Annotated in this window: 53 protein-coding genes and 1 pseudogene (1 of these 54 running past the window's edge); 14 read left to right on the top strand and 40 right to left on the bottom strand. The window is 73.0% G+C overall.

Features of this window, described 5'->3' with window-relative positions:
- The 8 genes from ACGFJ7_RS18125 to ACGFJ7_RS18090 form a co-directional block, all read right to left on the bottom strand.
- A protein-coding gene (locus ACGFJ7_RS18125) for an alpha/beta fold hydrolase (RefSeq protein WP_392642770.1) crosses the window boundary here: on the bottom strand, positions 1 to 694 show its 5' portion. Its footprint begins 188 nt before the window's first position; 694 of the gene's 882 nt are visible here — the first part of the coding sequence; its start codon is at positions 692 to 694; its stop codon lies beyond the left edge, outside the window.
- 61 nt (positions 695 to 755) lie between these two features.
- Positions 756 to 1,466, bottom strand: a complete 711-nt coding sequence (locus ACGFJ7_RS18120) for an alpha/beta hydrolase (RefSeq protein ID WP_360250186.1) — start codon at positions 1,464 to 1,466, stop codon at positions 756 to 758.
- An 11-nt stretch (positions 1,467 to 1,477) separates the two neighbouring features.
- On the bottom strand, positions 1,478 to 2,422 hold the full coding sequence (locus ACGFJ7_RS18115) for an alpha/beta hydrolase (RefSeq protein ID WP_360250183.1): 945 nt from the start codon (positions 2,420 to 2,422) through the stop codon (positions 1,478 to 1,480).
- Between the two features lie 33 nt (positions 2,423 to 2,455).
- Positions 2,456 to 3,064 (bottom strand): sigma factor-like helix-turn-helix DNA-binding protein, encoded by a 609-nt coding sequence (locus ACGFJ7_RS18110; RefSeq protein WP_360250181.1) that lies wholly within the window; start codon positions 3,062 to 3,064, stop codon positions 2,456 to 2,458.
- A gap of 20 nt (positions 3,065 to 3,084) precedes the next feature.
- Entirely contained in the window at positions 3,085 to 4,119 is a 1,035-nt protein-coding gene (locus ACGFJ7_RS18105; RefSeq protein WP_360250179.1) for a DUF4331 family protein, read from the bottom strand.
- Positions 4,094 to 5,107: an NAD(P)-binding domain-containing protein gene (locus ACGFJ7_RS18100; protein WP_360250176.1), complete on the bottom strand. Its 1,014-nt coding sequence runs from the start codon at positions 5,105 to 5,107 to the stop codon at positions 4,094 to 4,096. The genes ACGFJ7_RS18105 and ACGFJ7_RS18100 overlap by 26 nt, the downstream gene beginning before the upstream one ends.
- A gap of 44 nt (positions 5,108 to 5,151) precedes the next feature.
- Complete coding sequence (locus ACGFJ7_RS18095; RefSeq protein WP_392642769.1) at positions 5,152 to 7,911, bottom strand: BTAD domain-containing putative transcriptional regulator; 2,760 nt, start codon at positions 7,909 to 7,911, stop codon at positions 5,152 to 5,154.
- Positions 7,912 to 7,957: 46 nt separating this feature from the next.
- A complete protein-coding gene (locus ACGFJ7_RS18090) occupies positions 7,958 to 8,782 on the bottom strand; it encodes an SDR family oxidoreductase (RefSeq protein WP_392642768.1) in 825 nt (274 codons plus the stop codon).
- 88 nt (positions 8,783 to 8,870) lie between these two features.
- Between ACGFJ7_RS18090 and ACGFJ7_RS18085 the strand changes: the two genes are divergently transcribed.
- A complete protein-coding gene (locus ACGFJ7_RS18085) occupies positions 8,871 to 9,338 on the top strand; it encodes an alpha/beta hydrolase (RefSeq protein WP_360250167.1) in 468 nt (155 codons plus the stop codon).
- Positions 9,339 to 9,381: 43 nt separating this feature from the next.
- The gene (locus ACGFJ7_RS18080) at positions 9,382 to 10,275 is read left to right on the top strand and encodes an NAD-dependent epimerase/dehydratase family protein (protein WP_392642767.1); all 894 of its coding nucleotides are present in this window, start codon (positions 9,382 to 9,384) and stop codon (positions 10,273 to 10,275) included.
- Here the strand turns inward: ACGFJ7_RS18080 and ACGFJ7_RS18075 are convergent.
- The 4 genes from ACGFJ7_RS18075 to ACGFJ7_RS18060 form a co-directional block, all read right to left on the bottom strand.
- On the bottom strand, positions 10,252 to 10,848 hold the full coding sequence (locus ACGFJ7_RS18075) for a TetR/AcrR family transcriptional regulator (RefSeq protein ID WP_392642766.1): 597 nt from the start codon (positions 10,846 to 10,848) through the stop codon (positions 10,252 to 10,254). The two genes, ACGFJ7_RS18080 and ACGFJ7_RS18075, sit on opposite strands and share 24 nt — an antisense overlap.
- An 84-nt stretch (positions 10,849 to 10,932) precedes the next feature.
- A complete protein-coding gene (locus tag ACGFJ7_RS18070; RefSeq protein WP_360250158.1) occupies positions 10,933 to 12,330 on the bottom strand; it encodes a BTAD domain-containing putative transcriptional regulator in 1,398 nt (465 codons plus the stop codon).
- A 34-nt stretch (positions 12,331 to 12,364) separates the two neighbouring features.
- Positions 12,365 to 15,076, bottom strand: coding sequence for an AAA family ATPase (locus ACGFJ7_RS18065; protein ID WP_392643161.1), 2,712 nt, complete (start codon positions 15,074 to 15,076; stop codon positions 12,365 to 12,367).
- Positions 15,077 to 15,094: 18 nt separating this feature from the next.
- Entirely contained in the window at positions 15,095 to 15,703 is a 609-nt protein-coding gene (locus ACGFJ7_RS18060; RefSeq protein ID WP_360250155.1) for a helix-turn-helix domain-containing protein, read from the bottom strand.
- A 76-nt stretch (positions 15,704 to 15,779) separates the two neighbouring features.
- On the opposite strand from ACGFJ7_RS18060, the gene ACGFJ7_RS18055 reads away from it, so the two are divergent.
- Entirely contained in the window at positions 15,780 to 17,243 is a 1,464-nt protein-coding gene (locus tag ACGFJ7_RS18055) for an MFS transporter (protein WP_392642765.1), read from the top strand.
- Positions 17,244 to 17,245: 2 nt separating this feature from the next.
- Here ACGFJ7_RS18055 and ACGFJ7_RS18050 read toward each other — a convergent pair whose 3' ends face one another.
- Positions 17,246 to 17,707: a hypothetical protein gene (locus tag ACGFJ7_RS18050; RefSeq protein WP_392642764.1), complete on the bottom strand. Its 462-nt coding sequence runs from the start codon at positions 17,705 to 17,707 to the stop codon at positions 17,246 to 17,248.
- 110 nt (positions 17,708 to 17,817) lie between these two features.
- Between ACGFJ7_RS18050 and ACGFJ7_RS18045 the strand changes: the two genes are divergently transcribed.
- A complete protein-coding gene (locus ACGFJ7_RS18045; RefSeq protein ID WP_392642763.1) occupies positions 17,818 to 18,141 on the top strand; it encodes a hypothetical protein in 324 nt (107 codons plus the stop codon).
- Here the strand turns inward: ACGFJ7_RS18045 and ACGFJ7_RS18040 are convergent.
- Genes ACGFJ7_RS18040 through ACGFJ7_RS18025 form a run of 4 tightly spaced genes read right to left on the bottom strand, consistent with a single transcriptional unit; the run spans position 18,138 to position 21,578 of the window.
- Positions 18,138 to 19,073, bottom strand: coding sequence for a patatin-like phospholipase family protein (locus ACGFJ7_RS18040; protein WP_392642762.1), 936 nt, complete (start codon positions 19,071 to 19,073; stop codon positions 18,138 to 18,140). The two genes, ACGFJ7_RS18045 and ACGFJ7_RS18040, sit on opposite strands and share 4 nt — an antisense overlap.
- A gap of 27 nt (positions 19,074 to 19,100) precedes the next feature.
- Positions 19,101 to 19,607 carry a DUF302 domain-containing protein gene (locus ACGFJ7_RS18035; protein ID WP_392642761.1) on the bottom strand — a complete coding sequence of 169 codons (507 nt, stop codon included), beginning with the start codon at positions 19,605 to 19,607 and terminating at the stop codon, positions 19,101 to 19,103.
- A gap of 35 nt (positions 19,608 to 19,642) precedes the next feature.
- Positions 19,643 to 20,140 carry an LURP-one-related/scramblase family protein gene (locus tag ACGFJ7_RS18030; RefSeq protein ID WP_392642760.1) on the bottom strand — a complete coding sequence of 166 codons (498 nt, stop codon included), beginning with the start codon at positions 20,138 to 20,140 and terminating at the stop codon, positions 19,643 to 19,645.
- 58 nt (positions 20,141 to 20,198) lie between these two features.
- Positions 20,199 to 21,578, bottom strand: coding sequence for a glycosyl hydrolase family 18 protein (locus tag ACGFJ7_RS18025; RefSeq protein ID WP_392642759.1), 1,380 nt, complete (start codon positions 21,576 to 21,578; stop codon positions 20,199 to 20,201).
- A 136-nt stretch (positions 21,579 to 21,714) separates the two neighbouring features.
- Between ACGFJ7_RS18025 and ACGFJ7_RS18020 the strand changes: the two genes are divergently transcribed.
- Positions 21,715 to 22,368 (top strand): GNAT family N-acetyltransferase, encoded by a 654-nt coding sequence (locus ACGFJ7_RS18020; protein WP_360250131.1) that lies wholly within the window; start codon positions 21,715 to 21,717, stop codon positions 22,366 to 22,368.
- Position 22,369: 1 nt separating this feature from the next.
- Here ACGFJ7_RS18020 and ACGFJ7_RS18015 read toward each other — a convergent pair whose 3' ends face one another.
- Together ACGFJ7_RS18015 and ACGFJ7_RS18010 are read right to left on the bottom strand one after the other, a co-directional pair.
- The gene (locus tag ACGFJ7_RS18015) at positions 22,370 to 23,083 is read right to left on the bottom strand and encodes an alpha/beta hydrolase (protein WP_360250128.1); all 714 of its coding nucleotides are present in this window, start codon (positions 23,081 to 23,083) and stop codon (positions 22,370 to 22,372) included.
- Positions 23,080 to 23,769, bottom strand: coding sequence for an alpha/beta hydrolase (locus ACGFJ7_RS18010; protein ID WP_360250125.1), 690 nt, complete (start codon positions 23,767 to 23,769; stop codon positions 23,080 to 23,082). The genes ACGFJ7_RS18015 and ACGFJ7_RS18010 overlap by 4 nt, the downstream gene beginning before the upstream one ends.
- Positions 23,770 to 23,848: 79 nt before the next feature.
- Between ACGFJ7_RS18010 and ACGFJ7_RS18005 the strand changes: the two genes are divergently transcribed.
- The 5 genes from ACGFJ7_RS18005 to ACGFJ7_RS17985 are packed head-to-tail and all read left to right on the top strand — an operon-like array spanning position 23,849 to position 28,259.
- Positions 23,849 to 24,730 carry a sigma-70 family RNA polymerase sigma factor gene (locus ACGFJ7_RS18005; RefSeq protein WP_392642758.1) on the top strand — a complete coding sequence of 294 codons (882 nt, stop codon included), beginning with the start codon at positions 23,849 to 23,851 and terminating at the stop codon, positions 24,728 to 24,730.
- 23 nt (positions 24,731 to 24,753) lie between these two features.
- Complete coding sequence (locus ACGFJ7_RS18000) at positions 24,754 to 26,109, top strand: FAD-dependent oxidoreductase (protein WP_360250119.1); 1,356 nt, start codon at positions 24,754 to 24,756, stop codon at positions 26,107 to 26,109.
- Positions 26,093 to 26,446 carry a siderophore-interacting protein gene (locus tag ACGFJ7_RS17995; protein ID WP_392642757.1) on the top strand — a complete coding sequence of 118 codons (354 nt, stop codon included), beginning with the start codon at positions 26,093 to 26,095 and terminating at the stop codon, positions 26,444 to 26,446. Before ACGFJ7_RS18000 ends, ACGFJ7_RS17995 begins: the two co-directional genes overlap by 17 nt.
- A 29-nt stretch (positions 26,447 to 26,475) precedes the next feature.
- Positions 26,476 to 27,396 carry an SDR family oxidoreductase gene (locus tag ACGFJ7_RS17990; RefSeq protein WP_360250113.1) on the top strand — a complete coding sequence of 307 codons (921 nt, stop codon included), beginning with the start codon at positions 26,476 to 26,478 and terminating at the stop codon, positions 27,394 to 27,396.
- A gap of 11 nt (positions 27,397 to 27,407) precedes the next feature.
- Positions 27,408 to 28,259 carry a helix-turn-helix transcriptional regulator gene (locus tag ACGFJ7_RS17985; RefSeq protein ID WP_392642756.1) on the top strand — a complete coding sequence of 284 codons (852 nt, stop codon included), beginning with the start codon at positions 27,408 to 27,410 and terminating at the stop codon, positions 28,257 to 28,259.
- Here ACGFJ7_RS17985 and ACGFJ7_RS17980 read toward each other — a convergent pair.
- The 7 genes from ACGFJ7_RS17980 to ACGFJ7_RS17950 form a co-directional block, all read right to left on the bottom strand.
- On the bottom strand, positions 28,219 to 28,959 hold the full coding sequence (locus ACGFJ7_RS17980; RefSeq protein WP_392642755.1) for an SDR family oxidoreductase: 741 nt from the start codon (positions 28,957 to 28,959) through the stop codon (positions 28,219 to 28,221). The two genes, ACGFJ7_RS17985 and ACGFJ7_RS17980, sit on opposite strands and share 41 nt — an antisense overlap.
- Positions 28,960 to 29,045: 86 nt before the next feature.
- On the bottom strand, positions 29,046 to 29,750 hold the full coding sequence (locus ACGFJ7_RS17975) for a hypothetical protein (protein WP_392642754.1): 705 nt from the start codon (positions 29,748 to 29,750) through the stop codon (positions 29,046 to 29,048).
- On the bottom strand, positions 29,716 to 30,681 hold the full coding sequence (locus ACGFJ7_RS17970; protein WP_392642753.1) for a pentapeptide repeat-containing protein: 966 nt from the start codon (positions 30,679 to 30,681) through the stop codon (positions 29,716 to 29,718). The genes ACGFJ7_RS17975 and ACGFJ7_RS17970 overlap by 35 nt, the downstream gene beginning before the upstream one ends.
- Positions 30,678 to 31,994 (bottom strand): AAA family ATPase, encoded by a 1,317-nt coding sequence (locus ACGFJ7_RS17965; RefSeq protein ID WP_392642752.1) that lies wholly within the window; start codon positions 31,992 to 31,994, stop codon positions 30,678 to 30,680. Before ACGFJ7_RS17965 ends, ACGFJ7_RS17970 begins: the two co-directional genes overlap by 4 nt.
- On the bottom strand, positions 31,991 to 36,088 hold the full coding sequence (locus ACGFJ7_RS17960; protein ID WP_392642751.1) for an NB-ARC domain-containing protein: 4,098 nt from the start codon (positions 36,086 to 36,088) through the stop codon (positions 31,991 to 31,993). The genes ACGFJ7_RS17965 and ACGFJ7_RS17960 overlap by 4 nt, the downstream gene beginning before the upstream one ends.
- Positions 36,085 to 38,445, bottom strand: a complete 2,361-nt coding sequence (locus ACGFJ7_RS17955) for a hypothetical protein (protein ID WP_392642750.1) — start codon at positions 38,443 to 38,445, stop codon at positions 36,085 to 36,087. The genes ACGFJ7_RS17960 and ACGFJ7_RS17955 overlap by 4 nt, the downstream gene beginning before the upstream one ends.
- Before the next feature lie 81 nt (positions 38,446 to 38,526).
- Positions 38,527 to 40,095: an MFS transporter gene (locus ACGFJ7_RS17950; RefSeq protein WP_392642749.1), complete on the bottom strand. Its 1,569-nt coding sequence runs from the start codon at positions 40,093 to 40,095 to the stop codon at positions 38,527 to 38,529.
- Between the two features lie 67 nt (positions 40,096 to 40,162).
- Here ACGFJ7_RS17950 and ACGFJ7_RS17945 point away from each other — a divergent pair, with 67 nt between their 5' ends.
- Positions 40,163 to 40,732, top strand: a complete 570-nt coding sequence (locus ACGFJ7_RS17945; RefSeq protein ID WP_360250085.1) for a TetR/AcrR family transcriptional regulator — start codon at positions 40,163 to 40,165, stop codon at positions 40,730 to 40,732.
- On the opposite strand, the gene ACGFJ7_RS17940 is transcribed toward ACGFJ7_RS17945, so the two are convergent.
- Positions 40,722 to 42,041, bottom strand: a complete 1,320-nt coding sequence (locus ACGFJ7_RS17940; protein WP_392642748.1) for a peroxidase family protein — start codon at positions 42,039 to 42,041, stop codon at positions 40,722 to 40,724. The two genes, ACGFJ7_RS17945 and ACGFJ7_RS17940, sit on opposite strands and share 11 nt — an antisense overlap.
- A gap of 63 nt (positions 42,042 to 42,104) precedes the next feature.
- Here ACGFJ7_RS17940 and ACGFJ7_RS17935 point away from each other — a divergent pair, with 63 nt between their 5' ends.
- Entirely contained in the window at positions 42,105 to 42,872 is a 768-nt protein-coding gene (locus ACGFJ7_RS17935; RefSeq protein WP_360250079.1) for a dienelactone hydrolase family protein, read from the top strand.
- On the opposite strand, the gene mnhG is transcribed toward ACGFJ7_RS17935, so the two are convergent.
- The 10 genes from mnhG to ACGFJ7_RS17885 form a co-directional block, all read right to left on the bottom strand.
- Complete coding sequence (mnhG, locus tag ACGFJ7_RS17930; protein ID WP_360250076.1) at positions 42,862 to 43,209, bottom strand: monovalent cation/H(+) antiporter subunit G; 348 nt, start codon at positions 43,207 to 43,209, stop codon at positions 42,862 to 42,864. The genes ACGFJ7_RS17935 and mnhG overlap by 11 nt on opposite strands.
- Positions 43,206 to 43,505: a monovalent cation/H+ antiporter complex subunit F gene (locus ACGFJ7_RS17925; protein WP_360250073.1), complete on the bottom strand. Its 300-nt coding sequence runs from the start codon at positions 43,503 to 43,505 to the stop codon at positions 43,206 to 43,208. The genes mnhG and ACGFJ7_RS17925 overlap by 4 nt, the downstream gene beginning before the upstream one ends.
- The gene (locus ACGFJ7_RS17920) at positions 43,502 to 44,044 is read right to left on the bottom strand and encodes a Na+/H+ antiporter subunit E (RefSeq protein ID WP_392642747.1); all 543 of its coding nucleotides are present in this window, start codon (positions 44,042 to 44,044) and stop codon (positions 43,502 to 43,504) included. Before ACGFJ7_RS17920 ends, ACGFJ7_RS17925 begins: the two co-directional genes overlap by 4 nt.
- A complete protein-coding gene (locus ACGFJ7_RS17915; protein ID WP_392642746.1) occupies positions 44,041 to 45,540 on the bottom strand; it encodes a Na+/H+ antiporter subunit D in 1,500 nt (499 codons plus the stop codon). The genes ACGFJ7_RS17920 and ACGFJ7_RS17915 overlap by 4 nt, the downstream gene beginning before the upstream one ends.
- Entirely contained in the window at positions 45,537 to 45,926 is a 390-nt protein-coding gene (locus tag ACGFJ7_RS17910; RefSeq protein ID WP_360250064.1) for a Na(+)/H(+) antiporter subunit C, read from the bottom strand. The genes ACGFJ7_RS17915 and ACGFJ7_RS17910 overlap by 4 nt, the downstream gene beginning before the upstream one ends.
- On the bottom strand, positions 45,923 to 48,718 hold the full coding sequence (locus tag ACGFJ7_RS17905; protein WP_360250061.1) for a Na+/H+ antiporter subunit A: 2,796 nt from the start codon (positions 48,716 to 48,718) through the stop codon (positions 45,923 to 45,925). The genes ACGFJ7_RS17910 and ACGFJ7_RS17905 overlap by 4 nt, the downstream gene beginning before the upstream one ends.
- A gap of 1 nt (position 48,719) precedes the next feature.
- Complete coding sequence (locus ACGFJ7_RS17900; RefSeq protein ID WP_360250058.1) at positions 48,720 to 49,370, bottom strand: response regulator transcription factor; 651 nt, start codon at positions 49,368 to 49,370, stop codon at positions 48,720 to 48,722.
- The gene (locus ACGFJ7_RS17895; RefSeq protein ID WP_360250055.1) at positions 49,367 to 50,332 is read right to left on the bottom strand and encodes a sensor histidine kinase; all 966 of its coding nucleotides are present in this window, start codon (positions 50,330 to 50,332) and stop codon (positions 49,367 to 49,369) included. Before ACGFJ7_RS17895 ends, ACGFJ7_RS17900 begins: the two co-directional genes overlap by 4 nt.
- A 160-nt stretch (positions 50,333 to 50,492) precedes the next feature.
- Positions 50,493 to 51,227, bottom strand: a complete 735-nt coding sequence (locus ACGFJ7_RS17890; protein ID WP_392642745.1) for a hypothetical protein — start codon at positions 51,225 to 51,227, stop codon at positions 50,493 to 50,495.
- A complete protein-coding gene (locus tag ACGFJ7_RS17885) occupies positions 51,224 to 51,847 on the bottom strand; it encodes an FMN-dependent NADH-azoreductase (protein WP_392642744.1) in 624 nt (207 codons plus the stop codon). The genes ACGFJ7_RS17890 and ACGFJ7_RS17885 overlap by 4 nt, the downstream gene beginning before the upstream one ends.
- An 86-nt stretch (positions 51,848 to 51,933) precedes the next feature.
- Between ACGFJ7_RS17885 and ACGFJ7_RS17880 the strand changes: the two genes are divergently transcribed.
- Both ACGFJ7_RS17880 and ACGFJ7_RS17875 read left to right on the top strand, forming a co-directional pair.
- Complete coding sequence (locus ACGFJ7_RS17880) at positions 51,934 to 52,371, top strand: MarR family winged helix-turn-helix transcriptional regulator (protein ID WP_392642743.1); 438 nt, start codon at positions 51,934 to 51,936, stop codon at positions 52,369 to 52,371.
- Positions 52,372 to 52,416: 45 nt separating this feature from the next.
- On the top strand, positions 52,417 to 52,983 hold the full coding sequence (locus ACGFJ7_RS17875) for an HD domain-containing protein (RefSeq protein WP_360250043.1): 567 nt from the start codon (positions 52,417 to 52,419) through the stop codon (positions 52,981 to 52,983).
- Between the two features lie 5 nt (positions 52,984 to 52,988).
- Here the strand turns inward: ACGFJ7_RS17875 and ACGFJ7_RS17870 are convergent, their stop codons facing one another.
- The 3 genes and pseudogenes from ACGFJ7_RS17870 to ACGFJ7_RS17860 form a co-directional block, all read right to left on the bottom strand.
- The gene (locus tag ACGFJ7_RS17870; RefSeq protein ID WP_360250040.1) at positions 52,989 to 53,711 is read right to left on the bottom strand and encodes a hypothetical protein; all 723 of its coding nucleotides are present in this window, start codon (positions 53,709 to 53,711) and stop codon (positions 52,989 to 52,991) included.
- Positions 53,712 to 53,768: 57 nt separating this feature from the next.
- Positions 53,769 to 54,656: a LysR family transcriptional regulator gene (locus ACGFJ7_RS17865; protein ID WP_392642742.1), complete on the bottom strand. Its 888-nt coding sequence runs from the start codon at positions 54,654 to 54,656 to the stop codon at positions 53,769 to 53,771.
- A pseudogene (locus tag ACGFJ7_RS17860) lies at positions 54,656 to 54,758 on the bottom strand (TetR/AcrR family transcriptional regulator); the annotation flags it as partial. The gene ACGFJ7_RS17865 and the pseudogene ACGFJ7_RS17860, both read right to left, overlap by 1 nt.

The following is a 54,758-nucleotide window of genomic DNA, read 5'->3' as shown; positions in this document are numbered from 1 at the left end:
TCCGGCGCCCGTTCGCCCGGTCCTCGTCGTCGGCGGCGCGGTCGGTGGTGGCGCCGGCCCGGTAGTCCTCGCAGATCGCCCGGACGACGCCGGGGTCGTGCACGAAGTTCGAGTACTCGGCCAAGGTGTACTCGTCGCGCTCGCGCAGCGCGCCGCCGAACTGGATGTCGAAGAAGAACCAGTCCGGGTCGTGGACGATCAGGATCTCCGGTACCGGGTACGGCTGCGCCAGCATCGCCCAGTGCCAGTAGGCCAGGGCGAAGCGGTCGTCCGCGCGCGCCCACACCTCGCCGGTCGGCACGACGTCGAGGACGGTGAGCCGCCGTACGGCCGGGGGACGGTCCAGGGCGAGCCGGTAACCGACCCGGCCGCCGCGGTCGTGCCCGGCCACGTCGAACCGGTCGTACCCGAGCTCGGCCATGAGCCCGAGCACGTCCGAGGCCATCGCCCGCTTGCTGTAGGCGTGATGTTCCGCGTCGGGCACCGGCTTGGAGCTTCCGCCATAGCCGCGCAGATCCGGCGCCACGACGGTGAAATCGCGGGCCAGTTCCCCGGCCACGGCCGACCAGCACAGGTGGGTCTCCGGGTAGCCGTGCAGCAACAGCAGCGGCGGCCCGGAACCACCCCTGCGAACCCGGAGCGTCTGGTCGCCGACCGTGATCTGCTCCAGCTCGTACCCGTCGAACCCAGGCATCGAAGTCTCCTCGCGGAATGAGCGGTGCCCGCCGGCGCCGTTGCCGGCGGGCAGCCGCGGCTCAGCTGATGAAGGCGACCGCTTCGAGGATCGCCGCCGTGACCTCGTCGGGCCGGGAGGTGGCGATGGCGTGCGACGCCCCGGGCACCTCGCGGACGCCCTGCGGCGACGACCGCTGGACCTGCCAGCGGAACAGCTCGGCCGGGATGTTGCGGTCGGCGTCGCCGTAGACCTCCCACGTGGGCAGGGTCTTCCAGGCCGGTTTGTCGGTGACCAGCTCGTCGGTGAGGGCCTTCTGGGTCACCGAGCGCTGGGTGCGGCCGAGCAGGATCGCGTCCTCCAGTTCGAGATCCGCCCCGAACTGCGACGGGAACTTGGCCGGGTCGATCTTCAACTCGGTGCCGCCGCCGGACAGGGGGAAGGTCACCAGCGCCTCGCCGAGGGTGCTGCCGGGCAGGCGGCCGGCCAGCGAGAACGCGGACTCGCCACGGTCGGGCACGAACGCGGCCACGTAGACCAGCGCCCGCACCGGGTCGAGACCGGTCGCGGCCTCGGTGATGACCAGGCCGCCGTACGAGTGGCCGACGAGCACGACCGGGCCGCCGACGCCGTTGACGACGTCGCGGACGTACTGGGCGTCACCGGCGAGGCTGCGCAGCGGGTTGGCCACGGCGATGGCGTCGATGCCCTGCTTGGCCAGCTCGGAGATGACCGGGTTCCACGCGGTCGAGTCGGCGAAGGCGCCGTGGACGAGAACGACTGTGGGCTTCATCTTCTTCTCCTTCAGGCCAGGCCGACTGTGATGGCCGCGATGGCCTGGGCGGTGGCGGCTCGCGAGGCGCGGGTGTCCTTGAGCGGGTTGAGCATCATGAAGTCGTGGATGGTGCCGTCGTAGCGGACGGTCGTGATCGGCACGCCGGCCGCCCGCAGCTTGGCCGCGTACGCCTCGCCCTCGTCGCGCAGCACGTCGGCCTCGTCGACGAGCAGGAACGTCGGCGGCAGGCCCTTGAGGTCCTCCAGCGACGCCTGATTGGGCGACGCGGTGATCTCGGAGCGGACCGACTCGTCGGGGGCGTACTGGTCCCAGAACCACGCCATGGCGGCCGCGGTCAGGTGCGGGCCGTGGGCGAACTGCTTGTAGCTCCCGGTGTTCATCCGGGCGTCGGTGACCGGGTAGTACATCGAGACGTGCCGGAAGGAGACGTCGCCGCGCTGCTTGGCCAGGATGCTGACGGCGGCGGTCATGTTCCCGCCGACCGAGTCGCCGGCCACGGCCAGGCGTGACGCGTCCAGGCCCTCGGCGGCGCCCTCTTTGACGATCCACCGCGCGGTGGCGTACGCCTGCTCGATCGCGACCGGGTAGTGCGCGTCCGGGGACGGCGTGTACTCGACGAAGACGAACGCGAAGCCGGTGCCGATGGTGAGCTGGCGGACCAGGCGGTCGTGGGTGCCGTTGTTGCCGAGAACCCAGCCGCCGCCGTGGATGTAGAGCACGGCCGGCAGGGGGCCGGTGGCGCCGACCGGCTTGACGATGCGGACCCGGACGTCGCCGGCCTCGGCCGGCACGGTGATCCACTTGTCGTCGACCGGGGGCAGGTCGGTCAGCCCGGCCTGCACGTTGTCGAGACCCTTGCGGGCTTCGACCGGGGTGAGCTGGTAGACGAACGGCGGCTGGGCGGCCGCCTCGCCGAACGCCTGGGCGGCCGGCTCCAGAACGATGTCGGACACTTCTGTTCTCCGTTCCTCGGATGTGAACTCAAGCTAGGAAGGCGCAGTGCGCATCGAGTGACTGACCAGTGGTGCCGGATCGCCGGTACGGGCGACCTCGCGGAACGCGGCCAGCAGGTCGTGGTGGTCCACCGGCGACACCCGGCTGTCACCGGAGGTCTCGAGCCGGGTGCGGGCCCGGCGGATGAGCTGGCGGGCGTGCGCCTCGGTGACGCCCAGCAGGCCGGCGATCTGGCGGTAGGGGAGGGCGAACGCCTCGCGCAGCAGGTAGGCGACACGTTCGCGGGGGCCGAGGCGCGACAGCAGCAGCGCCAGGGCGCCGCGCAGCTGGTCGGCCTCCACCACCAGCGCGGCCGGGTCGTCGCCGGTGTGCGCCCGCTCGGCCGGCCACAGGCCCACCGGGCTCTGGTGCCGGGCGTACGCGGTGGTGGTCCGGGTCAGGGACAGGCGGGTCGTGGTGCGGCTCAGGAACGCCGGGGCGTCCCGGACCACCGTGCGGTCGGTGCCGTTCCAGCGCAGCCACGCGTCCTGCACGACGTCCTCGGCGTCCGGGCCGGCGATGCCCCGGGCGATGCGGAGCAGTCGATCGCGTACGCCGAGGAACTCGTGCAGGCCGTCGTCGATCGTCATGGTTCCTCGCATGGGAGGAACGCTAGGAAGGGTCAGTGTTCGTCGAGTGCCGATGGAGTGACGTACGGGAACTCGTCGCTCACTCGAGCCGGGGCCAGCCCGGTGCTCACCGCCGAGTTGGTGGCCAGCGAGAACATCACCTCGGGGGCGTTGTCACTCAGATGCCGCCCGTTGAAGTCGGTGAAGCCGAACACCGCGGCCGTGCCGACCTGGTACGGCAGGGTGTCGGGCAGGATCCGCTGGGCCACGGCCAGCGCGTACGCCTCGGGCCGGGCCGAGGTGCCCAGGCGCCGCACCGCCGCCGCGACCAGGCCGCGCACCTGCCCGCCGTACCGGGCCCAGTCCTCGCCCGGGTGGGTGCCGTTGGCCGCGCTCGCCTCGTCGCCGCCGGCGTCCCGGAAGATCGGCCAGATCATCGGCAGCCCGGCCCGCCCGGTCTGGTGCCAGCCGCCGGCGTCCGTGGCCAGTAGAGAGGCACTCCAGACCCGGATCATGCGGTCGGGGAACAGCTGTCCGTCGCGGTGCGGCACGCGCACCACGATGCTCCAGACCGTGGAGCCCTCGAACGAGTTGGCGGCCTGGCCCGGCAGGTAGCCGGTGATCTCGGCCTCCTGGCCGTGGATGACCAGGGAGTCGACGGCGGCCAGCTGCGACAGGTCCAGGTAGAACGGATCGAGCGCGTGGCCCGCCCAGACCCGCAGGCCGTCCGGGCCGTCGACCGGCACGCCGACCCGGCCCGCCGCGATCTCGGCGCCGTCGCGGGTGACCCGCAGGGCGCCGCCGGTGAAGGTGAAGCCGAAGACCAGGTTCTCGGCCGGCGAGTCGTCCAGGTGGATCCGGAACTCGTAGCGGGCCTCGGGGTGGAAGCCGTCGGCGACGAGGTCACCGGCGAGCGAGGTCCGCACGTTCATCACGAAGACGGTCGCGTCGCGGTCGTCGAAGACGTACTGGTCGGTGATGTTCAGGCGCGGATCCTGGCGGGCCTGCGGCGAATCCAGGTGGTGTGACATGGGGTTTTCCTCCGGTTGCTCGGTGTCGCGGTCACCGTAGGAGCCGGGAGTGGACATCGACTGAAGATGCAGTGACAGGCGGCTCGGCCGCCGTGGCCAGGGCCGGGACCGGAACGCCGGCGCGGGTCGCCGCGCACACGACCCGCCGCCATGGCGGGCGCCAGTCGCGCAGCGCGAGCGCGAAGTGCTGATCGTCGAGCAGCCCGTCGCCCGGTACCGCGGTCAGCGCTTCGCGCGCGTACGTCAGAAGGCGCCCGGCCAGCGCGGTGCCGCCCCGCCAGGCGCCGGCGACCGCGGCCAGGTCCATGCCCCAGCCGTACGCCGCGCCGGCCACCCGCAGACGTTCGAAGGCCCGCGCGTAGGCGACCGCCCGGGCCGCGTTCCAGGCCGCGCGGATCTCGGGAAGGGTCACCGTCAGCGTTCCGATCGGCGCCGGCTGGTCCCTGGGCACGGCCGCCTCGGTGATCATCTCGTCGTCCTGCCAGGCCCGCAGGATCTTCCGGTCGCCGATCAGGGCGTACGCCTCGGCGGCCAGCTCCGCCTCGGCCGCGGCCAGTTCCTCGTACACCTGGCCCGCGAAGTGCCCGGCGCTGCCCGCGCCGGCGTAGGCCACGCAGGGAACGTTCTGGAAGCGGGCCGCGGTGGCGGCCAGAAGCGGGCGAAGCCGTTCGTACGCGCGCCGATCACCACCGACCACATAGGACGGCCCGTGCTCGATGGTGCGCGGCCGGCCGGTGATCCCGCAGCCCGCGAAGAGCACGCCGGAACCGCGCATCCAGGCCGTACGCCGTCCCGTCTCGGAGAACCGCGTCGCGCCGCCGTCGGCCACCACGTCCCCGGGCTCGAGCCGGGGCAGCAGCTCGGCCAGGACGCCGTCCAGGTCCGAGCCGTCCAGCCGGATCAGCAGGCGCGGGGCGCTGAGCGACTTCGCCATCTCGGCCGCGCCGTGCCGGTCGGCCACCGCGACGTGATAGCCGTGCCCGGTCAGGTTGCGGACGAAGGCCGCGCCCCGCTCGCCGTGGGTCACCACACCGATCGTCGTCATGCCCGCCCGCAACGATCGGAAGGGACCGTCGTTCGAGCCGTGTGTCAGCTGTCACCCAGGCGGTCACGCAGCTGGGCCGCGAGCGGGCCGGCCGGCTCGGCCAGCGCGCCCAGGGCCTCCCGCCAGTGCTGCCGGGCCGCCTCCGCGTCGCCGGCGTCCCGGCAGGCGTCGCCCATGGCCAGTTGAACCTCGGCCAGTGCGGCCGGGCTGCCCGCCCGCCGGTACGCGCCGGCCGCCTCCGCCCAGCGGGCCATCGCCTCCTCGGGGCGGCCCATCTCGCGGTAGAGGTTGGCCAGCAGGTCCCAGCTGTGCCCGGCGCCCAGCTCGTCGCCGATCTCCCAGGACAGCGACAGCGTCTCGCGCAACAGGTCCTGCGCCTGCCGGATGTGGCCGAGCCGGGCCCGGCTGCCGGCCAGCGTGCGCAGCGCCCGGGCCTCGTTCACCCGGTTCCCGGCCGAGCGGAAGATCTCCAGCGCGCGCTCGCTGTGCCGGACGGCCTCCTGGTGTTCGTCGTGCTCGGCCCGGACGTACGCCCAGTTGAGTTCGACCATGGCCAGGCCCGCCCGGTCACCGAGCCGCTCGAAGAGCGCGCCCGCGCGGCTCAGGTGCTCGGGCGCCTCCAGGCCGGAGTACGAGTTGAACAGCGCGCCGGCCAGGCTGCGGTGCAGGTGCGCCTGCCCGGCGAGGTCGCCGTCGGCCACCGCGGCGGCCAGGCCGCGGCGCATGGTCGCCTCCCAGGCCGGCAGTCGGCCGGTGAAGTGCAGGTGGGTCTGCAGAGTCAGGGCCACGTGCCAGGCCACGGCGGGCGGTCCGTGCTCGACCAGCGCGTCGAGCACCCGTCGCTCGGCGTCGAACCACGCCATCGCGTCCTCGGGCCCGGCGAAGGCCGGGACGGTGACGCCCGGCCGGGACTCGGGCGGCCGGGGTGGTGCGAGCGCGCGGGCGAGGAGCTCCTGCGCCTCGTAGGCGGTGCGGCGATAGTGGTCGTGGATCCGGCCCAGCGCCTCCCGGCGGTCTTCGGCGCCGTCCTGGCGGACGCTCAGGTCCGCCGCGTACTGGCGCAGCAGATCGTGCATGTGATGGCGGCCGGCGCGGGACTGGGTGAGCAGGTGGGTGGCGAGCTCGCCCAGCAGCATCCGGGCCGCGCGCGGTTCGACCGCGGCCAGCGACGCCGCCGCCGGGATCGTCACGTCGGGCCCGGGGTGCAGCGACAGCAGGCGGAACATCCGGGCCGCGCCGGGGCTGAGCGCCCGGTACGACCACGAGAAGACGGCGCTCAGGTCGGTGTCCTCGTCCGCGCCGAACGCGTCGAGGCCGGCGCCGGCCTCGGCCAGCTCCGCGGCGATGTCGGCCAGGGACGTGTCCGGCAGCGCCGCCGCCCGGGCCACGACCACCGACGCCGCCAGCGGCAGCCGGCCGGTGCGCGCGATGATCTCGTCGACCGCCGCCGGTTCGGCCTCGACCCGCCGGGCGCCGAGCCGGTTGACCAGGCCCTCGCGCACCTCGTGGGGCGACGGCAGGTCTAGCGGGACCGGATGGGCGCCGCCGGTGGTGACCAGGCCGGTGATCCGTACCCGGCTGGTGACCACGGCCAGGCTGCCCGGCGCCGAGGGCAGCAGGTGGCGTACCTGCTCGAAGTCGCGGGCGTTGTCGAGCACCACCAGCATCCGGCGCCCGGCCAGCAGGCTGCGGTAGAGCCCGGCCAGCGCGTGCAGCTCGGCCGGCAGCGTCTCCTGCGGCACCCCGAGCGAGCCCAGGAAACCGCGCAGCGCCTCGTCCGCCGTCATGGCGGTGCCCTGGGCGGTGAAGCCGCGCAGGTCGGCGAAGAGCTGACCGTCCGGGTAGGACCCGGCGAGCCGGTGCCCGAGGTGCACCGCGAACGTGGTCTTGCCGATGCCGGGCATCCCGTCCACGGCCAGGGTGACCGCGCCCCGGCCCCGCCGGTGACCCGCACCGATCAGGGCCGTGGCCCGGGCCAGCACCGACTCGCGCCCGGTGAAGAACGGCTGATCGGGCGGAAGCTGGGCCGGGACGAGCGCTTTCGGGGCCGGTCCGGGCGCGCTCTTCTGGTGCAGCAACCGGTCGTACGCCTCGGCCAGCTCCGGGCCCGGATCGATGCCGAGCTCGTCGGCCAGCCGATGGCGTACCTCCTGATAGGCCTCGACCGCCTCGGCCTGCCGCCCGTCCGCGGTGAGCGCGGCGATCAGCCGGGCCTGCAACGGCTCGTCCAGCGGCGACCAGCCGACGGCCTGCCGCAGCGCCGGGATGACGGCGCGCGCCTGCCCGAGGGCCAGCGCGGTGTCGGCCGCGTCGCGCAGCGCCTGCGACCGCTCGCCGTCGATCGCCACGAAGGTGGGATGGGCGCGCTCCAGGCCGGCCGCGCACGGCCCGTGCCACAGCCCGAGGGCCTCGGTCCACAGCGGCACGGCCCGGGCCGGATCGCGTTCCTGGCGGGCCCGGCCGGTCAGCCGCCGGAACCGCGGCAGGTCGAGCATGTCCTCGCCCACCTTGAGCTGGTAGCCGGCGGCGTGCCGGACGAGGTGGTCGCCGACCGCGCGGACCGGCAGGTCGGGCTCGATGAGCCGGCGCAGCGTGCCGATGTAGCGGTGTACGACGTTCACCGCGCTGGCCGGCGGGTCCTGCTCCCAGACGGCGTCGACCAGCTCGCCGAGGCCCACGACCGTGCCGGCCCGGGCCAGCAGCAGGGCCAGGACGAGCCGCTGCTGCCGGCCACCCAGGTCGAGGTCGGTGTCGCCCCGCCACGCCCGGACCGGGCCCAGAATGGTGAATCGCACCGGCGTCATGGCCCCACTCTGATCCGCCGGCCGAGCGAAAACATCAGTCGGATGACTATCCCGCGGCGCGGGCGGCCAGCCAGTCGGCGAACCGCGTCGGCGCGGTGCGGAACCCGGCGTCCGGGGTGAGCGAGCCGTCGTCGAGCACGGCGCCGAAGTAGGCGGTGTCCGGGTCGGCCACGACCGTACGGGGATCGCCGTCGACCTTCAGGATCCGCCGGGCCAGCTCGTCCAGCGGGATCGCCTCGGGTCCGGCCACCTCGACCACCCCGTTCGCCGGCTCGGCCAGCGCCACCTCGGCCACCAGGGCGGCCACGTCGTCGGCGGCCATCGGCCGCAGCTTGGCCGGGGTGAGCCGGACCGTGTCGCCGTCGGCGCCGGTCTCGGCGATCGCCTTGACGAACTCGTAGAACTGGGTCGCCTTGACGATGGTGTACGGCGTGTGGCCGTCCCGGATCAGCTCCTCCTGCGCCACCTTGGCCCGCATGTAGCCGCTGTCGCGCAGCCGCTCGGCGCCGACGATGGAGAGCGCGACGTGGTGGCGTACGCCCGCGGCGGCCTCGGCGTCGAGCACGTTGCCGGTCGAGGTGCGGAAGAAGCTCATCACCGCGTCGTCGGAGAAGTTCGGCGAGTTGGCGACGTCGACGACCACCTGCGCGCCGTCCAGCGCGGCGGCCAGACCTTCGCCGGTGAGGGTGTTGACGCCCGTGTTGGGCGCGGCCGGCACGGCCTCGTGCCCCTGGTTCGCCAGGCGCTTGACCACGTTCGAGCCGATCAGCCCGGTGCCGCCGATGACCACGATCTTCATGTCCTGCTCCTTGTCGGTTCCGTTGTCGTCGGGACCGAAGGTAGGCAGCGCGGGTGCGGGATCGGTGACCAACGAGTGACGGTGAACCGGCGCCCCCGTTCGTCGTTGTGCGCGGTTGGCCGCTCCCCCCGGCGGCCGGCCGATCGAAGGGCAGCCGGACATGAGAATCCACGAACCCGTGTGCGTCGTGCACCCCGGTCATGAGCAGTTGAGCCTCGCGGGCGTCGAGCAGCACGTACGGGTCGTCTACGTCGAGCCCGCCCGCCGGCTGCCGGCGGTGGTGTCGGGCCTCGGGTGCCATCCGGTGATCCTGCTCGGCCACGCGTCGGCCGGCCCGATCGTGCTGCGCTTCGCGCTCGAGCACCCGGCCGCGGTCTCGGGGCTCGTGCTCTACTCGCCGGCCGCCGACGACGAGGATCTGAGCGCGCTGACCCTGCCCACGCTGATCGTCACCGGCGCCCACGACGCCGTCTGCAGCCCGTCGCGGGCCGCGCTGCTGCACGGCCGGATCGGCGGATCGGCCCTGCTCGTGCTGCCCGGCAGCGGCAGCCAGGCGCACCTGTCCCAGCCGGTGGCCTTCACCGGCGCGGTCGCCGAGTTCATCCACCTGGTAATCGACGTCACATAGCGACAACTGGTTATCGGTAACGCGTTTTCGTTAACGTCGGGATATGACAAGCGAACTGGTTCTGGTCACCGGCGGCTCCGGCTTCGTCGGCTCGTACGTCGTACGGCGCGCGCTCGCGGCTGGTCTCCGCGTCCGCACCACCGTCCGCTCGCATCCGGTGGAGGGCGTCGAGTCGGTCCGCGCCGACCTGCTCTCCGACGACGGGTGGGACGAGGCGGTCGCCGGCGCCTCGTACGTCCTGCACGTCGCCTCGCCCTTCCCCGCCGTCCAGCCGACGGACGAGAACGACCTGATCGTCCCGGCCCGGGAGGGCACGCTGCGGGTTCTGCGGGCGGCAAGCGCTTCGGGGGTACGCCGGGTGGTGCTCACCTCCTCGTTCGGCGCCGTCGGCTACGGGCACGGCGACACCAGCCGCGTCTTCACCGAGGACGACTGGACCGACGTCGAATGGCCGGGCGTGCAGCCGTACGTCAAATCGAAGACTCTCGCCGAACGCGCGGCCTGGGATTTCGCGGCCCGGGGCGGCCCGGAACTCACAGTGCTCAACCCGACCGGCATCTTCGGCCCGGTCCTCGGCCGGTCCTGGTCCAGCTCGATCGACCTGATCGCCGGCATCCTGGACGGCACGATGACACGGGTCCCGGACGTGACCATCACCCCGGTCGACGTCCGCGACCTGGCCGAGCTGCACCTGCTGGCCCTGACCGACCCGGCGGCGGCGGGGGAGCGCTACATCGCCTGCGGCCCCGACGAGGTGACCCTGCCCCAGGTGGCCGCCCTGCTGGGCCGGGCCGGCCTGCCGACCGGCCCCGGCGACCGCCCCCGCCACACGACGAACGCCAAGGCCGTGGCCACCTTCGGATGGAAGCCCCGCCCGGCCACGGAGATGTTCCTCGACACCGCCCGCAGCCTGTCAGCCCTTCGCCAGCAGGGGTAGCAGGACATCGTCGACGAGGTGTTCGGGCAGGCCGGGGTCGTGGCCGGCGAACAGCTGCTCGAACAGCAGGGGGCCGAAGATGAGGCGGTCCACAATGTCCAGGATCGTGGCGTCGGTGGCGATCCGGCCGGCCCGGGCGTGCCGGTCGAGCACCCGGCGCAGCACCTCGACCTCGGGCTCGACCAGGATGTCGCGCATCGCCCGCATCAGTTCGGGGTCGAGCAGCGCGTCGCGGGCCAGCCCGGTCATCGTCGCGGTGGCCGGCTCCCGCAACCGGATCGGTCCCGCGGCCCGCTGGGTCACGGCCAGCAGGTCACCGCGCAGGCTGCCGGTGTCGATGTCGGCGGCCGACTCCGGCTTGGTGACCTGAATGGCGGTGATGACCAGCTTCGCCTTGGAGTCCCACCGCCGGTAGAGAGTGGCGACGCTGGCCTTGGCCGCCTCGGCGATGTCGTCCATGGTCACCCGGTCGTAGCCGCGTTCCCGGACCAGCCGCAGCGCCGTGTCGAGCAGCTCCCGCTCCCGTTCCGGCGACAGCCGGCTGCGTCGCGATCTCGGCTGCTCGGAAGGCACCCGGCCAGCATACGGCTCAGCCCAGCGCGAGACCGGCGGGCGTCTCGGCCCGGAGCTCGGCGGCGATGAAGGCCAGCTTGTGGTTCAGCCCACCGTGAGACCGGCGGGCGTCTCGGCCCGAAGCTCGGCGGCGATGAAGGCCAGCGGCAGGTCCGGCTCCACGACGGCCTGGGCCGCGGCGCGGGCCAGGGCCGACGGCAGCCGGCCGCAGCGTTCCACGATCTCGGCCGTGGCGGCCGGCTCGGCGGCGACCCGGTCGGCGCCGATCCGCCGCCGCAGCATGGCGGTCGCCTCGGCCGGGCCGGGCAGCGGCACCGGGAACGTGCCGCCCGCGCGACTGGTCGTGATCACCACGCTGCCGGGGGTGCCGGGCAGCAGGCGCGGGTCGACAGTGCCGCAGTTGTCCAGCACGAGCAGGATCCGGCGGCCGGTGAGCAGCGACCGCCAGCGTTCGGTCAGCGCCGCCACATCGTCCGGCAGCTCGCGCGCGGGCTCGCCCAGCGAGGTCAGGAAGCCGCGCAGGATCGACGGCGTGTCGAGGCCGCGCACGTCGGCGTAGAGCTGGCCGTCCGGGCAGGACGGGGCCAGCCGGTGGGCGAGGTGGATGGCGAGGGCCGATTTGCCGGCACCCGCGACGCCGTCGATGGCGAGCACCGCCGGCCCGGTCGCGCGCTGGCGTTCGATGTCGGCCAGGGCCGGGCCGGCCTGGCGGGGCACCAGGAACGGGTGGTCGGACGGGAGCTGGGCCGGCGTGGCGGCCGGGCGGCGGCGCAGGGTGTCGCGGGCCGCCCGCAGTTCGGCGCCCGGGTCGATGCCCAGCTCGTCGCCGAGCCGCTCGCTGACCGCGTGGAAGACGCCCAGCGCGCGGTCGCGCTGCCCGCCGGCGGCCAGCGCCAGCATGAGGCGGCTCTGCAGAGGCTCGTCCAGAGGCTGGTCGCCGGCCACCTCGCGCAGCGCGGGCAGCACCCGGACCGCCTGGCCGGTGCGCAGCGCCGCGTCGGCGGCGTCCCGGGCCGCCTGCGAGCGTTCGCCGTCGACGCTGTCGAACACCGGGCTCGGGCCGAGGCCCTCGGCGCAGGGGCCGCGCCACAGGGCCAGCGCCCGCAGATAGCGCCCGACCGGATCCTCGGCGGACGCGGCCGAGGTCACCAGGCCGCGGAACTCCAGGAGGTCGAGTGTGGACTCGCCGGCCCGGAGCAGATAGCCGTCGCCGACCCGGGACAGCAGCGAGCCGGCCGACCGGATCGGCAGGTGCGGCTCCATCAGGCGGCGGAGCCGGCCGATCGAGCGGTGCAGCACGTTGGCCGCGCTGGCCGGCGGGTCGTCGCCCCAGACCAGGTCGACCAGGTCCGTCTGGCCGACCACCGAGCCGGCCCGGGCCAGCAGCAGGGCCAGGACCGTGCGCTGCCGGCCGGCGCCGGCGTGCAGTTCCCGGTCGCCCTCGCGCAGGCTGACCGGGCCGAGAATGGCGAACCGAATCATGCCCTCAGCCTGTCGGCCGGGGGTGGCGAAAACATCAGTACGATGACTGCGCGCCACCCAAGGCCGCCGCGAGCTGCCGCCGGCCGCTGACCCCCAGCCGCGGGTAGATGCGGTAAAGGTGGGCGCCGACCGTGCGGTGCGAGATGAACAGCCGCTGTCCGATCTCGCGGTTGGTCAGGCCCTCGGCGGCCAGCGTGGCGATCTGCATCTCCTGCGCCGACAGCTGGTCGCTCAGGTTCTCGTGGCGCCGGCCGCTGGACTCGCCGGTGGCGCGAAGCTGGTCGCGGGCCAGCTCGGCCCACGGGCGGGCGCCGAGGCGGTCGAACTCGTCGCGGGCCGTGCGCAGCGGCGCGCGGGCGTCGAGCTGGCGGCGCCGGCGGCGCAGCCAGCGGCCGTGGTTGAGGTGCAGCCGGGCCCGGACGAGCTGCACCGAGGACGGCAGCATGGCCAGCGCCGAGGCGTAGCGTTCCTCCCCCTCGTCGTCCGGGGCCAGCACGGCGCTCGTGTACGCGTACGCCGTCGTCATCATCTCGGTCGGCAGGCTGCGGGCCAGCGCCGGCAGCTCGGCCAGCAGTTCCCGGGCCGGTTCCACCGTGCCCGCCGCCAGCGCCGCGTCGGCCAGATCGGGCGCGACCAGCCAGCGGCTCACCGAGTGATAGTGCGGATCGGCCGGATCGAAGAGCCGGGCCAGGAGGTCGTACGCCTCCTCGACGCGCCCGCCGAGCAGAGCCAGCAGCCCCTCGGCCTGAAGCGTGATCGACGACGCGAACGGCATCCCCGTCAGCAGCGGATCGGCTCGCAGCTTGCGTACCATCTCCTCGGCCGTCGGGACGTCGCCACGGGTCACGGCGACCAGAGCCGACACCGACCGCACACCGAGCAGGACGATCGCCTCGCCGGTCTCCTCGGCCAGCGCCACGCCCTCGGCCGCGTCCGACCGGGCCTGGTCGAGCTGGCCGAGGTAGTAGCGGGGCCAGGCGCCGGCCAGCGAGCGCGCGAGCAGACCGAGGCGGCCCTGGGCCCGCCAGTTCGTGGCCGCCCGGGCCAGCAGGCGGCTGCTGTGCGTGAAGTCGCCGAAGCCCATCGTGCCGCTGCCGAGGTAGTGCACGGCCCGGCCGTCGAGCCGATCGAGGTCGAGCCGGTCCAACTGGCCGAGCACCGGCACGCCGTACCGGTAGGGCTCCGCGTAGGCGCGGACGGCCAGCAGCAGGGGATCGTCCGGTCCGGCGGCCCAGCGGTCGGCCACCGCGGCCAGCTCGGCCCGGGTCGCGGCGTCGCCGTCCTGGAAGAAGCAGCGCGAGGCGGCCCGCCACAGCAGGTTGTCGGCGACGTCACGAGCCCCGGCCGCGGCCGCGCCGGACGCCGCGGTCAGCATGTCGTGGATCCGCCGCTGCGGCTCGTCCGGCTCGAAGGCGGCGTTGTCGGAGACCAGAAGCAGGCGGGCCCGCTCGACCGGGCCCATCACGGCCGGATCGGCCCCGGCCAGCAGCGCGCGGGTCCGGCCCCGGTGGCTGAGCTGCCCGGACAGTTCGGCCGCGCGGACCAGGACGCTGGTGCGGCGGCGCTGATCCCGTACGAGCGAAGCCGCCTGTTGCAGTGCCGGGACCGCCGCGGCGACCTTGCCCCGCGCCAGCGACGCGTCGGCGAACTGCTCGAGGCGGTCGGCCAGCTCCTCGTCCGGCCCGATCGTGGCCGCGGCCTGGTGGAAGAGCCGGCGGTCGGGCTGATCGGCCAGGATGGCGGCCAGCGCGCGGTGGACGGCGAGCCGGTGGGTGACCCGGGCCCGGTTGTAGATGGCCGAGCGCATCAGCGGGTGCCGGAACTCGGGCCGGCCGTCGGTGATCGTGATCAGGCCCGCGTCGGCCGCCTCCTGCAGCGCGTCGACGGTGACGATCGAGCCGGTGACCTGACCGGCCGCCTCGAGCAGCCGGTGCAGGGCGGCGTTCGGCTCGGCCGCCAGCGCGAGCAGCAGCGCGCGGCTGGACGGGCTCGTCGAGTCGGTGCGCGCGGCGAACGCGGTCTCCAGCCGTTGCGTCAGCGGCAGGTCGTCGGTGCTGGCCGGGGCATCCTGCACGGCTTTGGGCAGTTCGATCAGGGCGAGTGGGTTCCCGGCCGCCCGGTCGAGGATCAGCGCCCGCAGCTGCGGTTGCAGGGCCGGCGCCTGGGCGTCGAGCAGCTCGGCCGCCGCCGTGCGGTCGAGCGGGGCCAGGCTGAGCTCGGGGGTGTAGCCCGAGCCGATCCGCCCGCTGCCGTCCGGCCGGCTCGCGCCGAGGACGAGCAGGGCGTGCCCGTGGGCCCGGCGCGCGACGAAGAGCATGGCGTCCCGGGTCGACGGGTCGATCCACTGGATGTCGTCGGCGACCACCAGCACCGGCCGGCGAGTGGCGGCGTCGGCCAGCAGCTCCAGGACGGCCAGGCCGACCCGGTACACGTCGGGCTCGGTGTCGTCGGCGCCGAAGGCGGCCCGCAGCACCGTGCGGTGCGCGGCGGGCAGCCGGTCGATCTCGCGGATCATCGGCTGGAGGAGCAGGTTGAGCGCGGCGAACGGGAACCAGCGCTCGGTCTCGACGCCGGCCATGTGCAGGACGGTGAAGCCCCGCTCGGCCGCCTCGGCGGTCGCGGCCCGCAGCAGGGCCGTCTTGCCGACACCGGCCGGGCCGTGGATCAACAGGGCGGTGCCGTTCCCGGCGGCCGCGCCGGCGAGCAGGTCCCGGGCGAGGCGCAGCTCGGCGTCTCTCCCGATCATGCTCGTCACCCCGGTATTTTATGCCCGGCCGTAGACCAGCCGGTGAATCGCCTCGGTGAGGTCGTCGACGGCCTCGCGCAGCTCGGCGTCGGTGGCCCCGGCCAGTTGCTCATATCGGGCGTCGCGGATCGCCGAGATCATCTCGGCCAGCCGGTGGGCCGGGATGGTCGTGGTGGCGCTGCCGCCGGCCTGGTCCCGGCGGATCTTCTCGGCCGCGCGTTCGTCGTACCGCTGCCGGATCCGGCCGACGAAGTCGCGCAGCTGTTCGGAGGTGGCCATCGCGGTCGCGGCGCACGAGAGGATGCCGGCGTTGGCCCGCCACAGGGTGGCCGACGTCTCGAGCTGGGTGCGCAGCAGGTCGCGGGCGGGGCCGTCGGCGTCGAACCAGACGTGGCCGGCCGCCAGGTCGTGCCCCACGTTCGTCATCAGCGCGGTCAGCACGGCGGTCTTGGTCGGGAAGTAGAAGTAGAAGCTCGTCCGGGAGATGCCGGCTCCGCTCGCGAGATCGTCGATGGTCACCGCCTCGTACGGCCGCTCGGAGAACAGGGCCCGGGCCGCCTCGAGGATCGCGGCCTCGCGGAGATCGCCCTTGGACGGGCCGGTCCGGCGGCGCGTTACCTGACTCATATTTCCGATCATTCCTTATGTGATCATCAACGCGGTGCCGACAAAAATCGACACTGTGTCGATAGCGTAGTCGGACGTGACCACCCCCGAACCCGTTGCCCGCCCGCGGCTGCTCCTGCTCGCCGCCGCGGCCGCCAGCTTCCTGCTGGCGCTGATCCAGTCCATCCCGGTGCCGGTGCTGCCGCAGATCGCGGCGCAGCTCGGCGCGGACGCCACCACCGTCGGGTGGGTGTCCACGGCGACGCTGCTCGCCGCCTCCGCCTTCACGCCGCTGCTGGGCCGGCTCGGCCACGTCCTCGGCGTCAAGCCGGTTTTCGTGGCCACGCTCGTCGTCACCCTGGCCGGCAGCGTGCTCGCCGCCACCGCCCACGACATCGGCTGGCTGATCGCGGCCCGCGTCCTGCAGGGCACCAGCTTCGCCCTGTTCCCACTGGGCATCAGCCTGCTGCGCCACGAGCTGCCGCCGGCCAAGCTGACCCACAGCATGGCCGTCGTCGCCTCCACGCTCGGCGTCGGCGGCGGTGTCGCGCTGGTCGCGGCCGGCCTGCTCACCCAGGGCGACGCCGACTACCGCCGGATCTTCTGGCTCACCGTCGTGATGAGCGCCATCACCCTGGCCCTCGCGCTGACCCTGCCCAAGCGGGCCGGCGCCGGCGGCCGCGTCGACTACGTGGGCGCCGCCGTCCTCTCGGCCGGACTGGTCAGCCTGCTGCTGCCGATCTCGCAGGGGCACACCTGGGGCTGGGGCTCGGCCCGGGTCATCGTCCTGTTCGCGGCCGCTGTGATCATCCTGCTCGGCTTCTACTTCCTGGAACGGCGTACGGCCGCCCCGCTCGTCTCGGTCGAGATGCTGCGCCACCGCCCGATCCTGGTCACCAACCTGGCCGCCATGGCGGTCGGCTTCGCGATGTTCGCGCTCCAGCTCGCGACGAGCTACTTCGTGCAGAGCCCCAGCGCGTACACCGGCTTCGGATTCAGCGCGACCGTCCTCGAGACCAGCGTCATCTACCTGCTGCCGGGCGCGGCGGCCAGCGTCGTGATCGGCCCGCTGGCCGGCATGCTGGTCGGCAAGGTCGGCCCGCGCGTCGTGCTGGCCCTGGCCTGCGGCGTCGGCGCCGTCGGCCTGGCCTCGCTGACCTTCCTGCACGACAACAAGGTCGAGACGATCGCCGCCTTCGTGGTCGCCAGCTGCGCCATCGCCATGGCCTACGCCTCGATGCCGGCCCTGCTGGTCAGCCACGTGCAGCCGGCCGAGACGGGCATCGCCAACTCGGTCAACAGCATCATGCGTACGGTCGGTGGCACCATCGGCAGCGCTCTGGTGATCACCATCCTGGCCGGGCAGACCAAGACGGTGGGCGCGGTCGCCCTGCCGACCGAGAACGCGTTCCGGATCAGCTACGCGCTGGGCGCGATCGTGTTCGCCATCGGCGGCGCCCTGGTCCTGCTGTTCATCAACCGCGACCGTCCGGCGGCCAAGCACCGCGCCGAGGTGTCGGACATCCGCTCGACGGCCGACCTCGAGGGCGCGCGCGCCTAGCCTCACGGAAGGGAACGTCCCGACTGGAACGGGCCGCCGGGTGTGGCCTTCGACCACGCGACGGCGTACCTGGGCGGCCTGCCCGACCGCCCGGTACGCCCGTCGGCGTCGCTGGAACAGATGCGCGCGGCGCTCGGCGGGCCACTGCGGCCGGGCTCGCTGCCACCGGAGAAGGTGGTGGCCGACCTGGTCGCGGCGGCCGAGCCGGGCGTGATGGCATCGTCCAGCGGGCGCTTCTTCGGCTTCGTCGTCGGCGGGGCCACCCCGGCCGCGCTGGCGGCCGACTGGCTCACCTCGGCCTGGGACCAGAACGCCGGGCTGTACGTGCTGGGGCCGGCGGCGAGCGTGGCCGAGGAGACGGCGGCCGGCTGGCTGGTCGACGCGGACGGGCTGTGGGGAGCGCCACGGGTCCGGGTGGTCGTGGGCGAGGGCGCCACGGCACGATCGACCGGGCCCTGCGACACCTCGGCGTGGGTACGAACTCGCTGGTCACCGCGGCGATGGACGAGCAGGGGCGGCTCGTGCCGTCCGCGCTGGCGGCGGCGCTCGCGTCCGGTCCGGGGCCGGCGATCGTGTGCGCGCAGGCCAGCTCGGCCGCGACGGCATCGCCGAACTGGTGGACCGGTCGTGCGCACTGGCCCGGCGCTTCGCCGAGCGCCTGACGGCCGGTGGCGCCCAGGTCCTGAACGAGGTCGTGCTCAACCAGGTTCTCGTACGCCCCGGCGACGACGACACGACGCGGCGGGCGCTGCACCGCCTCCAGGAGGAGGGCACGGCCTGGATGAGCGGCACCACCTGGAACGGCGCCGCGGCCATCCGGCTCTCGGTCTCGAACTGGTCGGCCGACGAGAACGACGTCGACCGCACGGCCGAGGCCATCCTGGCCGCGGCCGCTTAGCGCCCGGCGTCGTCCAGGGCCTTGGTGGCCAGTTGGCGTCCGAGGGCGACCATGTCACCGGCCCGGTGGAAGTCCATGACGCGGCAGGCGTTGACCGGGACGGCGATCCGGACGTCCGGGGGCAGACCGGCCATGCGGTAGCGGGCGATCATGTCCTGCATGGCGTCGAGCGAGGAGGCCAGCACGTCGGCGATGCGCAGGTTGCCCGGTAGCGGGACCGGGTCGATCGCGGCCGGGGTGTCGGTCAGCTCGGGGGTGTCCAGGGGCGCCGCCTGGCCGTTACGGGTGTGGAAGACCTGCTTGAGGCGGTCGCGCCAATCCTCGTACCAATGAGGTGCCGCGGCCGCCCGCACCGGTGACCCCGGCTCGCACTGGGGGCGTGGGGCCTGGAGGGAGACGGCCACGGTCAGGTCGGCGCCGGAGGCGGCGGTCGGCTCGATGGGCACCGGGTTGAGCAGGCCGCCGTCGGCCAGCAGGCGGCCGTTGATGACCACCGGGGTGATCAGGCCCGGGATGGCGATGGAGGCCCGGATCGCCGAGCGCAGCAGGCCGCGCTGGAACCACACCTCGCGCCGCGCGTTGATGTCGGTCGCCACCGCCGTGTACGGGATCGGCAGGTGTTCGATCTCCGCGTCGCCGAGGAAGTCGTTCAGGTGGTTGATCAGCCGGTCGGCCGCCATCGCGCCGGGCAGCGCCCACTTGGGGTCGATCAGCCGCAGGATGTCCCGCTGTTTGAGCGCCACCGCCCAGTCGGTGAACTCCTTGAGCCGCCCCGCGGCCATCACCCCGCCGACCAGCGCGCCCATCGACGATCCGGCCACCGAGCACACCTCGAAGCCGCGTTCCTCGAGCACCTGCACGACCCCGATGTGCGCGAACCCGCGGGCCCCGCCGGAGCCCAGCGCCAGCGCGACCCGCCGTTCGGAGGACATGCTGCGATGCTATCGAAGCGGCCCGGGCTATCCGGCCGCTCTCCGCAGCAGGGTCAGCACCTCTTCGTCCAGCTCACGGGCCACTTCCAGGGCAGGTTCGCTGCCGTACGGGGTGAGCAGGCTCTCCATGGTGTCGTAGGCGAGCCGCACCACGTCGCCGTCCTGGAAGATCAGGATCGACACCGGCGCGTACGAACCGGCCTCGGGCACGTGCCGCGTCATCCGGGCCATGGTGTGCGGGTTGCCGGCGATGAGGCGTACCAGGCGCCTCGGGGTCACGTCCGGCAGCTTGGCCAGCGCGGCCCCCTGGTCCAGGTCCATGAACCGCATCAGCCCGGACGGTCCGGCGGCGTCGGCCACCACCTTCTGGAATTCCTCGTACGAGGAGGCGCCCAGCCACGCCCGTGCCGCCGAGGCGAGGTCGGGCCGGGAGATCCCGGCGTAGAGGCCGGCGAGAACGTCGTCGAACTTCTTGGCGGAGGTCAGGGTGACCCGCTCGACGGTCACCCTGCTCCGCGTCTCGGTCTGCGTCATACCCCGAAAGTTAGGCGGGGTTCGCGGTACCGCTATCAGTCATCCGACTCGCCGGCTTTGGAGCGCTCCAGCGCCAGGTCGAGCGCGAGCACGCTGCCGATGATGAGCAGCGGGTCGACACCGTCGGACACCTGCACCGCGTAGGTGTCGCGGATGGTCAGCCAGCGTTTGGAGACGGCGGCCACCTCGCGGCCGTCCTGCTCGATGACGTACTCGTGGTCGAGCAGGTCGCCCTTCAACTCCAGGTCGTCCGGGCCGGGCACGTCGATGGTGAACTTCTCACGGAACGGCGTGAACAGCTTCTTGCGGACCTCGGCGGCCTTCTCGCCGCCGATCCGGATCTCGTAGGTGGGGCGCAGCGCGACGAGGTGGCGGTGGACCGACGCCACCTCGTCGCCGTTCGCGTCCTCGATGACGACCCGGTTGCGAACGCTGAACACCTTGCCGTCGACGTGGTAGACCCGGTTGCCGTTCTCGTCCTCCACGTCGAAGTCGTCGCCGATGGAGAAGAAACGTTCCTTGATCACATACATGCCTCAAGTGTGCGGCGCGGCCCGCCACGGCGAAAGCGGGCCGCGCCGCGTCTTCGGGTTACGGCAGGACCCAGCGCTGGTTGGCGCCGGCGAAACAGTCCCAGATCTGCAGGCGGGTGCCGTTGGCCGAGCTGTTGTTCGACGCGTCCAGGCACTTGTTGCTGCCCGCGTTGACCAGCGTGCCGTTCGACTGGGCGGTCCAGCGCTGGGCGCCGGAGCCGTTGCAGTCGTAGATCTGCACGAGCGAGCCGTTCGCCGTGCCGGCGGCGCTGACGTCCAGGCACTTGCCCAGGCCGCGGAGGGTGCCGTCGGTGCCCACGGTCCAGTTCTGCGCGGTGGTGCCGTTGCAGTCGTACAGCTGAACCGCCGTGCCGTTGGCGCTGCTGGCCGAGGCGATGTCGACGCACTTGCCGGCGATCCCGGTGATGCGCCCGGTGCGGCCCGACGGCGGCGGGGTGGTCGGCCCGCCGCCGCCACCCATGACGGTCTCGTAGATGGCGCTGACCAGCGAGTTCGCGCCGGTGGCGTCCTGTGACAGCTCCCAGTTCATGATGCCGCCGGCGTTGGCCAGGGCCCACTGGGTCTTGCGGCGGATCGTCGGCAGGCCGTTGTAGCACTCGCCGGACGGCGTGCAGTCACGGTTGGCGTTGGCCGGGTCCTGCGCGACCAGCTGGGCGTACGTCAGATAACCGGGCCGGCTGTAGAACGGCACACCGAGCACCGTCTTGGCCTTCGGCAGGCCGCGGTTCTTCCAGAAGTTGGCCGAGGCGATGGACCAGTCGTAGTTGGCGTGCGGGCTGCCACCGTCGTACGCCATGATGTTGAGCCAGTCGACGTAGCCGAAGACGGCCGGCTGGACGCCGTTGGCGGTGTTGCCCTCGCTGACGACAGCGGCTGTGAGCAGCTTGCCCTCGTTGTGCAGGGCGGTGCTCAGCTGCTGCATCAGCGCGGTGTAGTTGTTGCCGGAGGTGCCCGGGTCCGGGTACTCCCAGTCGATGTCGACACCGTCCAGGTTGTACTGGCGGACGGTGTTCATGACGTTGGTGACGAACGCCGTGCGGGTGCCGGAGTTGGCCGCCAGCGACTCGAAGGCCGAGTCGTTGCCGTCGTTCCAGCCGCCGATGGCCAGCGAGACCTTCGTGTTGTTCTGGTGCCCGAGGGTGACCAGCTGCTGCAGCTTCGAGGTGTTCTCGATCGGCTGGAGGGTGCCGTTCGCGTTGGGCAGCGCGAACGAGTAGTTGATGTGGGTGAGTTTCGAGTACTGGATGCTGGTGACGCTGCCGGCCCACGACGGCATGTAGCCGACGCTCTTGAACCCGTTCGGCAGGACGGCGGCTTCCGAGGTGCCCTGTACGGCGAGCGCGGTGATCGTGCCGACCGCGGCGACGGTGAGTGCGGCGGCCGAGGCCGCCCACCTGCTTCTTTTCCTGATGGCCATGGGGATGGCGACCCTTCGTGTCCGGCGCGGGGGATGCGCCGTGGGGATGACTGCGGGCGGCCAAATCTTAGGAAGGTTAACTAATGATAGTCAATATAGGACTTCATAAAAGTCTTGGTGATGATTCACTTAGCGGGTGACACAGCTTCAGGAACTCGTGGCGCGGTGGCAGCGGGGCTGGGGTGTCTCGCGTGGGCTGCCGGAGGCGACGGAAGTCGGCTCGGGGCTGCGGGTGCGATGTCTTCAGGCGGGACGGAACGTCGAGTACTTCGCTCTCGACGGTGCCGCCTCCGTGGCCGGGCTGGCCGACCTGGTCAAGGGCGAGAACGAGGTCACCTGGCTGACCGTGCCGACCACGGAGCCGGACCGGGCCGCGGCGGCGCTGGAGGCGGCCGGGCTGGTGGTGCTCAAACGCTCCGAGAAGCTGATGGTCACCGGCCTCCGCGAGCACCCCCGGCGCCCCGCGCCGCCGGGCTATCGAGTCGAGACGGGCGTCCAGGACGCCGTCGTACGGGTCGTCGTGCGGGACGAGAACGGTGACGTGGGCGCGCGGGGGACGATGGGCGTCGCCGGCCCGGACGGGATCGCCGACCGGATCGAGACGCTGCCCGCGCACCGGCGCCGGGGGCTGGCCAGCACGGTGATGGGCGCGCTGGCGGAGGCCTCGGCCGCCGAGCACGGGATCCTGATCGCCAGCGAGGAGGGGCAGCCGCTGTACGCCGAACTGGGCTGGACCGCGGTCGCCGACGTTCTCATCGCGTCGACGCCCGGAGTCGGCTACCCGAGCTGACTCAAGGCCGGACCTGCGACACCGCGTCGAGGATCGTGCCGGTCACCTCGTCCGGGCGGGAGACCGCGATGAAGTGCGAGGCGTCCTCCACCTCGCGCATGCCCTTGGCGCCGGCGCGTTCGGCCATGAAGCGGTGCACGGCCGGCGGCACCGCGCGGTCGGCGTCGCCGAAGACGAACCAGGACGGGGTGGACCGCCAGGCCGCGGTGGCCGCCGTCAGGCCGGTGGTCAGGGCGGCGTGGGTGACCGGGCGCTGGGTGGCCGCCATGAGGCCGGCCCGTGCGGCCGCGACGTCGTGGGCGAAGCCCGAACGGAAGGCGTCCGGGCGGATGACGTGCTCGGCGCCGCCCGCGCTGAGGGGGTACGAGGTGAGCGCCGCGCCGAGGGCGCTGCCCGGGAACTTCGCGGTCAGCTCCAGTGCGGACTCGCCGTTCTCGGGGGCGAAGGCGCTCACGTAGACCAGGGCCGCCACCGTGGAGAGCCGGCCGGCCGCCTCGGTGACGACCATGCCGCCGTACGCGTGGCCGGCCAGCACCACCGGGGTGCCGAGGCCGGCCACCACGTCCCGCAGGTAGGCGGCGTCGCCGGGCAGGCCGCGCAGGGGATTGGCCACGGTCGCCACCGGCAGGCCGTGTCCGGTCAGGCGTTCGGCGACGCCGTTCCAGCTCGCCGATTCGGCGAAGGCGCCGTGCACGAGGACGACGGTGGGTGTCATGGTGCGGTCCTTTCCGAACGCAGGAAGTCGACTGCCGTCCGCACGGCGGCCTCGGCCGCGCCGGTGTGGCGCAGCGCGTTGAGCATCATGAAGTGGGGCGGGGCGCCGTCGAAGGTGGCGGTTGCCGTTTGCACCCCGGCGGCGGTCAGGTCCCGGGCGTAGGCCAGGCCCTCGTCGCCGGTTCCGCGCGCGATGACGAGAGTGCTCGGGGCGCAGGGGGCGGCCGTGATGCCGCGCGGGTAGTAGAGCGACTGGTGCGCGAAGCGGACCCGGCCGGCGGACAGCGACGCGGCCAGGGCGGCCCCGGTGTCGTCCCCGGCGACGCCGAGCCGCTGTCCGTCCAGCCCTGAGGTGCGGCCGCGCCGGAGGATCCACTGGGCCACCGTGTACGCCTGCTCCAGCGCCACCGGGAAACCGCCCTCGAACTCGACGAACGCCACGGCCATCGCGGCGCCGACCGCGAGCTCGCGGACGAGCCGGTCATGGGTGTTCGCGTTGCCCATGACGAAGCCGCCGCCGTGCAGGTACAGCAGCGCCGGCAGCACCCGGGTGGCCCCGGGCGGCCGCACGACGCGCACGGCGACGCCGTCCACCGTGACCCACGTCTCGTCGACGTCGGGCCGGGGCGCGGGCGTGGCCTGCGTCCGCTCCAGCTCTTCGCGGGACAGGACTTCGTGGTCAAGCATCATGCCAGCCCAGACAGGGCAGCCGTGGCACTTGTGACAGAAGCTTGGTGATTGCCCGCGCACCGATCACCATGAGCAGGTGGATCTCGACGATGGCACGGCGGACTTCCTCGGCGTGCGCCCGCGCCTGTTCGGCATCGCGTACCGGATGCTCGGCAGCGCGAGCGAGGCCGAGGATCTGGTGCAGGAGGTGTGGCTGCGCTGGCAGGCGTACGACCGGAGCCGGGTGACGAATCCGGCCGCGTTCCTGGCCACCACCACGACGCGGCTGGCCATCAACGAGCTCCAGTCGGCGCGGGCGCGCCGTGAGACGTACGTGGGCCCGTGGCTGCCCGAGCCGGTCGACACGAGCGCCGACCCCTATCTGGGCGCCGAGCGGGGCGAGGCGCTGGAGTACGCGACCATGCTCCTGATGGAGAAGCTGAAGCCGGCCGAGCGGGCCGCCTACGTGCTCCGGGAGGCGTTCGACTATCCGTACGCCCAGATCGCCGACATCCTCGGCGCCACCGAGCCCGCCGTCCGCCAGCTCGTGAGCCGCGCCCGCACGCACCTGGCCGGCGAGCGCCGCACGCCGGTGGCCGCGGCCGAGCAGAAAAAGCTGCTCGCCACCTTCCTCGAGGCCTCGCGCACCGGCGACATGGCCGCGCTGGAAAGGCTTTTCGCGCCGGGCGTGCTCAGCGTCTCCGACGGCAACGGCGCGCTCGGCGTCGCCCGCCGCGTGGTCGAGGGCCCGCTGCCGGTGGCGAAGTTCCTCGCGGCGATGTCGACCTGGATGTGGGAGGGCGCCACCGTCCGCTGGATCGAGGCCAACGGCCAGGCGGCCACCCTCGTCACCCTGGCCAACGGTCTGGAGGGCTACCTCACGGTCGGCGCGACCGCCGAGGGCATCGACCGGGTGCTGTGGCAGATGGTTCCGGAGAAGTTGTCACAAGTGCGAGGGCTGTCCGGTCATAGGGGGTGACTGCGAGAGAAACAGAGGATTCCATGCGGACGATCCTGGTGGTGGGCGGCGGTTACGCCGGCTTCTACACGGCCTGGAAGCTCGAGAAGAAGCTCCGCCGCGGCGAGGCCCGGGTCGTCGTGGTCGACCCGCGTCCCTACATGACGTACCAGCCCTTCCTGCCCGAGGTGGTGGCCGGTTCGGTCGAGGCGCGCCACGCGGCGGTCTCCCTGCGGCGGCACCTGAAAACCACCAGGATCATCTCCGGTACGGTCGTGCGGGTCGACCACGCGCACAAGACGGCCACCATCCGCCCGTCCGAAGGACCGGAATACCCGTTGCCGTACGACATCATCGCCGTCACCGCCGGCGCGGTGACCCGCAAGCTCGACATCGCGGGCGTGGCCGACCAGGCCATCGGCATGAAGCACGTCGAGGAAGCGGTAGCGATCCGGGACCGGATGCTCGTCAACTTCGACCGGGCGTCGACGCTTCCGCCCGGCCCGCAGCGCCGCCGGCTGCTGACCGTCACCTTCGTCGGCGGCGGCTTCTCCGGCGTCGAGGGCTTCGGCGAACTACTGTCGCTGGCCACCGCGCTCGCCCGCAGATATCCCGAACTCGACCCGGCCGAGCTCTCCTTCCACCTCGTCGAGGCCCGCGACCGGATCCTGCCCGAGGTCACCGACAAGCCCGGCGAATGGGTGGTGCGCTCACTGCGGAAGCGGGGCGCCCACATCCACCTGAACTCGGTGCTCCAGTCGGCCCGGAACGGTCACGTGGTGTTGTCGACGGGCGAGGAGTTCGACTCCGACCTGATCGTGTGGACGGTCGGCAACGCGGCCGGGCCGCTCGTGCGCAAGCACACGGACCTGCCGGTCGACGGCCGCGGCATGCTGACGGTCCGGCCCGATCTGCGGGTGGGAACCGACGAGGCGTACGTGCCGGACGCGTGGGGCGCCGGCGACGACGCGGCGATCCCCGACCTGGCCATGCCCGGCTCGGCGACGGTCCCGAACGCGCAGCACGCCGTCCGCCAGGGCAAGCTGCTCGCGAACAACCTGGTGGCCACCCTGCGCGGCCGCGAGCCCAGGCAGTACCTGCACCACAGCCTCGGCGTGGTGGCGACGCTGGGCCTGGGCCGCGGCATCTTCCAGTACCGGGGCATCGTCATCAAGGGCTTCCCGGCCTGGCTGATGCACCGCGGCTACCACGTGCTGGCCGTGCCGAGCTGGGAGCGCAAGGTCCGGGTCCTGTTCGTCTGGCTGACCGCCGCCCTGTTCGGCCGCGACATCGTCTCGCTGGCCTCGGTCCAGCATCCGCGCCGCGCCTTCGTCACCGGCGGCGAGGCCCCGGCGGCGGCGCCCTCCGAGGCGCCGCTCGAGCATGCGCCCTCCGCATGAGGACGCCGTACGCGGGCTTCTAGCCGCCTGCCGGACTTCGGAGATCACCGCGCTGCGCGCCGCCCTGCACGAGGACGCCGTCGCCGTGTGCGACGGCGGCGGGACCGTGCGGGGCGGGGAGGACGTCGCCGGGCTCGTCCTGGTGCTGCTGTGCCGCCCCGGCACCGTCCTCAGCCTGGAATCCGTCAACGGCCGGGCCGGCCTGGCCTCGCGCCGGGCCGGCCACGCCGAGGCGGTGGTCGCGGCCGAGTCCATCGGGGCCTTCGTGTCGGCGCTGTGGATCGTCGTCGATCCCGCGAAGCTGACCCGTTGGCATGTACCGGCAGAACATGGTTGACGATTCACCACCGCGGGAGCCTTGGCGTCATGAGGAAAGTAAGCCTGCACCCCCAGGATCTCACCGGCCGGCTGGCCCTGGTCACCGGCGCGAACAGCGGCGTCGGCCGCGAACTGGCCGCGCGCCTGGCGTCCGGCGGCGCCGAGGTGCTGCTGGCCGTCCGCGACACCGCCAAGGGCGCCGCCGCCCTCGCCGCCATCCGCGACGAGGTCCCCGGAGCTGACGTCTCGCTCCGCACCCTCGACCTGGCCTCGCTGACATCGGTCGGCGCCCTCGCCGGCGACCTGCTCGCCGAGGGACGGCCCCTCGACATCCTGGTCAACAACGCCGGCGTGATGGCGCCCGCGACCCGGCACACCACCGCCGACGGCTTCGAGCTCCAGTTCGGCACCAACTTCATCGGCCACGCCGTGCTCACCCATCGGCTGCTGCCCCTGCTGCGCGCCGCCCGGGCGCGTGTCACCACCGTCACCAGCAGCGCCGCCCGCCAGGGCCGGCTCGACTTCGGCGACCTGCAGGCCGAGCGCTCGTACTCGCCGGTCAGGGCCTACAACAACTCGAAGCTGGCCGACCTGATGTTCGCGCTCGAACTCGACCGCCGCAGCCGGGCCGGGGGCTGGGGCCTGGTGAGCAACGCGGCCCACCCCGGCACGACCCTGACCGGGCTCTACGCGGCCGGCCCCAACCTGGGGCGGGGCAAGCCGGCGCCGCACGAGGCCGTCATGGCCCGCCTGGCTCGCTGGGGAATTCTGGTCCAGGACGTCGCGCACGGCGTCCTGCCGATCCAGTACGCGGCCACGAGCCCCGAGGCGGGCGGCGGCCGGCTTTACGGACCGGACGGATTCGGGCAGTTCAAGGGCGGCCCGGCCGAGCTCGCCATCTACAAGTCCGCGCGTGACGAGGGTGTGGCGGCCCGGCTGTGGGACTACGCCCTCGGCGTGAGTGTCTGAGAGGTACGGATATGGATCGCGCCCGGCTCGCCGAATATCTGCGCACGCGACGGGAGGCCCTTCAGCCCGAGGACGTGGGCCTGCCCCGCGGCCGGCGGCGGCGCACCAGCGGCCTGCGCCGGGAAGAGGTCGCGGTGCTCAGCGACATGTCGATCGACTACTACAGCCGGCTCGAACAGCCGCGGGGGCCGCACCCGTCCGAGCAGATGCTGGGCGCGATCGCCCGCGGCCTGCGCCTCTCGCTGGAGGAGCGCGACCACCTCTTCCAGCTGGCCGGCTACGCGACACCGCGCCGCGCGGCCGACAGCGACCACGTCAACCCGGGCATGACACGCGTCTTCGACGGGCTTCACGACTCGGCCGCGATGGTCGTCTCCCATCTGGGCGAGACCCTGGTGCAGACGCGGCTGGCGGTGGCCCTGGTCGGCGACGAGAGCATCTACACGGGACTGGACCGCAGCAAGCACTACCGCTGGTTCACCGATCCGGCCGCCCGTTCGCTGTACCCGCGCGAGGAGTGGGACGAGCAGAGCCGTCTCATCGTCGCCGACCTGCACGCGTCGTACACCCGCGACGGCCGGGACTCGCGGGCCGGCGTGATCGTCGACGCCCTGCTGACCGCCAGCCCGTCGTTCGCCGAGCTGTGGCGCGGACATCCGGTCGCCGGCCCGTACTGCGGGCCGGTGCGGCTGCTGCACCCGGAGGTCGGCCCGCTGGAGCTGTACTGCCAGCGGCTGGTCGACCCGGACCGGTCGCAGCAGCTCGTCGTCTACACCGCCGACCCCGGTTCGCCCTCGCAGGACAGGCTGCGGCTGCTGTCGGTCATCGGGACAGCAGCCAGTCCTGGTACCGCGTCGTGGTGATGACGGCGCCGTCTCGCGCGATGATGGCGTCGCCGGTCACCGCGGCGAACAGGCCGGCGCTCTCGTCCACCACGACGGGGCGCCGGTCGCCTTGAACGGCCAGCGTCACGCGGCCCAACTCGTCGAGGGAGAAGACCTCGGGGCCGGCGTAATCACGGACCCCCATCAGCGGCTCGCCCACCGCGACGCCGGCCACCGCCCGGGCCACCTCGGCCGAGGCCATCGGCTGCACGAGCGTCGACGGCAGGCGCACCGCGGTCTCGTCGGAGGTCCAGGCCATGGCCGCGCTCACGAATTCGAAGAACTGCGTGGCCCGGACGATCGAGAACGGGATCTTCTCCTGCTGCATGAGCAGGTTCTCCTGCAACAGCTTCGCCCGGTAGTAGGCGAGATCCGGCACCCGGTCGACGCCGACGATCGAGAGGATGACGATGTGCTGGGTGCCGGCGTCCTCGGCCTCGTCCAGCAGGTTCTCCATGGTCTCGCGGAAGAAGACCGCGGCGGCCTCGTCGAAGGTCGGCGAGTTCGTCAGGTCGACGACGACCTCGGCGCCCTTGACGGCCTCGGCGACGCCCGTGCCGGCCCGCAGATCGACCCCGGTGGACAGCGAGTACGGCGTGGCGTCGTGGCCCTGGGCGCTGAGGAGCTTGACGACCTGCGAGCCGATGAGCCCGGTGCCGCCGATGACAGCGATCTTCATGGTGGGGTCCTTCGTGGTCGTGGTGACTTCGTACCCACTAGGACCACGGCGGGCCGGTCCGCCGTGACAGGTGCCGGCGAGCGAGCTCAGGGACGCCTCGCCCGGCGGGCCCGGGGCGGCAGCGTCACGCCGCCGAGGGTGTGCAGGGCGGCCCGGGTGCGCGGGCGCCGGCGGGCCGTCCCGGGGCGCCGGCCGTCGACGCGCAGGTCGATGGTCGGCCTGGTGTTGTCGGCGACCGGTGGCTCCGGGCGCCGGTACATCTCGTCGGCCTCGACCGGCGCGGCCACGGTCTCGACGACCGCGGGAAGGTTGGGAAAAGGCGGCGGCTCGTGCGGCGGGAAGGCGGGCTGCGAGCGTACGAGGGACGGCTCTTTGGTGGTGAACAGCGTGAGAGCGGCGACCAGGTTCAGGACGACCAGCACGGCGCCGGCCGGGCCGACGGTCGCGGTCGGCCACATCAGCAGGGAGACCAGCACGGCCACCACCGCCGCGCCCAGGGCGGCCACGGCGCCGGCCTGGCGGGCCGGCGGGGCGGCGTTACGGGTCAGCCCGAAGGCGGCGGCCGCGCAGGCCGCGCCGCCCACGCAGAGCAGGACCCAGCTTCCGACGTAGGGCCAGAGCCGTTGCCACGTACCGGTCTCGTCGGCGAAGACGAACATGAGGAACGGCACGCCCACGATGGCGATCACCAGATAGAGCACGGCGTCGACCGCGACCATGACGGCGGCGGCCGTGAGCCGGTCGAACCGGCGTCGCTCACCGGTCAACTCCATCGCTTCGACGTCGACCATCGTCCATGCCCCCCGTTCCGGTTGATCTGGAACCGTAACGCATCGCCTGGTCGCCGGGCTGCCGGGGCTGCGGTGGCCGTTGCCCGCCCGGCCATCGCGTCCCGTCGTCGTCGCGGGCCGCGGTGAGGTCGGCGTGGGTGAGGACGGCGCCGCTCAGGTCGGCGTCCCGCAGGTCGGCCTGGCGCAGGTCGGCGCCGCGCAGGTCGGTGTCGCGCAGATCCGCCTCGCGCAGGTCGGCCTCGCGCAGCCCGGCCGCCGTCAGCTGCGCCCCGCGCAGCCGCCAGCCCCGCATGCCGGCGCCCTCGAGGTCGGCGCCGCGCAGATCGGTGTCCCGCAGGTCGGCTCCGTGTCCGGCCCGCTCCAGGCCGGCGATCGCGGCCAGGGCGACGTGCGCGGTCGGCAGGCGTTCCCGGTACGGCGGAATCTGGTTCACCGCGGCCGTCGCGGGCAGGCCGCCCGGCGGCGGGGGATAGGGGGCCAGCCGTCTGACGTGCGCCGCCAGCACGTCCCGGATGGCTTGCCGGTCGGCCCGCGAGTCGCGCGCGATCCGGGACAGGGAGTAGATCCCGCCCAGCACGACGTCGGGCTTCTCGTGCTGGCCGATCTGGTCGATGGCCTTGGTGAACCGCTCCGTCACCTGACCCTCGCGGTTCATCCGGAAGGTCCGGTAGGTGAAGATCAGCCCGCCCGCGACGGCCAGGGCCGTGACCCCCTGAAGCATCGAGACCCGCATGTCGTTGCGCAGCTTCGCGCGGTTGTCAGCCACCGTCAGGCGGCCCGCCGGGTCCTTGACGGCCTCGATCTCGGTGGCCGACAGGGGCGGGATCGACCGGGCCGGCACGGTGACGATCAGCCAGCCGACGGCGGCGGCCGCGGCCAGGATCGCGGCGATCAGGAGCCAGCCCAGGGCACGGCCGCGCACCAGTCTCATCGCTGCTTGCCCACGATGTCGTCGATCGCCCCGCGCAGGCCGCTCAGACCACCGTCGTCGTCGCGGTACACCGGCTGGAGACCGTCACCGAGGTCGCCGTGCGGCCCGAAGCAGACCAGGCCGGGGCGGCGTTTCCAGCGTGGCTGCCAATAGCGTTGCCGGTAGCTCGGCGTCCACAGGATCAGCTCGCACCGGGTCCGGCTCTGGTAGAGCCCGGGCGGGTTGTCCATCGGGTCGGACTGCACGAGCTGGACCTCCTCGTTCGGCGCGAAGAACACCTCGTACCGGTGGTGTTCCAGCTCCTGCACCAGTTTCCGGGCCTCGGCCTCGTCGTCCGGGGCGAAGGAGACCGCCACGTCCCAGACCCGGTTCTCCGGGTCGCGGCCGGCGAACCACTCCCGGAACAGTTGCGGCACGCGGGCCCGGCCGGTGTCGTCGATCCAGAGCACGCCCACGGTGAGCGCCTTCATCTCCAGCCGGTGCTTCTCGCGGGCGCGGCGGTCGGCCGGGGCGGCCGCGTGCGGGCGGCCGGCCCGCGGCACCTGGAGCAGCTCCCGGCGTACCTCAGCGGGCAGTTGCTTCTCCCAGAAGGTGAAACGGCGCACCAGGGTCTGCTGCAGCTCCTCGATCGCCACCGCCACCGGCAGTCCACGGTCGAGCTCGCGCAGCAGCTTGGTCGTGAGCCAGGCGTTGCCACCGGTCAGGTCCATCACCTCGGACAGTGACGGCCGGCGCGTGCCGGGCAGGATGTCGATCAGCTCCTGGACGGCGTCCGCCGGCAACGGCGTCATCGGCACGGTGGACGCGGTGCCCAGCGGCGGCGAGTTGTCGTTCTCCCGGTCGTGGTACTCGGCCAGCACCGGGCCGCCGATCAGCAGGAAGGAGACTTGCGACCGGAGCATCGACTCGTCGAGGAAGCGCAACTCGCTGAAGAAGTCGCCGCACCAGCCGGTGTGCTGCAGCAGCCGGTCGGCGCTGTCGATGACCAGGGTGAACGGCGCGACCAGCTCGGCCGCCCGATGGACCTCCTGCCGGCTGGCCTCGGCGTAGGCGCCGGCGTCCCGCCCCTCGAGAACGCTGCGCAGGGCGCCGAACGCGGTCCGCACCGATTCCAGGTCCCATCCGTGGGTGTCGGCCCGGAACAGCTGCCGGTCGCCGGGGAGTTCGAGCCGGCGGGCCAGCGTCGTCTTGCCGCTGCCGGCCCCACCGACCAGCAGGACCGAGTTCGCCGTGCCCAGCAGCTCGGCCAGCCGGTCCAGAAGCGCGGACCGGCCGACGAATCGCCCGTCCGGGCCGAACGGGTCCACGGTCACGATCGGTCCCCGAACTCGGTGACCCGGTCGGCCAGCAGCCCGATGGCGATGCCCCGGTCGTCGAGGATGCCGTGGGCCCGCAGGGAGGCGTAGGCCGCCCGTGTCGCCGGGGATCGGGGCGCGGCGCCGCGCAGCACCGACCGTTCCGCGTCGGTCAGCATGCGCCACAGGCTGGTGAGGAAGTCGTCGACGTTTATCGTCACGTCGTGCTCGACCAGGCCCCGCTCGAGGCTCGCCCGGTCCATCACGCCGGTGGTCATCGCCCGGTAGGCCCCGCCCGCGACCATCCGGGCCAGGGTGGGATGCCCGCCGGTGAGGCGGAACATCTCGTCGTGGAAGCCGGCGGTCACCTCGCCGGCTCCGGCGGCCTGGCCCAGGGCCGTGGTCATGCCGGCCACGGCGTCCTTTCCCAGCAACGGCAAGGGGATCTCCCGGAAGAATTGAAAGAACGGATTGGTGCGGTCGGCGCCCAGGTCGTTGCGCCGATTCGCGTTCGGCCGCAGGTCGGCCGCGATCAGCGCCACCAGGCGGGTGGTGCCCTGGGCCATGGCGCGCAGCGCGCCGGTGCCGTAGACCCAGCGCTCGACGGCGTCGTCCTCGTCGGCCCGCGGGTAGATCCGCTCCAGCTCGTCGAGGATGACGATCAGCTTGCGCCCGGTCACCTCCGTCCGCCGGCCGATCTCGCCGGCCAGCTCGGTGGCGGTGCGCGGCGTCGTGGGCTGGAAGGACCAGTCGGCCCAGGCGTCGGCCGCCCAGTTGTCGTACGCGGTGACCATCTGCCGGAACAGCTCCAGCGGCCACTCCTCGCGGCGCCGGTCGAACATCTGCAGGTCCACCTTGCACACCGGCCGGTCGGCCAGCCGCTGGCGCAGAATGTTGAGCAGGCTGGTCTTGCCGACCTTGCGCAGCCCGGTCAGCAGGATCTGCTCGTCCTGGCGCAGGGCGCTGCCGATGGTGTTGAGCATCGCGTCCCGGCCGAAGAGCCAGCGCTCGTCCTCGATCGCGTTGCGGCTCTCGAACAGGGTGTTCTGCGGGCCCCGCGTGCGGTTCAGTTCCTTCAGGAAGTCCTTGGCCCGCTTGTCGGTGTACGCCGCCCGGAGCGCGTCCACCCGTACCGTGATGACCGGCTGGGTCCTCAGCCGCAGCGCGTCCAGGGCCGCCTCGCCGTCGGGGTCGATCGGCTCGACGTGGACGAGGTGGGCCACCCCGTCGACGCCCAGGTGCCGCTCGAAACGATGGACCTCGGCCGCCGAGGGCGCGGTCTCCGCGGCCACCCAGACCGGGCCCGGCACCAACAGTTCGGGCTCCTCGCCGCGGGACAGCTCGACGCCCGCCTGCCGGAAGGCGCGCTGGGTGAGCGCGACACGCTCGCTCAGCCGGTGTTCGCCCGGGGTGACGGCCTCCTCGGCGGCCGGGAGATGCGCCGCGACCTCGTACGACACGTGCCTCATCAGGACCAGTGGCGCGTGGGTGTCCCGGACAGCCCGCCAGGCGAGCAGCGCCTCGGTCATCGCCGCCGCGGCCGGGCCGACCTCACCGGCGCGGTCCCGGATGCGGCCGCGCAGGGCCGCCGTCGCCGCGATGGCGGCCCAGTCCTGCTCCGGCCGGAACAGGCCCTCGGCCCCCTCCAGCTCGTCCAGGGCGTCGCCGGTTCGGCCCTGGGCCAGGGCGATCTCGGCCCGCACCAGCCGGGCCCGGCCCCGTACGCCGTCGGCCTCCGGCCCGCGGCCGGTCAGATGCCGCCCGGCCACCGGCAGCTGCTCCTCGGCCTCGTCCACGAGCCCGGCCGCGAGCAGCGTGCGGGCGAGCAGCAGCCGGGACCGCGCGGCGCTCAGGCCGCAGCCGAGGCCCTCGAAGCCGACGACGGCGCGGGCGGCCCGGTCGATCGCCTCCGAGCCCAGCCGGACCGACTCGCTCCCGTTCGACTCCTCGGCCTGGCTCAGGGTCAGGCGGGCGCGCCGATGGTCCACCATGGCCAGCCGGCGCACGTCGCCGCGGGCGGCCACGGCGGCGACCAGAAGGCTCTCGGTGGCCGTCTGCCAGTCCCGCCGCCGGCGGGCCACGTCGGCCAGCATGAGGCTGAGACGGAAGCGCGGGGCGTCCATGTTCTCGTCGGCGAGATGCTGGATCGTGACCGGATTTCCCGGTTCGGGCCGGGTGGCCGCCCGGGCCGCGTCGCGCACCAGCCGCACCAGCTGCCGGTCGGCCGACAGCCGGGCGGCCAGGACCGGCGACCGCAGGGGCACCGACCGCTCGGCGTGGGCGAGACCGCGCAGCGCCTCGGCGTGCGCCGACGCGGCCTGCCCGGCGTCGAGAAGAGCCGTCGCCAGCACCCGGTGGGCGCGCAGCGCCTCGACGGCGACCCGCTCGTCGGCCGGCGCCCTCCGGCCCTCGTCGATGGCGCCGCGCGCCATGCGCAGCCCGCTGTCGTGCCGTTCGGTCTCGAGCAGGAACTCGCTCCAGGCGACCCGCACCGCGATGCGGGCGTACCCGCTCGGGTCCCGCTCGGCCGCGGCACTCGCCCGTTCGAACGCGCGCCGCGTCTCGGCCTGGTCCAGACCGGGCGGCAGGTGGCCGCCGAGCCGGCGGGCGATCCGCCAGCACAGGGCGCCGTCGTCGGCGTCGGCCGCGGAATGCACGCTGGCCACCAGGTTCACGTACTCCGTCCGGGTCCATTCGTCGACGTAGTCCCGGATGCGGCGCGGAATGGTCGTACCGTGCAGATAGCCCCTCGCCTCGAGGGTGCGGCCGGAATCGAAGCCGGGCTCCTCGAGGCGGATCACCTCGGCGATGATGGCCAGATAGGCCTGGTAGAGCCGGTGCCGGGCCTCGTGCCGGCCGGGGTCGCCGGCCGCGTGCCGGCGGGCGAACAGCCGGAACAAGGGATGGAAGCGGTAGCGGGCCAGCCCGGACGGCATGTCGGCGCCGGACACGTCGATGAACTGCGCCGCGTACAGCTTGGCCATCAGGTCCTCGGCCTCGGCGTTCGAGCAGTCCATCAGCGGGGCGAGCAGCCAGGGCAGGAAGGTGTCGGAACCGATGGCGCCGAGCCGGTGCAGGGCGATCTGCTCCTGAGGGGTGAGCCGGGCGTACTCGATCTCGAGCCGGCCGGCGATGTCGCGATTGTGGTATGCCAGCGCGGCGAGCCGCCCGTCCGGATCGGCCAGCGAGTCGGCGACGGCCGGCAGCGACCCGGTGGCCGCCACCTTCTCCCCGACGGCCTGCAGGGCGATCGGGAGGCTTCCGCACTCCACGGCGATCCGGGCGACCTCGGACGGGTACGCCTGCGGGCCGAGCCCGGCCGCGGTCCGCACGATCGCCATGGCGTCCCGGAAGCGCGGCACGTCGATGTGCAGCGAACGACTCGACGGCGCCACCACCGGGCTCAGGTTGCGCCGGCTGGTCACCACCACCGTGCAGCCGGGGCTCGTCGGCAGCAGCACCCGTAACTGGTCGGCGTCCCGGGCGGCGTCGAGCACGATCAGGATGCGTTTGTCGGCCAGCAGCGAGCGGAAGATGCGGGCCCGGGCCGCGGGGGAGGGCGGCAGTTCGTCCGGCCAGCCGAGGGCGATCAGGAACTTCTTCAGGATCTCGCCCGGTGGCCGGCGGTCGCCGCCGATGCCCAGGTTGGCGTAGAGCCGGCCGTCCGGGTACTCGGGCGCGATGGTCAGGGCGAACTCCCGCGCGATGGCGCTCTTTCCCACGCCGGGCCGGCCGTGGAGCATGATGACCAGCGCGCCGGCCGATGCCCGGCCGGTCCGCTCGGCCCGGCCCCGGGCGTGGCGGTCGGCCAGCTCGCGCAGCTCGTTGACCCGGCCCCGGAAGGAGTCCAGGGACAGCGGAATCTGATCCGGGACCCGCGCGGCACCGGGCGCGAGCGTCTTCGTCCCGGACTCGGGCGGCTCCACGGCGGAACGGCGTTTCAGGCCGGTGGCCTCGGCGATCCACACCACCGACGCGGCCGCACCGGTGGCGACGACGATCAGCGCCACCACGACCGTGGACGGGTGCGTGCTCACCAGCCATCCGGCCCCCGCCGCCACGACCACCAGGCCCAGGAGCACGAACCAGGACCGAGGCGCGGAAGATCTCATGGGGCCGTGGCCGGGGGGACCTCGATGGCCGGGCCGCTGCGCAGGTCCTCCAGCTGCTGGCGGATCAGCATGCTCTCCTGCTGGTCGCCGAGGCTGTTCATCACGCGCTCGGCCGCCTCGAACAGGCGCCGCGCCTCGGCCGGGCGATGTTGCCGCACCCGGACACCGGCCAGCTCGGCGGTGGTGACCGCGACCAGGTGGATGTCGTCGCAGGCGCTGAGCGTCTCGACCGTCTCCTCGAGGGCGCTCGACGCGGCCGGCAGCGCGCCGTCGCGCGCGTGGGCCCGGCCGATCAGGAGGCGGCAGTGCGCCGTGCCGTACCGGTGCTGCATCCTCGCGAACAGCTGGAGGGCGCTGCCCGCCTCGGTCCGGCACCGCCCGGTCTCACCGATGTCGAGGGCCAGCCGGGCCGTGCCGTGCAGCAGCCAGGCGCTCCAGAGCTCCTGCTGGTTGTCGCGGGCGGCGGCCAGGCCCTGCCGCATCGCCACCTCGGCCGGGACGTGCTGGTCCGCGTAGTCGTAGATGGCGCCGACGGCCCAGGCGACGCCGGCCCGGTGGTGCGATTCGAGCTCGTCGTCGCCGCTGAGCAACGCCTCGATCAGCTCGATGTCGCCGAGGCCGTCGAGCGGGGTGGTGCCGAAGGCGTGGGCGATGGCCCGCTCGCGCAGCGTCCGGACGCGCTCGTTGCGCCGCACCTGCTCGGGCAGGTCGACGTCGTCCAGCGCGGTCAGCGAGTCGGTGAGCTTGCGCAGCGCCTCGTCGATCCGGAACTGCCGGCGCAGCGTCAGGCCGGAGTAGCGCAGCGAGCGCACCCAGGCCAGCATCCGGGTGCCCTCGCGGTGGGCCGGCCGGGCGATCGGACCCGGCCCGTCGGCGGTGTTGCCGAGCTCGGCGTTGATCTCGGCGAGCGTGGCCACCGCGAGGTCGAGGGCGGGCAGGTCGTGGTTGTCCTGGGCCAGGGCGAGGGCCGACCGTACGAGGTCGAGGGCTTCGTTGAGCCGGCCGGCGTCCTTGATCCGGTAGATCCGCCGGTGCAGACCGTCGGCGGCGCTCCGGCGATGCCGTTCCCGTAGTGCGGACTGGTACCGCTCCTGGATCTCCGCCCGCTGCTGCGGGGACAGTTCACGGGCGGCCCGCGCGTCCGCGTACTCGTAGACGCGGTCGAGCACGTGGAAGCGGGACACCCCGCTCGCGTCGGCCGCCGTCCGCTCGACGAGACCGGCCTGGCTGAGCCGCTCGACGATCGTCCACGCGTCGGCCTCCCCGGTCCGCATGCACGCGGCCAGCTCCCAGGGCGCGAAGACCGGGCGGGCGAGCAGGCCGAGACAGACCAGCGCCCGCTGCTCGTCGTTGGTGAGCAGTTCATACGCGAGGTCGAGCGCGTCCACAGTGTCACCCGAGCGCTGCCGCAGCCGGCGCACCACCAGTTGCAGGTCCCAATGCGGCCGGCCGGCCAGGGTGGCGCCGCTGAGGATGACACCGAGCGGCACGTTCCCGGCGCCCCGCACGATCATCTCGGCCGCGCCCGCCGCCCGCGACACCCGGTCGTCGCCCACCAGCCGGTCGAGCAGCTCCACCGACGCCGCCTGTTCCAGCGGGGGCAGGTCGATGCGCAGATCGGCGCGCTGGCCCGCGAGCGTGCCCCGGCTCGTGATCACGGCCACGCAGGCCCGTCCGGACGGGATCAGATCGGACACGTCGTCGCCGTCGCGCACGTCGTCCAGGACGGCCAGCACCCGGCGGTCCCGGGTGAGCCGGGCGAACTCGCGCGCGAGCACGGCCCGGTCGGTGGGCCGGTCGTCACCCGGCCCGAGCAGCGCGCCCACGAACGCCCGCAGCACCGCCTCCCACCCGCCGCCGGGTGCCGCCATGTCGCGGCGGCCGAACAGCTGGCCGTCCGGATATCGAGCGTCCACCTGGTACGCGAAGTGCAGCGCGGTCGCCGTCTTCCCGATGCCGGCCCGCCCGGTGATCAGGATGACCGGGGTGAGCCGCGGGCCCCAGCCGCCGGCACGGGCGGTGGCCAGGACCTCGAGCATGCGGGCGATCTCGGCGTGGCGGCCGACGAAGACGTCCGGCGCGGGCGGGAGCTCGGTCGGCACCAGATAGTGCCGGGCGACCCGCGGCGTCTCCCCGGGCACGGCCACCGGTTCGGGTGACGCCGAGCTGAGCAGGCGGAAGCGGACCAGCACCAGCCCGGCCAGCAGGCCGAGGCTGGCCGCGGCGGGCACCGCCGACCACAGGCTGGCGCGCTGCTCGATGGCCAGGGCCGCCACCACGACGACGGCTCCGGCCACCGCGAGCACGACCACCTGGGTCAGGACCGGTCGTGGCAGTCGCGCGTGGTCGGCACCCATGTCGCCTCCCTCGGTGGTGGACCGCCCATTGTGACGTGGTTACGCACCAGTGTCGACGCTGAAGCCGCCCTCCGCACATCGTCACATCGGACGAATGGTTCCGACTACCTCCCCGGCTTCGTGCTCCCCGGCTTCGTGCTCCCCGGCCTCGTGACGCCCGGCCTCGGGCGAGGCGGCCGGGCCGGCGTGGCGGGGCACCAGCTTCCAGGCCAGGACGCCGGCGATCACCAGCAGGACCGCCGCCACGGCCGAGGTCACCTGCATGGCGTCCGCGAAGGCCTCGCGAGCGCCGGCGAGCAGCGCGTCGCCGTTCAGCGCCTGACTGGCCGACGCGAGCGATTCCTCCACCGCCGTCCGCACGGTGCCCGGCAGCGCCGACAGGTCGGGCAGCCAGGCGCGGTAGAGCATGGTGTGCAGCGTGCCCAGCAGGGCGATGCCGGTGGCCACGCCGAGCTCGTACGCCATCTCGGACACCGCCGACGCGGACCCCGCCCGCTCCGGCGGCACCGAGGCCAGGATCGCGTCGGTCGAGGCGGTGAAGGCGATGCCGACGCCGAGCCCGATGACGATCAGGCCCAGAGCCAGTACGCCGTAGCCGCCCGCACCCTCGCCGGCCGTCAGCACCACGAAACCCGCGGCCGTGACCAGCAGCGACAGGCCCAGCGCGCGGCCCACGCCGAGCCGGGTCATCACCCGGACCGCCACCACGACGACGGCGATCGAGGCCAGGGTCAGCGGAAGCTCGCGCAGGCCGGCCTGCAGCGGCGAGTAGCCACGGACGAGCTGCAGGTACTGCGAGAAGAAGAACAGCAGGCCGCTGAACGCGAAGACGGCGATCACGCTGGCCGCGACCGTGCCGCTGAAGGCCGGGCGGGCGAAGAGCGTGACGTCGATCAGCGGCGAGGCGAGCCGGCGCTGCCGTCGCACGAACCACGTGCCGGCGGCCAGGCCGGCCAGCGCCGCCGCCAGGACGGACGCCGAGACGCCCGAGTGGGCGGCGTCCTTGACGGCCCACACGAGCGGGACGATCGCGGCGACCGAGAGCAGCGCGCTCAGCGGGTCGAACCGGCCCGGCGCGGGGTCGCGGGACTCGGGTACGAGCACGGCCACGGCCACCAGCACCAGCAGCATGATCGGCACGTTGATGACGAAGACCGAGCCCCACCAGAAGTGCTCCAGCAGCAGGCCACCGGCGAGCGGGCCGAGCGCCGCGCCGCCGGAGGCGCCGGCCGACCAGATCGCGATGGCGCGGGTGCGCCGGCGCGGCTCGGGGAAGATGTTGCGGACCAGCGAGAGCGTGGACGGCATGAGGGTCGCCCCGGCCACGCCGAGCAGCGCCCGCGCGGCGATCAGCCAGCCCGGGCCGGGTGCGAACGCGGCCAGCAAAGAGGCGGCGCCGAAGCCGGTCACGCCGATCAGGAGCAGGCGCTTGCGCCCGATCCGGTCGGCGAGGGTACCCATGCTGATCAGGAGCCCGGCCAGGGCGAACGAGTAGACGTCGCCGATCCAGAGCAGTTGGTTGCTGGTCGGCGCGAGATCGGCCGTCAGCGCGGGCACGGCCAGCGCCAGAACCGTGCCGTCCACCGCGAGCAGCGTCACCGCCAGCGTGAGGGCGGCGAGCGCGCCCCAGCGGCGTCCGTTCGAAGTCATGCTCCGACAGTAGCCGACCATTTGGTCGGTAGTACAGACCAAATGGTCGGCTACTACTGTGATCTGTATGCCTCCTCGTGAACGGGACACCGCCCGCACCCGGCGCACGGTGCTCGACGCCGCCGCGCGCACCGTGGCCAAGCAGGGCGCCGGTGTGAGCCTGGACGTCATCGCGCGTGAGGCGGGAGTCTCCAAGAGCGGGCTCCTGCATCACTTCCGGAGCCGCGACCAGCTGCTGCTGGCGCTCGCGCGGGATCAGGTGGACACCTTCGCGGCCGAGGTCCGGGCCGCGGTCGACCCGGCCGACCACGCGGCGGGGCGCCTCGTCCGGGCGTACGTCAAGGTGATTTTCGACAGCCTGGGCGACGAGACGATGATCTCGGAGCACCTGCTGCTCACGGCCGCCCTGTCGACGGTGCCGGGGGTGGCCGAGATCCTTCAGGCGGACGCGCGGGAGTGGGAATCGGCGTTCACCGCCGACGGCCTGCACCCCGACCGCGTCCTGATCATCACCAAGGCGGCCGACGGCGCCTCGCTGGCGACCCTCTACGAGGGCGGCAGCAACCCCGTGGCCCTGGAACGGACGCGGGAGTTGCTGCTCTCGATGACCAGGGGCGAGGGATCGTTCACGGGATGAGCAGGTCGGCCAGCGTGAAGCGGTCGCCGCGGGCGGGCAGCACCGGCGCCCAGCCGGGCTCCAGGCTCAGGTAGCTCGCCGGGTCGGCCCGCAGCAGGCCGATCAGCACCTCGGCCACGATGCGGCCGCCGACCGGGCCCAGCCGGTCCCCGTCGCCCAGCACCTCGGACTCCTTGAGGATGTAGAACCACAGCGGGACGCCGTGCGGCCAGTCCTCGAGCACCAGCGGCTGCACGCCGATCTCGCGGGCGACCGCCTCGCCGCTGGGCAGGCCGGTCGTCTCGCCGCGCAGCAGGTCCCGCACGGCCAGAGAGTGGTACGCGCCGGTGTCGACGGCGCCCGTGACCTGGACGGGCAGGCCGATGAGGCTGGACGCGAGCCGGCCGTCGAGGCGCTTGGCCCGCTGCGCGGGTGGACGGCCGGGCACGTCGAAGATCTGCGCCAGGTCGATGTGACGGCCGGGTTCCAGCGGGCCGAAGCCGACCAGGTCGGGGAAGAGCGGCACCTCCGGACCGCCCTCGGTGAGCCGGTACGTGTGCCGGATCTGCCCGTGCCCGTACCGGAAGGCGGCGTCGGCGAACTCCAGCGGGATGTACGCCCGCATCGGCTCCGGCGCGAACCAGCGTCCCCCGTTGGCCAGAACGTCCTCGGCGAGCGCCGCGCCCACGAGGCGCGGCAGGAAGTCGTGCACGACGATCCACTGGTAGTGCCAGGTGAGCGTGACGCGCGCGCGGTCGTACACATCAGCCTCGGCGGCGCCGCCGTCGCGCAGCCAGTCGACCACGCGGTTGTGCGCGTTCAGGAGCGCGACGTGCAGCGACAGGGCGAACCGGTGCACGTCGTTGCGCGGATCGCCGATCAGCGCGACGCCCTGCGGATTGCGCGGGACGTCGCCGTCGACGACGAGGAACTTCGCCGGGTCGCGCACGTCGAACAGGAACGGCGAGCCGATCGGCCCGTCGGAGTAGAGCATCTCCAGGTTGAGCTTGGGCGCGCGGGCGTTCCTGAGCGCCTCGGGGTCGATCCCGCCGGCCAGGGGAGAACGGTCGGCGGTGATGTCATGGGCGATCAGCTGGCCGAAGAACGGCCAGCCGGCGGCGCCGGCCGCGTCGTCGCTTCCCGGGTTCAGCCGGTCCAGCAACGGCGCCGCGTCGCAGATCCCGCCGGTGTCGCCGGCGCGCATCAGCAGCTTCGGGTCGCCGCCGAGCGGTTGCAGTCCGGGGAACATGCGGCCGTACCGGGCGGCGCCGGTCGGGCGGTCGACGGCACGGACGAGGCTGAGGCAGTGATCGCGGGTGGGAAGGGTCATGCCCACACAGACCGGGTAGCCCCGCTGTTCGTGACGAGCCCGGCAAGGACGAAGATCGGAGGCATGATCGAGCTGTCCGCCCTCCACCAGAACCTCGTCGACAGCGTGCCGGCCGGCGCCGGAGCCCGCGTCGAGGACGAGACCGTCGCCTACGAGCACGACGGTCAACCCCTTCAGGGGTACGCCGTGCACGACACCGCCGTCACCGACCGCAAGCCCGCCGTCATCGTCATCCACGACTGGACGGGCCTGCGCGAGTACCCGAAGGCCCGCGCGCAGATGCTCGCCCGCCTCGGCTACTTCGCGTTCGCCGCCGACGTCTACGGCGCCGGCGTCACCTTCGACAACGACGAGCAGTCGGCCGCCGAGGCCGGCAAGTACTACGGCGACCTGGCGCTGTTCCGGGCCCGCGTGCGGGCCGCGTACGACGTCGTCGCCCAGGACCCGCGCGTCGACCCGGCCCGGATCGTGGTCATCGGCTACTGCTTCGGCGGCAGCGCGGCCGTGGAGTTCGCCCGCACCGGCGCCCCGCTGGCCGGCGCGGTCTCCTTCCACGGCAGCCTGGTCACCCACGAGCCGGCCGACGTGGCCGCCATCAACGCCCCGCTGCTCATCCTCACCGGCGCCGACGACCCGGTGGTCCCGGACGCGGCGGTGCAGAAGTTCGCCGACGAGCTGCGCACCCGCGACGACCTCGACTGGCAGATCACCCTGTACTCGGGCGCCCAGCACGCGTACACCCTGCCCGGCATTCCCCCGTACGACGAGAGGGCCGACAAGCGCAGCTGGCGCGAGCTGGTCAACTTCCTGGACGAGGTCTTCACCCGCTGACCCGATCGCCGGCCGGGGCCAGCTCGTCGGTGACCAGCAGGTCGGTACGGGCCATCCCGGCCCGGTACCCGGCGCGGCCGATCATGTGGGCGGCCACCGGCGCGGTCGCCATCTGGAAGACGGCCACGAGGATCAGGGTGGTGACGTCGACCACGTCGCGCAGGCGCAGACCGCAGCCCAGCAACACCAGCAGCAGGCCGAGCACCTGAGGTTTGGTGGCGGCGTGCATCCGCGACAGCAGATCCGGGAAGCGCACCAGGCCCACCCCGGCCGAGAGGCTGAGGATCGCGCCGGCCACCAGGCAGGCCGCGGCGACCACGTCGAGAACAGCGCTCATCGCCGCCCCCTCGGCGCGGTCGTCTCATCGGCCCGCGCCGGGGCGGGCGCCGCGGTGAAGCGGGCGACGCTGACGGCGCCGGTGAAGCCGAGGATGGACAGGACGACCAGGATGGGCAGGCCGGTCGCGTCGCGGGAGAAGGCGGCCTCGGCGGCGATGGCCATCACGACGACCGCCAGCAGCACGTCCGTGGCGACGACGCGGTCGAGGATCGACGGCCCGCGCACGACGCGGATCAGGGCCAGTCCGGCGCCCAGGGCGAGCAGGGAAGTGACCAGTACGGCGATGACTGTCATGTCGGCGGCTCCTTGATGGCGCGGCGCTCGGCCGGTGAGCCGAACGCGTGGACGATCCGGCGTTCCAGGTCGAGCACGTCGCGGCGGAAACGCTCGGTGCCGGCCGCGTCCCGCACGCCGAGCACGTGCACGTAGAGCACCCCGCTCTCCCGGTCCGCCTCGACGATGAGGCTGCCGGGCACCAGTGACAGGGCCTCGGCGGTCAGGGTCAGGCCGAGATCGGACGGGACCCTCAGCGGTACGGCGATGACGGCACTGCGCGGCACGTGCCCGAACCGGAAGGCGAGCGCGGACACCTGCGCGCTCGCCACGACCAGGTCCCGGACGAAGCGCCAGGCGAACCGCACCACCCCGAGCGGGTGGACCCGGCCCGCGTAGGTCACTGGCGGAAGCGGGAAGACGGTCAGCACCACGACGGCCACGAGCGCCCCGCCCAGCATCGTCAGCGGGGTGAACGAGCCCCACAGCAGCGCCCAGATCACGGTCAGCCCGGCCGCCGCGACGGCCCGGTCCCGCCATCGGCCCCGTAACCCCCTCATCGCGTACCTCCGAAGACGGCTTCGACGTAGCCGGAACGTTCCAGGAGGCCGCCGGCGGCCTGGTCGCCGATCTCGAAGAGCGGTCCCGCGACGGCCGTGAGGCCCACGCCCAGCGCCACCAGCGCCAGCGTCGAGCCCACCATCAGCGGCGGCAACGGGCTCCGGGCGGGCGTCGACGCGTGCGGGACCCGCCAGAAGGCCAGGTTCCAGACGCGGGCCACCGCGTAGAGGGTCAGCAGGCTCGTGGCCAGGCCGCCGGCGATGAGCAGCCAGGCCAGCACCCCGCCGTCGGCCGCGCCGGCCTGCACCAGGCCCAGCTTGCCGATGAAGCCGGAGAACGGCGGGATGCCGGCGAGGTTCAGGGCGGGCACCAGGAACAGCACGGCCAGCACGGGGGAGAGCCGGGCCAGCCCGCCCAGCCGGTCCAGCGCCGTACTGCCGCCCCTCTTCTCGATGAGACCGGTGGCCAGGAACAGGGTGGTCTGGATGGTGATGTGGTGGACCACGTAGAAGATGGCGCTGGACAGCCCGAGCCGGGTGGTCAGCCCGACCCCGAACAGCAGAAAGCCGATGTGGCTGACCAGGGTGAACGACAGCAGGCGCTTGATGTCGGACTGGGCCACCGCGCCCAGGATCCCGACGACCATCGTCAGCAGGGCCAGGATCAGCAGGACGACCGCCGCGCGACCGCCGGGGAACAGCAGGGTCTCGGTGCGGATGATGGCGTACACCCCGGCTTTGGTGAGAAGGCCGGCGAAGACGGCCGTGACCGGCGCCGGCGCGGTCGGATAGCTGTCGGGCAGCCACGACGACAGCGGGAAGACCGCGGCCTTGATGCCGAAGGCGAGCAGCAGCATGCCCTGCAGCATCAGGCGCAGACCGTCCGGCAGCGCGTCCAGGCGCTCGACCAGATGGGCCATCGTGAGCGTGCCGGTGGCGGCGTAGACGAGGCCGATCGCGGTCAGGAAGATGACCGACGACAGGAGGCTGACCACGACGTACGTGATGCCGGCCCGGATCCGGTTCTCGGTGCCGCCGAGGGTCAGCAGGACATAGCTGGCGACGAGCAGGATCTCGAACCCGACGTAGAGGTTGAAGAGGTCGCCGGCCAGGAAGGCGTTGGTGACGCCGGCCGTGAGCACCAGGTACGTCGGGTGGTAGACCGACAGCGGGGTCTCCTCGTGCCCGTCGGCCATGCCCTGCCCGATCGAGTAGACGAGCACGCACACCGTCATGGTGGACGAGACCACCAGCATCAGCGCGGCCAGCTGGTCGGCCACGAGCACGATGCCGAGCGGCGCCGCCCAGCCGCCGACGGTCACGACCATCGAGCCGCCGGTGGTGGTGAGCCCGAGCAGGGCGGCCGAGACCAGCACGGTGGCCGTGAGGACGGTCAGGCTCACCGTCCGCTGGGCCCGGGGCCGGCCGGCCATCATCAGCGTCAGGGCCGCGCCGATCAGCGGCATGACGACGGGCAGGGGCACGAGCCAGGTCATCGGTCGTCCTCGGTTCCGGATCCCTGGTCGGTCTCGGCCAGGCGCATGATGCGGCGGTCCTCCACGTCGTCCTGCACCTCGTCGTGCCCGTCCACGGCCCAGCTCCGGTAGGCCAGGGCGAGCAGGAAGGCGGTCATCCCCAGGGTGATGACGATGGCGGTCAGAATCATGATCTGGGGCAGCGGATCGGCCATGTCGGCCTCGTTCGCGGCGCCGACGATCGGCGGCGCTCCGGCCTTGCCGCCCAGCAGGATGAGCAGGTTGACACCGTTGCCGAGCAGGATCATTCCCATCAGTACGCGGGTGAGGCTGCGCTCCAGCAGCATCGCGACCCCGGCCGCGAAGAGCACGCCGACGATGACGACGTAAACCAGGTTCGGTGTCATACCAGCTCCTTCTCTCGTCGTTCGGTGGGCGCGTCGGAGGTCTCGGCGGCGGCGTGCTGGCGGTCCAGTTCGCCGCCGAGGCTGCGCAGGATCTCCAGGACGAGGCCGACCACGATGAGGTAGACGCCGACGTCGAAGCAGGCCGACGTGGCGAAGTGGACGTGCCCGATCAGCGGCAGCGTCACGTCGACGAGCGCGCTCTGCAGCACCTGCCCGCCCGCGACGAGGGCCGCGGCGCCGGTGCCGACCGCGATCAGCAGGCCGGTGCCGAGCACCAGGCCCGCGTCGACCGGCGCCGCGGCGTTGAGCTCGCGGCGTCCGCCCGCCAGATAGCGGATGGTCAGCGCCAGCCCGGCCACCAGCCCGCCGGCGAAGCCGCCGCCGGGCGCGTTGTGACCCGAGAAGAGCAGGTAGACCGAGAACAACACGATGGTGTGGAACAGCAGCCGCGCCACGACCTGCAGAATGATGGACTCATGGCTCTCGCCGGCGAGCAACCAGCCGGCCTGCCGCGATGGCCCGGTCCGCGCCGGCACGGTCTGCTCGGCCCGCCGCCGCTGCAGCGCGGCGCTGCGCTGGTAGATGAGGCTGGCCACGCCGGTGGCGGCCACCACGAGCACGGAGATCTCGCCCATGGTGTCCCAGGCCCGGATGTCGACCAGGGCGACGTTGACGACGTTGTGCCCGCCGCCGAAGGCGACCGCCGGCCCGGGGAAGCCGACCGAGACCGGAACCGCGAGCCGCCCGCTCACCGCCACGTAGGCCATCGCCGACGTGACGGCGCCGGTCGCCACGGCCACGGCCATCCGGATCCACCGGGTGCCCCGCAGCGGCCGCTCCGAGAACCGCCGCGGCAGGCGCCGCAGCACCAGCACGAACATCACGATCGTGACCGTCTCGACCAGGAACTGGGTGAGCGCTAGGTCCGGCGCGCCGTGCAGCACGAACAGGACGGCCACCCCGTACCCGCAGACCCCGACCAGGATCATCGCCGTGAGCCGCCGCCGGGCCCGGGCCGCGATCAGCGCCGCCGCCACCACGACCACACCGGCCACGAGTTGCAGCGGCGTGTCCCAGAGCCGGATCCCGCCCGGCCGGAACCCGGACAGCAGCAGCGTCGTCGCGCCCATCATGACCAGGACCAGCAGGATCGCGCCGAGCGAGAACGGCAGCGACCCCCGCTGGGTGGCTCCGGTGACCTCGACCGCGGCCCGGTCGATGGCCGCCATGACCCGCCGGTAGACGCCGTCCGCTGTCGGCAGCCGCTGCTCCGGCACCCGCAGTCCCCGGTGCTGGGCAACGAAAATCCCCGCGCCACCGAGCAGCACCACCACCGACAGCAGCACCGGCAGACCGAGGCCGTGCCACAGCGCGAGGTGGCCGGTGGTCCCGGTCCAGAGATTGACGTACGGGGTGAGCGCCCGATCGAGCGCGGGCGCGCCCACCCCCACCGCGAGGCCGGCGAGCGCGAGCACCGCCGCCGGCCCGGCGAGAGCCAAGGGCGGTCGCGGTGCGGCGGTGGTGTCCATCGCCGGCTTGGTGGCGAAGGTGCCCCACAGGAAGCGGAGTCCATAGGCGACGGTCAGGACGGAGCCGGCCAGCAGGGCCGCCAAAATCAGTGGGTCGTGCTCGAAGGCGGCGAACAGCGTCTCCTTGCCGACGAAGCCGGCAAGCGGGGGAACACCGGCCATCGACGCCACGGCCAGGCCGGCCACGACGGCCAGGGCCGGCATCCGGCGGCCCAGGCCGCTCAGCTCCCGCAGGTCGCGGGTGCCGGTCAGCTTGTCGACGACGCCCACGACCAGGAACAGGGTCGCCTTGAACAGGGCGTGCGCGAGCAGCAGGGCCACGCCGGCCAGCGCGGCCGCCCGCGAGCCGGCGCCGAAGGCCACGGTCAGCAGGCCGAGCTGACTCACCGTTCCGTACGCCAGAAGCAGTTTGAGGTCGTGCTGGCGCAGGGCGGCCCAGCCGCCGAGCAGCAACGTGACGGCGCCGGCGGCCACCGTGACGGGCTGCCAGGCCGGGGTGACGGCCAGGGCCGGCCCGAGCAGGCCGACCAGGAAGACGCCGGCCTTGACCATCGACGCCGCGTGCAGATAGGCGGACGCGGGCGTGGGCGCGGCCATCGCGGCCGGCAGCCAGAAGCTGAACGGGAAGACGGCCGACTTGGAGAGCGCGCCGGCCAGGATCAGCACCGCCGCCGTGGTGCTTCCGGCCGGCAGCGGGCTCTCGGCGATCTCGGACCAGCGGTACGTGCCGGCGCCGTGCCCCAGGATCACGAAGCCGGCCAGCATCGCCAGGCCGCCGGCCGTCGTCACGACCAGCGCCTGCATCGCCGCCCGGCGGCCGGCCGCCTGCTCGGGCTTGTGCCCGATCAGCAGGTACGAGAAGACGGTGGTCAGCTCCCAGAAGACGTACAGCAGAAGCAGGTCGTCGGAAAGCACCAGCCCGGTCATGGCGCCGGCGAAGCCGAGGAAGACCGCCGCGAACCGGCCGAGGCCGGGATCGCCGGGCGGGAAGTACGACGCGCAGTACGCCAGGACGACCGCGCCGACGCCGCCGACGATCAGCAGCATCAGCCACGGCAGCGGCCCGGAGCGCAGGGCGAGGTCCATGTCGAGGTGCGGCACCCAGCGGTACGTGGCGGCCACCGAACCGGGGTTCAGGACGGCCCAGCCGGCCGCCGACGCCGGAACCAGGGCGAGCAGGTACAGCGCTCGATTACCTATAAACCTAATCAAAACGGGCGCGATCAGGGCGGCCAGGGCGTGAAGAAGCAGGATCGCGAGCATGTCAGGGCTCGATCAGACCGGCGCGGATCGCGTACCTGGTCAGTTCCTGCCGGTCCTTCAGGCCCAGCTTGGCCAGAATGTTGGACCGGTGCCGTTCCACCGTCTTGACACTGATGAACAGCAGCTCGGCGATCTCCCGGGTGGAGTGGCCCTCGGCGACCAGCTTCAGCACCTCCTCCTCGCGGTCGGTCACCGGCCGGGTGGGGATCTCGCCGCCGCGGGCCCGTTCGAGATAGTCGCGGACCAGGGCGGTCTCGGCCCCCGGGTAGAGGAACGACTCGTCCCGCATCGCCGCGTGGCACGCCTCGACCAGATCCCGGTCGGCCACCGACTTCGGCACGAACCCGGCCGCGCCGACCCGCAGAGCCTCGAAGAAGTACTGCTCGTTGTCGTACATGGTCAGGATGAGGATGCGCAGCCCCGGCCGGCGGCGGGTCAGCTCCCGGGCGGCCTGCAGGCCGGTCATCCGCGGCATCGCGATGTCCAGCACGGCCAGATCCGGCGGGTCGGCCGCGGCCAGGGCCACCGCCTCGGCCCCGTCGGCCGCCTCGGCGATCACCGTCAGGTCGGGTTCGTTGTCCAGGATCAGCCGGACGCCGCGGCGGACCAGCGCGTGGTCGTCGGCCAGCAGAATGCGGGTGGGCGCGGTCATGCGGTGCCTCCCAAGGTCGCGCCGACGGATGTGGGAACGTGCAGCGACACCGCGGTGCCGCCGTCCGGCAACTGCTCGACGGTGAGCGCGGCGCCGATCAGAAGGGCGCGTTCACGCATGCCCCGGATGCCGGCGCCCTCAGTGGCGGAGCCGAGCCCCCGCCCGTCGTCGCGCACGCATAGTCGAACCCCGTCGGCCTGCCCCTGCAGGGAGAGCTCGACGTGGTGCGCGCCGGAATGGCGGGCCGCGTTGGTCAGGCCCTCCTGAGCCACCCGGTAGACGACCAGCTCGACGTCCTTGCCGAGCGGGGGCAGGTCGGAGGCGACCCGGCGCCGGACGGTCAGCCCGGCGGTGGTGAACTCGATCGCCAGCGCGCGCAGGGCACTGGCCAGGCCCAGCTCCTCGAGCACGCCGGGGCGCAGCCGGCGGGCGATCCGGCGGATCTCGTCGAGGCTGTTGCGGGTGCTCTCCTGGGCCTGCCGCAGCTGATCGCGCACCGGCTGAGGGGAGGAGTCGGCGATCCGCTTGAGGTCGAGCAGCACGGCGGTGAGGGTCTGACCGATCTCGTCGTGCAGTTCCTGCGCGATGCGGTGCCGTTCCTCCTCCTGCGCGGCGAGCGCCCGGCCGGCGCTCGACGCGCGTTCGTGCTCCAATCGCTCGAGCATGGTGTTGAAGGCGTGCATGAGCGAGCTGATCTCGCCCTGCCCCTCGGCGGCGAGGCGCGTGCCGGGCCGGAGCAGGTCGATGGTCGTCATGACCCGCGTCACCCGGGCCAGCGGCCGCAGCCCGACCCGCAGCATCGCCGCGTTGGCGACGAGCGTGGCGACAGTGCCCGCGAAGATGATGACGGCCTCGGTCATCCGCGCCGTCGCCGACACCGTCACCGGCGCGAAGAGCAGCACCAGCGCCGCCACGGTGAGCACGGCCGCGTTCAGCGAGAAAATCCTCCAGAACAACGACACAGAGCCACCAATCCGATCGGTTTTCAGGTCCGCCTCAAGCCTGCCGGTCCACCGTCCCACCGTCCATCCGTGCCGACCCCCATTCCCCACCGCGACGCACCCAGCCGCCCGAGCGCGGCCGGCCCGACCCACCTCCGCATCCCGGCCCGGCTGGTTTGGCTCACCTCTGTGTCCTGGGCGCGGCCGGTCTGGCCGACGTCTGCGCCCGGGGGTGCGGCTGGCTTGGCCGACCTTTGCGTCCGGGGATGCGGCTGGCTTGGCCGACCTTTGCGTCCGGGGATGCGGCTGGCTTAGCCGACCTTTGCGTCCGGGGACGCGGCCGGCTTCGCCGACCTCTGCGCCCCGTGCGCGGCCGGCCTGGCCAGGCCCTTCTGCTGCCGGCCGAGCCGAGGGGCACGCCGTCATCATCCATTCCCCGACGGAGGCACAGGGCCGCACGCCCAACATGACGCCGCCTCTCATTCTTCCTGCGGCGGCCGATCGCGGTTGTCCCACCGGCGCGGCGCGGCGCGGTGGCGACCAGCGCCGGACCGTACGCGGTGTCGTCGTTCATCGCCGCCATGCCCGGCACGCCCGCCAGGTGGGCGCGGCCGAGGCCGGGCTGCACGAAGGCGGCGCTGCCGAATGTGGCGGCCAGGAAGACGTTGGCGATCGTCGTGAGCACCAGGCCGGCCAGCGCCGGCTTGCTCGGGCCGAGGGCGAAGGACAGGCCGATCGCGCCGAGGATGGCGAGGGCGGCACCGAGAATGCTGGCGCCGAGGTGGCTGACCAGGAAAACGCCGGTGGTCACGTATTCGGCGTACGCGTCGAAGTCGGTGACGGGCGGCTGGTGGGTGAGGGTGCTCAGGCCGAGCAGGACGCCGTAGGCCGGAAGCGCCCAGAGCAGGGCCTTCATTGCAGGAACTCCTTCGCGAGGTCGCGCGCCCGCTCGTGGGCGACGCGGCGTGCGGTGGCGGCGTCGGCGGTGGCCAGGTTGGGCCGGAAGTGGACCGTGCGGATGTCGTCGACTCCGGCCCAGCGCAGCCAGTCCTCCAGGTACGGGGCCTGGAAGTCGGCGCCGAAAGCCGGGCCGCGGTCCGGCCCGTACACCGCGCTGGTGTAGACGACGGCGGCCCGTTTGCCGTGGAGCAGGCCGCGGTAGCCGGTCGCGGGGTCGAATCCGAAGACGAGGCCGGGCTGGCTGACGACGTCGATGAACTGCTTGAGGATGTACGGGATTCCGGCGTTCCACATGGGCACGCTGAACAGGTAGCTGTCGGCCGCGTCGAAGCGGCGGAACGTGGCGATGGCCGCGTTCCAGGCCTCCGCCGCCGCCCCGCGCGGCTCCTCGCCGGCGAAGACGGCCATCTTGGCCGCCGCGGCGTCGGGGCCGAACGCCGGCAGGGTGCCGTCCCACAGGTCGTACTCCTCGACCTCCACCCGCGAGTCGCGGATCACTTCCAGGAACGTGCCGGCGAGGGCCAGCGACTCCGAGCGGGGGCCGCGCGGCGAGGCGGACAGGTGCAGCAGCTTCATGACGATCTCCTGACGTGAGGATGCGTGCGCACGCACATTCTTACGCCGATGCGTGCGCACGCACAAGAACTGGGTAGGCTGCGGTGATGAGCGACACCGATGTGGCCGCGTGGGCGGCTCTGCTGCGGGTGCACGCCGCCCTCGTACCGCGGCTCGACAAGGAGTTGCAGTCGGCCTGCGACCTCCCGCTGACCTGGTACGACGTGCTGCTGGAGCTGAACTCGGCGCCCGGGCGCAAGCTCAGCATGGGCGAGCTCGGCGAGGTGGCGGTGGTCAGCCGCACCCGGGCCAGCCGGGTGGTCGACAGCCTGGTCGCCGCCGGGCTGGTCGCCCGCGAGACGAACCCCGAGGACAAGCGCTCGTCGTACGCCACCATCACCGAACAGGGGCGCCGCCGGCTGCGCGAGGCGGCTCCGGTCTACCTGGCGGGCATCGAACGGCACTTCACGTCGCGGATGAGCGCGGCCGAGTCACGTACCGTCGCCAAGGCCCTGGAAAAGGTCCTGTCCGCCACCAACGTATAAGTTTTGTACACCTGCTGTTCATGTTTACGGGGTTACCGTTACCCCATGATCCGCCCGCTCGTCGCCGACGCTCGTGACCTCGCCGAACGTGTCCTGGCGGAGCTACCGGAGCGATGGCAGCACTCGGCCGGGGTGGCCGAGCGGGCCACGCAGATCAGCGCGACCGTGAGCGCCGAGGAGGCCGACGTCCTGGTCGCGGCCGCCTGGCTGCACGACATCGGGTACGCCGAGGCGCTGCGCGACACCGGCTTCCACCCGCTCGACGGGGCGCGGCACCTCCAGCGCCTCCAGTGGCCGATGCGGATCGCCGGCCTGGTCGCGCATCACTCCGGCGCGATCTGCGTGGCGCACGCCAAGGGGCTCGAGGGGGCGCTGGCCGAGTTCCCGCAGGAGCACACGCCGGTCAGCGACGGGCTGACCTACGCGGACCAGACCGTGGGCCCGTACGGGCGCAGCATGGACTTCGAGGACCGGATGGCCGACATGCTCCGCCGCCACGGTCCCGGCTCGCCGAACGCGGCCGTGCACTCCCGCCGCGCGCCGATGCTGCGCGCGGCCGTGCACCGCGTGATGTCCCGGCTGGCCGTCCCGGCCGGCGTGCGGGTCGCCTGAGGCTTTTACGCCGCGGCGGTGGCCAGGGCCAGCTCGGTCTTGGTGTGCTGCACCTCGGACGGGGCGATGCCGTCCTTACGCAGCGCCCGCGAGACCCGGGCCGACACGGCGGCGGCCTCGTCGACCGGGCACTTCGTGGAGAGCTCGAGCAGGGCCGAACCGTCCGGGTAGACCCAGCGTTCCGCGGTCAGGGCCAGGCCGCGCACCTTGACCCGGCGCTTACGCGCCTTGACGGGGCCGAAGGTCGTGAGTTCGCCGAGCTCGCCGGGTGCGTACGCCGAAAGCAGCCGCCGCTGGCCCGCCGAGAGCAACGACGTCAGGGGTTTGCCGTCCTTGCGGGCGCGGGCCACGCTGCCCTTGGCGAGGGGCTGCTTGAGCGCGCCCGAGCAGACGTAGTTGCCCGGCATGGCGTCGACCTCGACGTGGAAGCCGGGGGAGCGGCGCAGCCAGCCCGGAACATTGCTCGTGTGCATGGGGCGCAGCTTGACCACGATGTCGTCCGGCCGGCCGGCCCGTTCGCGGACGCGCACGACGATGCCGTGCTGCTTCAGCGCCAGGGCCGGGGTGTCCAGGAAGTAGACCTTCCGGGCCTGGCCGCCCACGGGGCCGCCGTCCGGAATGAGGAGCTTCAGCTCCACCAGGTCGGCCTGACGGGTGATGACCCGCAGGTCGTCGGCCTGATCCGACGGCGGTTGCCAGAATCCTCCCATGGAAGGTCGCGAACTCACTCGAACAACCGTACAGGAACTCCCGTTGAAAGATCATCAACGGGGGGCCATTTTCAGTTAATCCTCTGTTAACCCATAGGGGGCCTCGTCCTCGACGAAGTCCCGGAACCGGGAAGCCGCCGGCCCCAGGCGACGATCGGTGCGCCAGGTCAGCCCGACCACCCGCTCGGCGCCCGGGGCGGCCAGGGCCAGCCCGACCGTGCCCGAGACGCCGACGAACTGCTCCGGCACCAGCGCCACACCCAGGCCGGCGCCGACCAGACCCTCGATCGTGGCCAGATCGCCGATCTCGAAGGCGACCCGCGGCGTCACACCGGCCGCCGCGAACAGGTCGTCGACCAGCTGGCGGAAGCCGAACCCGGGTGGAATCGTCACAAAGTCCTGCTTCGCCACCTCGGCCAGCGGCACGGTCCGCGTCCTGTCGGCCCAACGGTGGTCCGGCGGGACGATCAGGGCCAGGCTCTGCGTCTGCAAGGCGACCCAGCCGTACGGGCCGGGCGGGCGCGGCGAGATCAGCGCCAGCTCCGAGAGGCCCGCGTCGAGGTCGCGCAGCATCTCGTGGCCCGGCTCCTGGCGCAGCTCGACCCGCATGCGCGGCGCGCGGCGACGGACATCGCGCAGGATGCGCGGCACGAGCGAGGTCGCCATCGAGTCGAGGAAGGCCAGCCGCACGGTGCCCGACTCGGGATCGAGCAGCCCGGCCAGATCACGGCGCAGCCGGTCGTGCCGGTCGACGATGTCGCGGGCCGCGTCCAAGGTCAGCTCGCCGAGCGGGTTGGGGTGCACGCCGCGCGCGTCCCGCTCGAACAGCCGGGCCCCGAGCTCGTCCTCGACCCGCTTCAACAGCCGGGACAACGTCGGCTGGGTCGTACCGAGCACAGCGGCGGCCTCGGTGACGTGGCGGTGCTCACCCAGCGCGAGCAGCGCCCGAAGCTCCTCGATCATCACGAGATCACGTGGCGGTGCAGGTACTCCCGGATCAGCGCCTTGGCCTCGGTCAGCACGGACTCGTCACCGCTCTGGTCGCGCCGGAACGCCAGCTTGATC

Origin of the sequence: Actinoplanes sp. NPDC048988 (assembly GCF_043197815.1) — a bacterium.
GTDB lineage: Bacteria > Actinomycetota > Actinomycetes > Mycobacteriales > Micromonosporaceae > Actinoplanes.
Note: the sequence above shows the minus strand (reverse complement) of the source record. Positions and strands in the feature narration are given on the sequence as shown.

Bases quoted from the DNA above. Each gene is read 5' to 3' on its own strand.
- ACGFJ7_RS17905 (WP_360250061.1), bottom strand. From the start codon at position 48,718: ATGCTCGCGATCCTGCTTCTTCACGCCCTGGCCGCCCTGATCGCGCCC.
- mnhG (WP_360250076.1), bottom strand. From the start codon at position 43,209: ATGAGCGCTGTTCTCGACGTGGTCGCCGCGGCCTGCCTGGTGGCCGGC.
- ACGFJ7_RS18095 (WP_392642769.1), bottom strand. From the start codon at position 7,911: ATGACGCCGGTGCGATTCACCATTCTGGGCCCGGTCCGGGCGTGGCGG.
- ACGFJ7_RS17915 (WP_392642746.1), bottom strand. From the start codon at position 45,540: ATGACCTGGCTCGTGCCCCTGCCCGTCGTCATGCCGCTGATCGGCGCG.
- ACGFJ7_RS17945 (WP_360250085.1), top strand. From the start codon at position 40,163: ATGCCTCCTCGTGAACGGGACACCGCCCGCACCCGGCGCACGGTGCTC.
- ACGFJ7_RS17980 (WP_392642755.1), bottom strand. From the start codon at position 28,959: ATGAAGATCGCTGTCATCGGCGGCACCGGGCTCATCGGCTCGCAGGTC.
- ACGFJ7_RS17885 (WP_392642744.1), bottom strand. From the start codon at position 51,847: ATGAAGCTGCTGCACCTGTCCGCCTCGCCGCGCGGCCCCCGCTCGGAG.
- ACGFJ7_RS18035 (WP_392642761.1), bottom strand. From the start codon at position 19,607: ATGACGCAGACCGAGACGCGGAGCAGGGTGACCGTCGAGCGGGTCACC.
- ACGFJ7_RS18040 (WP_392642762.1), bottom strand. From the start codon at position 19,073: ATGTCCTCCGAACGGCGGGTCGCGCTGGCGCTGGGCTCCGGCGGGGCC.
- ACGFJ7_RS17875 (WP_360250043.1), top strand. From the start codon at position 52,417: ATGATCCGCCCGCTCGTCGCCGACGCTCGTGACCTCGCCGAACGTGTC.
- ACGFJ7_RS18070 (WP_360250158.1), bottom strand. From the start codon at position 12,330: ATGATTCGGTTCGCCATTCTCGGCCCGGTCAGCCTGCGCGAGGGCGAC.
- ACGFJ7_RS17960 (WP_392642751.1), bottom strand. From the start codon at position 36,088: ATGAGATCTTCCGCGCCTCGGTCCTGGTTCGTGCTCCTGGGCCTGGTG.
- ACGFJ7_RS18015 (WP_360250128.1), bottom strand. From the start codon at position 23,083: ATGACACCCACCGTCGTCCTCGTGCACGGCGCCTTCGCCGAATCGGCG.
- ACGFJ7_RS17925 (WP_360250073.1), bottom strand. From the start codon at position 43,505: ATGACAGTCATCGCCGTACTGGTCACTTCCCTGCTCGCCCTGGGCGCC.
- ACGFJ7_RS18100 (WP_360250176.1), bottom strand. From the start codon at position 5,107: ATGACGACGATCGGTGTGGTGACCCACGGCGAGCGGGGCGCGGCCTTC.
- ACGFJ7_RS17920 (WP_392642747.1), bottom strand. From the start codon at position 44,044: ATGAGGGGGTTACGGGGCCGATGGCGGGACCGGGCCGTCGCGGCGGCC.
- ACGFJ7_RS18110 (WP_360250181.1), bottom strand. From the start codon at position 3,064: ATGCGAGGAACCATGACGATCGACGACGGCCTGCACGAGTTCCTCGGC.
- ACGFJ7_RS17990 (WP_360250113.1), top strand. From the start codon at position 26,476: ATGAGGAAAGTAAGCCTGCACCCCCAGGATCTCACCGGCCGGCTGGCC.
- ACGFJ7_RS17880 (WP_392642743.1), top strand. From the start codon at position 51,934: ATGAGCGACACCGATGTGGCCGCGTGGGCGGCTCTGCTGCGGGTGCAC.
- ACGFJ7_RS18085 (WP_360250167.1), top strand. From the start codon at position 8,871: ATGAGAATCCACGAACCCGTGTGCGTCGTGCACCCCGGTCATGAGCAG.
- ACGFJ7_RS17865 (WP_392642742.1), bottom strand. From the start codon at position 54,656: ATGATCGAGGAGCTTCGGGCGCTGCTCGCGCTGGGTGAGCACCGCCAC.
- ACGFJ7_RS17970 (WP_392642753.1), bottom strand. From the start codon at position 30,681: ATGAGACTGGTGCGCGGCCGTGCCCTGGGCTGGCTCCTGATCGCCGCG.
- ACGFJ7_RS18065 (WP_392643161.1), bottom strand. From the start codon at position 15,076: ATGATCGGGAGAGACGCCGAGCTGCGCCTCGCCCGGGACCTGCTCGCC.
- ACGFJ7_RS17995 (WP_392642757.1), top strand. From the start codon at position 26,093: ATGCGCCCTCCGCATGAGGACGCCGTACGCGGGCTTCTAGCCGCCTGC.
- ACGFJ7_RS18030 (WP_392642760.1), bottom strand. From the start codon at position 20,140: ATGTATGTGATCAAGGAACGTTTCTTCTCCATCGGCGACGACTTCGAC.
- ACGFJ7_RS17950 (WP_392642749.1), bottom strand. From the start codon at position 40,095: ATGACTTCGAACGGACGCCGCTGGGGCGCGCTCGCCGCCCTCACGCTG.
- ACGFJ7_RS17955 (WP_392642750.1), bottom strand. From the start codon at position 38,445: ATGGGTGCCGACCACGCGCGACTGCCACGACCGGTCCTGACCCAGGTG.
- ACGFJ7_RS18025 (WP_392642759.1), bottom strand. From the start codon at position 21,578: ATGGCCATCAGGAAAAGAAGCAGGTGGGCGGCCTCGGCCGCCGCACTC.
- ACGFJ7_RS18010 (WP_360250125.1), bottom strand. From the start codon at position 23,769: ATGCTTGACCACGAAGTCCTGTCCCGCGAAGAGCTGGAGCGGACGCAG.
- ACGFJ7_RS17935 (WP_360250079.1), top strand. From the start codon at position 42,105: ATGATCGAGCTGTCCGCCCTCCACCAGAACCTCGTCGACAGCGTGCCG.
- ACGFJ7_RS18000 (WP_360250119.1), top strand. From the start codon at position 24,754: ATGCGGACGATCCTGGTGGTGGGCGGCGGTTACGCCGGCTTCTACACG.
- ACGFJ7_RS17940 (WP_392642748.1), bottom strand. From the start codon at position 42,041: ATGACCCTTCCCACCCGCGATCACTGCCTCAGCCTCGTCCGTGCCGTC.
- ACGFJ7_RS17900 (WP_360250058.1), bottom strand. From the start codon at position 49,370: ATGACCGCGCCCACCCGCATTCTGCTGGCCGACGACCACGCGCTGGTC.
- ACGFJ7_RS17985 (WP_392642756.1), top strand. From the start codon at position 27,408: ATGGATCGCGCCCGGCTCGCCGAATATCTGCGCACGCGACGGGAGGCC.
- ACGFJ7_RS17910 (WP_360250064.1), bottom strand. From the start codon at position 45,926: ATGACACCGAACCTGGTTTACGTCGTCATCGTCGGCGTGCTCTTCGCG.
- ACGFJ7_RS18080 (WP_392642767.1), top strand. From the start codon at position 9,382: ATGACAAGCGAACTGGTTCTGGTCACCGGCGGCTCCGGCTTCGTCGGC.
- ACGFJ7_RS18060 (WP_360250155.1), bottom strand. From the start codon at position 15,703: ATGAGTCAGGTAACGCGCCGCCGGACCGGCCCGTCCAAGGGCGATCTC.
- ACGFJ7_RS18120 (WP_360250186.1), bottom strand. From the start codon at position 1,466: ATGAAGCCCACAGTCGTTCTCGTCCACGGCGCCTTCGCCGACTCGACC.
- ACGFJ7_RS17890 (WP_392642745.1), bottom strand. From the start codon at position 51,227: ATGAAGGCCCTGCTCTGGGCGCTTCCGGCCTACGGCGTCCTGCTCGGC.
- ACGFJ7_RS18105 (WP_360250179.1), bottom strand. From the start codon at position 4,119: ATGTCCACTCCCGGCTCCTACGGTGACCGCGACACCGAGCAACCGGAG.
- ACGFJ7_RS17975 (WP_392642754.1), bottom strand. From the start codon at position 29,750: ATGGTCGACGTCGAAGCGATGGAGTTGACCGGTGAGCGACGCCGGTTC.